Below are 57671 nucleotides of genomic sequence, written 5' to 3'. Positions count from 1 at the left end.
ACTTATTGGCTCGTACAACTTCATTATTTCGAGAGTTCTAAAAGTTTAGTTTTTAATAATTCGTTGTTATCAAAATAAACAGGGAAGCGCATTTTCTTACTATAACTTTCCCAATTACCTTCAAAAACAACCAAAGCCAAATTATCGGTAAGTGTTTTCATCGCTAAACTTCCAGTAAAAATGCCTGTATGTTCGTGAAGTTTTTGTTCTTGAAAATCGAATTTATAAAAGAGAGTTGACATCTTAGAATTTCCCATTTGAGAATTAGAGTCAAGCGTTAAAGTTCCTGTAAATTCGCAAACCGTCCCTTCAACATCAGATTTTCCTTTCACTAAAATTTCGTTTGGAAAAGCCTTAAAATCAACTTCTGTAATATTAACTAAAATCGGTGCTCCATTATTTATTTTTCCGACAAAAGCATTTTTATCATTTAATAAATAAGTTTCCAAAGCTTCTTTCGTTTGTGAAAAAAACAAGGTGGAAAATAGAAATACAAAAAGATAAATTAATCTCATAATACCCCGAATTGCGCTAAGTGATGATCGAGATGTTTTGCCATCATATTATTCCATTCTTGAGAATTGAGTACGCCAAAACTCGCACTTTCTTTACCATCAAAAGCACTTGCACCAAGTTGTTGCGTCTTTTGAAGAAAACCAATTAATCGTTTTTTTTCTGTTTCAAAATCTTTGCGATCTTTGATTACAAACATTGGTCCCGTCGGCAAATTTTGTTTGTACGGAAGCTCGTTAGTCACTTTAGGTTTCACGAATTTTTTCATCATCCATCTTGCAAAAAATCCAGGCTTTTTGTGTTTTTGTGGCTCATAGATTAACTCGTAAGTCACATTGCAATGCGCTAACATTTGGTCAACAGACATTTTGCCCCATTTTGCCGACGTTTCTGGTGTTAATTGATTAATTGCTTTGATGTAAACCTCTACATCTGAAGCATTAAATATATTTCGCATGGTAAAATTTTATGAATTTAAAATTACTTTAATTTTCTCTTGAAGAAGACGATTAGCTTGTCTTTTTTTCCAAATTAAAAACAAAAATAATATGACCAAAATTGCTCCAAAAATAATTATAAAACTATCCAGTTTCGTTTGACTTTGGCTTATCTCATCGATATTTTTTTTGTTTTCTTTTTGAATATTGTCAATACTCGTATTAATAGATTGCAGTTCGTTTTGCTCTCTAAGAAAGTGCGTTTGCAAGTATTTTTGATTGTAAATATTATAGTTATTAATATCGTTAAGAGCCAAATAATTTTCAGCAATCACTTTGTAGATCCCTTCATTCAAAAGTAAATCACTAATGTTGGCAGCCAAACTATCCGCTTTACTCAGCAACTGTAAGGCTTCTAGATGTTTTGCATTCTTCATGTATACATCCGAAAGTCCTTTGTAAGCAAATGCTTCGAGACTTCTGGCTTTTTCTTTCTGCGCAAAATTAATGGAATTAAGAAATGATTCTTCAGCCTTATTTTTGTCATTTAGATCCAAATAACAATATCCGATATTATAAAAAACGACACTTAGATTAGCATTAGACTGCAAAGCTGGTGCAATTTTTTCAAAATTTTTGACAGCAATTGTAAATTTAGAAAGCGCCAATTCTGGATTTAATTGACTTCTATAAATCATACCTCGCACCGCATAAGCCTTTCCTAAAACGGAAAATTTTATCCTAGAACTATCAGGCATCTTTTGACTATGTTGGTCAATCTCGTCAAGAAAACTAAGGCTTTTATTAAAAACCTCCATCTGTTGATACTGAATCGCAATCGATATCAAAATCTGAGCTTTGGTATCGGAGTTGGTAATCTCGCCCAACAAATCCTGAACTTTGGTGACGGAAATTAATGACTTATCAAAATCGCGTTTGCAATGTATGCTTTGGAAAGTGTTAAATAAAGTTCTGCCTTTTTTTTAACATCGGATTCATCTTTTAATAACGGATTCGAAATTTTAATAGTCTTTTCAGGATTTCTAAAAAGATTGTCTTTAGCTTTATTAAACAAGGCTTCGCGAGGATTAGATGCCAATGTCAAAATCCCAAAACTACAAAGCATAAAACATCTTAATAATTTTTTCATTTGTTGCTTTGATTAATCTGTTGGATATACGCATTGGGTGACATCCCTGTAATTGATTTAAAAACAGTCGTGAAGGCACTGTGCGACGAAAAGCCCGAAACCTCAGCCAAATAACTTACTTTATAATTAAGATATATCGCATTGGTTTTCAACATATAAGCTATATAATTAACTCGTAACTCATTAATATAATGATTGAAATTATTGCCTTTATATTTATTAATAATTTCTGAAAGATATTTGGTATTGGTTTCTAACTGTCCCGCCAGTACAGCTAACGACATTTCTTTATTTAAAAATCGATCGGACTTTTCTAGCTCGTCCAACTTTTGCAAAATCTCGTCTTCTTTCTCTTTAGAAATTAAAATGCTCTTCTTTGGTTGTTTAACTTCCGACTCATGTAGATTATGGTTATCATCAATTTGAGGTTCCGAAGTTGGCTTGGATAAATCCGCCTTTGCGTCAGATAATTTTTTAAAATACGATTTTTTATTTTTAAAAAAGTCCAATTGTTTCGCAAGCTCTTCTTTTCTTTTATATTCAAAAAAGTAATAAATCGCTAATTCCGCAACAGCAACAGCAAAACCAATTAGTAAAAATCTTGTTAAAAAACTAGCATCTTTACGACTTTGCTCCAGACTTTGTTGCTCCCGAAGTTCTGTCAATTTTAACAAATATCGGATGCCTTCTTTCTGACTGGCATCTATTTTTGCTTTGCTATCGACAAAAAGTTTTTCGTAAAACCTATACTTATCTTCGTTTTGCAGTGCGAGATAACTCTTTGCCATTTGGTCATAAATCCTAGATTTTAAAACCAAATAATCAACTCCTTCCACATTTGCTAAAGCTTTTTCTAACAAAGAAATCGCTTCCGAATAGTTTTTATCTAAAAAGCTAAGTCGCGCCAATCTTTCGTAAGTCAAACTGTATAAAAACACTTGCTCCGACTTGTTATCAACAACTTGCTTTGTTGCAAATAATACAGTTTTTGCCCTGTCAATTTGTTTGCGATTGAGATCAATACTTGCTTGTAAAAGGTCATTTTCTGTTTTAATAATAAAATTCTCAGTAGTCTGACTTTTAAGATAAGTGTCACTTTTTTGAAACGAACTGAGAGCTTCATCCGTTTTTTTATTCACCGAAAAATTAATGGCTTGTAGTTGATAGATCTTCGCAATCGTAATATTATAATTTTCATCCGATTTGTATAAAGATTGATCTTTCAACAATTCTGAAATTAATTTTGAAGATTGTGTATAGAGTTTTAAATTTTGATATTGTTCTGCCAAAGCATAATCTCTAATAAGTTTTGCAAAATCTTGATTACTCGGGTGCAGAATATTATTTTTTTTTATCCAAAGACATTCTCACAGATTGCACATAAGCGCCCTTCATCGCATAAGCTTGCGCCATTAGGTTTTGTAAAACCAAACGATGTGCCGGATTTTGCTCACTTATTATAAAGCTTTGTATAAAGTTAATGGCCTCATCTGGCTTCTGATAAATCTTTTACATGCTCTTATCCACCAATGAGGAAAAGTCATTATTCTTTTGTCCGTTTAACAACGAAAACATCAAAAACATTAAAAGAATTAGATTCTGGGGACGCAACATCTAACAAAAATAGCTTTTTAAGTGATTGCTGACTAATATTCTTAAAATATTTTTTTTCAAATTTTAGAATTTACAAATACATAAAACACTGATTTTAATTAAATTAAACATTTAACACTTTAAAATTTCATGAATCTTAAAACACATCTATTTTGAAAAAATGAATAAAGCCTTTAAAATTGTAAAACTTAATTTAAAGAAGAAAAAATATAATAAAGAGTTACAAGCGTTTGTTTCAAGTGATGTCAATTTCGTTATTCGGAACAATGTCTTATGGACAATTTTATATTACTGGCGAAGGACTGCAACCAATGGATGTTAGCATTAACGGAACAGTTGTAGGGAGCCAAGGTGGAAAAAACCAATAGATGTGGAGCCCAACTCAGTCAATCGTTAATGTGGGCGGACTAACGACTGGTAACCTAATCGAGAATGTCGTTGTCTGTGATAATGTTTCAAGAATCGCTGGTTATATGACCAATCCTCAAAATAACCTTAACGAAATGGCGAGCTATGACAAAAATAGTGCGAGTTAGACTTATCATCATGGTCTTGCTCAAAGTCAAGATGGTCTTAATAGCTCGAATTGGGGTGTATCTGCAGACGGATTTACACTTATAGGTTATGGCATCTTATCGAATACTGCTACCAGAGCTATCAAATAGACTGCTGAAAATGGTATCGAAAATCTAGGAAGTCTTTTCCCTGAAAAAAGTACAAGAGCTAAAGGCATAAGCGCTGATAAATCTGTTGTTGTTGGTTTTCAAGATTTAGCATCTGGTCAACGTGCAGCAACATATTGGAAAATGGGGCACAAACGGTTATCAATAACGCACAAGGAACACCTACTTTTGGTGAAGCCAATCGTGTGTCAGCAGACGGAAAAGTTATAGTTGGTATTGTTGGTACCTACCCTTTTGTATACACCGAAGAATCAGGTTACCAATCTATTACACACGAATTATCTAGCAATTTCAATCGAGGTGGCGCAGCTGACGTAACCGCTGACGGGAAAAAAGTTGTCGGGTTTTTCCGAAACTTCCCAGGAAGCCCCTACGGTGGTGATGGTTTCATCTGGTCGCAGACAAATGGTTTGTTTAACCTTAATACTTATGTATCAAGTTTTGGCATCGATTTAGGAAATTACACTTTAGCGTTACCTCTTGCCATTTCTGGCGACGGAACCAAAATTGTTAGTGTTGCAAGAACCCCAGATTTTAAAACTTATGGCTTTATGGTCGATCTTACCACTAATCTTTCTACTGGAAATACATCCGCAAAATCTGATATCAAAATCTACCCAAATCCCGTAAAAGATGTCTTAAACATCACTAATGCTAAAAACATTAAATCTGTTGAAGATATTAATATGACAGGACAGAAAGTTGCTTCTGTAACAACTAATCAAGTTAATGTATCCAACCTTCCAAAAGGAAATTACATTGTAAGAGTTACTGACGCGACTACAACAACGACACAAAAAATCGTAAAAGAATAGGTTAAATCATATTTTTTAAGTTTAGGTTATAAAAAAATGAGCGACGGATTAATCCGTCGCTCATTTGCTTTTTTTTAGCGTTTAGCGTTTAGCGTTTAGCGTTTAGCGTTTAGCGTTTAGCAAAATTAATTCATAATTCATAATTCATAAATCAAAAACCTATTCCTTAATTTCCATTTTAGAACCTGCTGTATGGCTGTTCATTTGAGGTGCGTAATAGTTTTGCAAAGTTGAAATCCCTGTTGAAAAAACACCAGAAGCATTTGCCACCAAATCATATTCAAAAACATATTTTCCTTTCGGCATATATTCGATATAGAAATTAGTTGACGCATCTTTTGTCGATTGATAATAGCCAAGATTATTTTTCCATTGATAACCAGAGATAACATCCAAAGGCTCCGTTCCCGCAGCGCGCATATCCTTCAACTGAACATATTCCATATTTCGGTCGGTGTTAAGAATCATTCTCACCGTAATTTTATCACCAACTTTTAATGGCGTATTTACAGTAATTGGTTTTAATTCTTCACCATTTTCAGTTTTAATTTTTCTGAAATATTCTTTTTTAATAGAGATATAACTTTCAGAAGATTTTATTTTATCCAAATCCTCATAATATTGCCAGAACAATCCTCCTTGTACAATTCCAGCACCCGTTTTTGTTACTGTTACTTTTCCTAAAAATTTATCAACATTAGAAGAAGTTTCGCTCATTTTGATATAACCAGTCGCTTTTTGTTGCGCTTGACTCATATCTTTATTTCCCCAAACAATTGTTGCTTTATCACTTTCTGGCGTTGTCCAAGATTTACCAGAGTTTAAAATCGTAAAAATAACCTCAGCTGTACTTCTCGAAGTTCCCCATGAGTTAACTTCTTTTTGAGTAATTAACCAAATTTTCAAATCTTCTATAAACTGAATATCATTTGGTTTCAAAGTATTAAAAGCTTCCAAAGCGCCTGCATGATTCACAACTTTTGAAGAATACCAACCCCAATCATTAAGATTTTGTTTCCAGTAGACACCTTGCGTTTTAGAATTTGTAGACGTTTCTTTAAGATAAGTCATCAATTTTGTAGACACATCTTTTAATCCATATTGGTCAAACAACATCGCCGCTCTATGCAATCCAAAGAATGTAAAATCATCAATCTTCGCCGTTTTTGCTTTTTTAATAACAAGAGTTTTCAAAGCTTTTGGATTAGCTGTCAATGGATAATCTTTCTCCCAATAATGTCTTGCATCCAGATATTCTAAAGAAGCATTGCTCCAAGGGTTTTCTTTGCGAACATCCCAATACTTATTAATATTACTATCAACAAACGCGATAAGCTTAGTAATCATTTGTTTTTGAGAATCCGACTGATAATCTTTAACATGATCTTTCAGCCATAGATTGATTTTTCCTAAATTTTTCAAAATATACAAAGACGAATAGTAAGAACTTGGATAGCCAGGATACCAACTAAATCCGCCATCTGGATTTTGCAATTGTAACAACGTTTTCCAATCTTCATTAAGGCTATTACGCATGGTGTTCGCGTCAAACAATCTTGCCAATTTCGTCATTTGTTCTTCTTCTGTTTTGCTTTCTAACATCCAAGGCGTTTCGTCAAGAAGGAGTTGTTTTAATTCTTGATTTTTTTCAAGGTTTGATGTTAAAAGTCCTTTTGATTGATATTCGTCAAAAATCGTTTTCATTCTTGGATTAGCACGGAAAACTTCAGAAGCGATAACATCAGCAAACCATTTGTTAAAGATAACATCTGCCGAATTTTTGGTCTCGTTTTTAAGACTTGGCAAAGCAAACATCACTTCCCAAATAGGATTGGTCGTCAGCTCCAAAGTATTTCTGACATTAGAAACTGTTGTTGAATTATTATTAATTAAATTCTCAATTTCAAAAGTTTTAGTTTCGCCTTCTTTTACAAAAATCGGTGTCGCATCTGTCACCAACATTCTGTTTGGAAGCACTGCAACAGCCTTTTGTTCGCCGTCGGAATATTCGCCAGCTTTCGCAACAACTTTTATGATAATCGAGGAAACATCTTTCGGTGTCGTCAAAGTCCAAGACAAAGCTGTACTCGAATTTTCTTTTAAACTAAAAGCTTGTTCTACATTATAACCAGCAACTTGCGTCAAATTGCTTAGTTTAAACTTCTCCGAAATATCTTCATTGGTAAATGCATCCAAAATCTGAAGTTTTGCATAAACAGTCAAAGCTTTTGATACCAAACTGTTGATTTTTGTTTGGAATGTCAACACATCACCTTCTCGTAAGAATCGAGGATAATTTGGCGTCACCGAAAAGTCTTTTTGCGTTACCACCGTTTTTTCCAAATAAGCAGATTTTGCATCTTTAGTATGCGCGAGCAACATCAATTTCCATTTAGTCAAAGCTTCAGGCGTTATAAATTCGAAACTTACGTTGCCTTTGTCAGCGGTTACTAAATTTGGATAGAAAAATGCTGTTTCGTTAAGATTCTCACGTACTTTGATGTTTTCAAGTTCTTTGTTTTCAATACTCCCACTTGCATTAGGATTAAACTCCATTTTCGTCGCTACGCTATCTACAACTGAATAACTATCTGACTCTTTTATAGAAGCTACACCACGAATCATTATTTTGTTTGCTACTGGAGCAGGAGATGCTATTTCAATCCCTGCAGCTCTTCCTTCTAGCGATAAAGAGTGACTTACAAAATGTGGTTGCATCCAATTAAATTGCGGCTCACGAACGTTTTTAGTATTTGAATATTTAAGTCGTTTATTATAATACAATTGCTTCAAAACAGTACTAATTTGATAATCATTGATGATATCACTTCTATAAAATATATTATTAAATGAATATCTGTTAGCTACAAATTTATCCAAAGACATGTCGTACATATTCGCCAAAACCTCAGCCATCACTTTTTCGTTTTCTGCGCCTGACACTTTCAACGTCCATTTTTCCTTAGAATTTGGTTGTAACTTATCACGGAAAGTTGTGGTTTCAATTTTTAAGGCATTATCTTTTCCTTTTATCGGAACATACAAAGTTTCAGTTTGAACATCATTAAAACCTGCTAAAACAACTTGCACATTTAGAACTTCCGATTTTTCAAAAATTTTAATTGGATAATTTAGGAAACCATTTTTCAAATCTTTTCTTTCAAAAACAGTATTCCCATCACCATTTTGAATATAAATATTAGCAATTGCATCTGGAACCGCCGAATAAATCATCAGATTAGCCGTTTCTCCAACTTTATATTCTTTCTTGTCAAAACTTGTGTTAAGGAAAGTTTTTTGTTTTGCATCCAAACTCGATTTACTCCAAACTTGAAAATCCTGACTAGTTTTGATACTGTCTTTGCCTTCGATATTATAAAAGTCTAATCGGTAGTAACCAGCATTTAATTTACCAATGTTAAAGACCGAATCTTGCGCGGTTTTGTCAAACAAAACTCGTTCTGCATTCCAATTTTTCGGAAGATCATTTTTATCAAATCGATCATTCGGGAAAAGATTTATAAATTCTGATTTTGATAGTTTCGGCAAATCCTGAATTTGATCTTTAAACTGACTTCTGAAAACGCGTTGCGGCTCTTCCAACTTCGTCAATTTTGCATGATAAGTTTTTTTAAGATTTTGATGGTTATAGTTTTTCGTTTCAACATTCAACTTAACATCATCATCCGAAAATTGGTCTTTAAGCGGCGTTACATCAATATAATGAGAAACGGAAGACACTGTTAAGCTCGTATCTGCAGATTGCGTTTCACCGGCAATATCCGTTGCACTTGCATTAATGTTGTATTGATCAACTTGGACACCTTCTAGTTTTTCGTCCTTTTTTAAATCTAAAACAATTGTGAATTCGCCCTTGTCATTGGTTTTAGTTTCTCCCAAAATCGAATTTTCATTGTCATAAATTCTTGGATACCAAGAAAAATATCGCCAACGGATATTTTGTTTTTTAATCGCATACTGAATATTAGAATTAGACAACGGAACGCCTGAAAACATCGTCGCTTTTCCTTTTAATTCAATCTTTTGACCATATTTATATTCATCTTTTATGGGTTCAAAATTCAATTCGAAAGTTGGACGTTTGTATTCTTCGACCAAGAAATCTTTTTGTTCAGAAATAACTAACTTTTCATCATCAATTACTAAACTGAAATTTCCGTTAAGTTTTGACTTTGGAAGCGTAAAACTTCCGTTGTATGAACCAAATTCGTTAGTTGTAAAAGTTTGCTTTGCGATTTCTTCGCCATTCGCATCTTCCAAAACAATTTCTTGCGAAAGCTTTGCTACAACAGATTCTTTATTAGCCTCTAGCTTTGTATTTATGACTTTGAAATAAACGATTTGTCCTGGGCGATAGATTTGTCTGTCAAGGAAAATCTGTGCTCGATAATCTTTTCTAGTTTTATTTTCTTCGCGATAATCATTATTAGAACCATAAGTTTGTCTCAACTCAACGTCACCAGTTTTGGTATCTTGTAAAAGATGATAACGATAGTAAAATTTCTTTGTGGTAATCGGCAATTGAAAGCTCGAATCTTTGTTAATCGTCACCACATTGTTAGATATAGATTTTGCATTCGGAAGATATTCGAAAACCTTTAAACTTGGATTTTTTATTAAACTTCCGTTATCAGAATTAATCCACAACAACTCCGAATTATCTTGATTTTTATTGGAAATATTTTTATAAATCGACTTTGCGGCAGACACTAAAAAATAATTGCCATAATAATTAATTGGATTGTCGCCATCGACCAAATATTCCAGCATATAGATTCCTGCAGGAAGCGCTTTAACCTCAAATGATGTTTTATGGGTTTGAAAATCTTCTTTTGTTGGAACTTCAAAATTTTCAGTTTTCACTAATGTTTTTTTAACACTTGAAAACTTCGAATTATATGGATCAGAAACAAAACTTAAAAATCCTAAAATATCGTCTTTAACTTGATAAATTTTCAACTGAATGTTTTTCACATTTTTAGCTTCAACAACGACCTGAAATGGTTTGTTAGCTAAACTTGTCGGCTCAAGATAAAGATTAGCATTAGGTTGAATAATGCTGTTTTCTAGATTTTGAATATTTCCTAAAAATCCAGATTTTGGGTATTTTGATTTTGCATTTTTAATAATTTCTAAAGCTTCTTTTTGCTTTTTATTTGTTATTAAATCCGAGGCAAGATTTGACGCAATCAGCACTTTGTAATCGCCTTCTGTCGCATCATTATACAAGACTTGCCATTGCTTTTTTAAGCTTTTATCATTAGGATTTCTTTGGATTTGATAAGCTAATTTTTCAGACTTAAAATACAATTTTGCATTCCCAGAATTTGTCGTTATTAAATCATCATAAACTTGAAGAATTGTTGGTTGATTCGCGTCTAATTCATTCTTAGTAAACAAGTTAGAATCATTTAAAAATCGAACATATTGCGTCGACGCCCAATCTAACATCGTCGGAAAATATTCTTCATCATAAGCGCCATTAAAAATACTTTTATAGGAACTTAAATTAATCGATTTAAGTTCTTCTTTTTTGTCAAAAACCAGTTGATATTTTTTTAATAAATAGTTTTTGAAACCGAGATTAGTCCAAGTCTCAATCTGAGAAACATCTTGATTGTCAACATTGGTACGACTTCTAATTTTCCATTGTACAGAATCGTAATAATCCTTGATAAATTCGGCTTTCAAAACCTCCAAAACCAAATCTTCCTTACCAGAAAAAGAATTTTTTGTTTCTTCAATTTTTTTAAAAAAACGACTGGCATTATCATTTTCGGTATCGTCAAAAATGGTTTTAACAATGCTAAAATCACCTTTCAGGGCTTTAATTAACTCTGGTAGATTTTTATCTTTCATGGCTTGTTTTTGAATATTTTGAAAAATCGTTTGGTTGGACTTAAAGTTTCCTTTCTTCGCCTGTTCTTTAATGATTTTCCATTGTTGCTCGTAGTAATTCTGTCCAAAAACTGGAGCCGAAAAACTAGTCAATAACAACAATCCTAAAGTAGGAATGAGTTTTTTCATAAACTTTTATTTATCAAAATCACATTACAAAAGCTACAATTTTGTTTACTTTGTAATATAATGTCAGTTTTAAAATTAGCAAAAATATATATTGTAGACAGCCAAATTTATGTTTCCTTAATGGGAACAATGTTGGCTGCTTTTTTCTTTTTGGAACAAAATACATTCCGTTTTCCCAAGCTGTACCTCATTTTTCTAACATTTTTCAGTGGTTATCTTTATACAAAATACCAAGGGCAAGGTCGAATATTTAAAAAAATATTAATATTCAATTTTTTTACTGGTATTATTTGCGTTCTCCTGATCATCAGAAATCATAACGAAATTGTCTTATTAAAATGGTTATTAATAGTTGTTCTGGGACTTTTGTACAACAGTAATTTTCTTGCGAACACCATTCGTAACATACCATTTGTCAAAATTTTCTATGTTGGACTAGTTTGGGCCTTATCCTTTGGATTCTTAGGATTGCCAGAAGTTAATTGGCCAATTATCGGATTTAGCTTTTTTTTCATCTCCGCACTTGTTTTGCCTTTTGATATTCGCGATATGAAATACGATACAGTCGTCACTTTCCCGAAATTAATTGGTATCAAAAACACAAAATTACTCGCCTATTTTTTGATTATTCTAGCAAATATCATAAGTATTTTATTTTTCAGAATAGATAGCATTATTGCATTATTGTTAACATCTTTTGTAAGTTGTATTTTGATATTCTTCGCATCTGAAAACAAAACTGATGCTTACTTTTCTTTTTGGATCGAAAGTTGTTCCGCACTTCCACTCATTATTTACTTGGCGATTAAATATTACCTCCTTTTTTAAGAATCCGATTTGACTTATCTTTGTAGGACTAAATCAATTTCTATTTTGAGAATTAATAAACTCAGTCTTCGTAATTTTAAAAATCACGATTATCTACAGCTAGATCTTTCTGCGCAAATCAATTGTTTTGTCGGAAATAATGGCGTGGGAAAAACGAATATTCTAGACGCTTTGTATTATCTTTCTGTTGGTAAAAGCTTCCTCGGAAACTCCGATTTTAACAATGTTAAAAACGATTGCGATTTCTTTAGCATCGAAGCGGAAGTTCAAAATGAGAAGAAAGAAGATATTCTCAAAATAATTCTTAGTAAGGAAAGTAAGAAAGTGATTAAAAAAAATGACAAATCTTATGACCGACTCGCAGATCATGTTGGTTATTTGCCATCCGTTATTATTTCGCCTTATGATCAAAATTTAATTTCGGATTCTGGAGAAAGCCGCAGAAAATTTTTAGATGCGATGATTTCTCAAACTGATAGCGATTATCTTTTTGCTTTAATACAATATCAAAAGACCTTACAACAACGAAATGCGCTTCTAAAAAGCTTCGCAAAAAATAGATATTTCGACAAAGATAGCCTCGAGATTTATAATGAGCCTTTGATAAAACATGGCGAAAAAATATTTGCAAAACGTAAAAACTTTGTTGAACTTCTTAATCCAGTTATGCAAAACTTTTATCAAAGTATTTCTGGCGGAAAAGAAGAAGTTTTTATAACTTATCAATCGGACTTAGAACAAGATTTTTCTGATTTGCTTACTCAATCTTTAGATAAGGATCGGGTGCTAACTTACACTTCCAAAGGCATACATAAAGATGACTTGCTTTTTGAAATGATGCATTATCCCATTAAAAAAGTAGGATCGCAAGGACAACAAAAGACTTTTTTGGTTGCGTTAAAACTTGCACAAATGATTCGTATCAAAGAATTGACTGATAAAACACCCATCCTTTTATTGGACGACATCTTTGATAAACTAGATGATAAACGTGTAACACAGTTAATTGATCTTGTTAATCAAGAAAATTTTGGACAAATCTTTATTACAGATACACATAAAGAACGTACAGAAAGTATTTTGAAAGACATAAAAGAACCAATCAACATCTACGAAATCTAAAAATAAAAAATGCCAGATATATTCTGGCATTTCGCATATAATAGAATGGTTATTAATCACATTTAGACATTCACGATAATTGAAAAAAGCTTAGTAGTAGTCTTTGTCTAAATATTTCTATCAAAATTTCAAAAAATGTTCAAAAAATGCAAAATTTAGGGGTGGACATTGGGGTGGACAAATTATTTTACAAATAAGCAATACTGATTATCAACTATTTACAAATTGAAAATAAAATAAAAAAAAATGCTATTTTTTAAATATATTTGTCAACATGGTAAAAATCTACTGCTTTTTTGCTTGCTTCCTATTTTGTTTTGTTCAAATAAAAGCTGAGCACGATGAAAAAAACATGTCCATAGAAACCAAATTCTTGGAAAAAGCATCAAAGATAGATAACGAAAAACAGTTACTTTATTTCTTAAACTCAGATTCGTATAAAATAATAAGTAACAAAAAAGAAATCATAAACAAAGTTGTATTAGCAAACTTTTTTTCAAAACAATTAGACAGATCTAATCCTAAAAGTCTACAACTATATAAAGACGCACAAAAATTATCAACAGATATCAAAGACAACAACTTTTTGATATGGTTTTATACAAGCTTTGGATTCTATTATTACACCTACAATGATTATCCCAACGCATTACCATTATTTTTAAAAACATCAAAACTTCTAGAAAGCAATCAGGACAAGGACATTATCGACTCGTGTACTATTTTAAAATTAAATGGCTTCTTTTGGTCGACAATCGAAGATTATAATAAAAGTAACGAATATCTAGAGCGCGCTTTACAACAATGCTCAACTAATGACCAAAACTATGGGACAATACTTAATAGCATTGCCCTTAATTACATCAAGTTAAATGATTTTCAGAAAGCACTAACGTATCTCGAAAAGACCAAATCTGCAGCTACAACAATTAATGATAAAGTCCGTTACGCAAAAGCTTTAGGAGACATTGCATACATTGAAGCTTATAGAAAAAACTACGACAAAGCGATTAACTTATTAAAGGAAGATATAGAAATTTCTCAAGCTGAAAATAGTTATAGAAATACAATGTTTGCACAAACAAGATTAGCGAAAATCTATGTCGAAACCAAGCAGTTCCAAAATGCGAAAAAGCTATTACAAGATGCTTTATCGTACAGTAGAACCAAAACATATCTAGCTAGTAATGAGTTAGATATCCAAAAGCTACTTTTGCAAATTGCAGTACATGAAAAAAATGATAATGCAGAGTTAGCTGCAAGAAGAAGAATTGAAAGTCTGAATAATCAAATTATATTACAAGATGGTGTTGAAGCCGTAAAAATGGCAAACTGGCAAAGCCAAAAAGAGCGTGTAGAATGGCAATTAGAAGCCGAACAAAACAAAGCGGAAAAGTCAAAAGTTATTAAATGGTTCTTACTTGCAGTCAGTCTTTTGCTCTGTGGCCTTGTTGCAAGTATTTATCAACTTAATAAAAGAAAAATTCGTTTACTGAAAAGTAGTTTTGAAAAACAGATTTTAAAATTCAAATTAGACCAAGTTGAGTCCGATAAAAAATTACAATCGACTAATACTTCTTTAGCAAGCTTCAAAGCCTATTTGGTTGACAGAAATAAACATATCGACAAGATTGACACTGAAATTAGCAAACTCCGAGAAACAGGAAGATCAACAAAAACACTTTCCGCAATGGAGGAATTAAAGATATCGCATTTGGTTACCGACGAAAATTGGAATAAATTCAAAGAGGTTTTTATCCGAGAAGAGCCAGAATATTATCAATACATCATCAATTCCTTCCCAGGTTTAACAGAATCTAACCTACGCATTATCCTTCTTAACAGATTAGATCTTAACAATATAGAAATCGCTCAACTATTAGGCCTTAGTGTTGATGGCGTTAAAAAATCAAAGCAGCGACTTCGTAAGAAGTTCGACAATGACGATACTTTTGTAATTTAAAAACTATAAAAAACTAGAATCAAACGAAAAAGGTAACAAATCTCGAACCGATTTTGTTTTAAAAATCTCACCTTCTAGAGAAGCAAAATAGATTTCGATAGGTTGATCTTGTTTAGCCTCATACTCCAAAATACTTTGGCGACACGCACCACAAGGCGGAATTGGTTGAGAACTAAGCATATTACGAGGTGCACCAATCACAAACATTTTAGTAATTTGTGCTTTAGGAAAATTCGCAGATGTCCAGTAGATGGTCGTTCTTTCTGCACAAAGACCAGAAGGATAAGCCGCATTTTCTTGATTACTTCCTGTAATAATCTCACCATTATCAAGCAAAAGTGCACAGCCTACCAAGAAGTTAGAATAATTTGCGTAGGCATTTTCTCGAACTGCTTTTGCAGCTTCAAAAAGTTTCTTTTCAGTTTCGTCAAGATCCTCATATGAAGGAATCACGTGAAAACTGATTTTGATTTCTTTTTCCATTTTTCAAAAATCGGAGGGTAAAAGTACGCCTTTTTTAGTTATCACAAAACTATTTTTAATCTTTAGTAACGAAATCTCCGATTATCTTTTTTCTCTGACAAAATTTTCTTAGCTGTCAATCGTTTTTCAATCTGACTTTTACGTGGTTTTGTCTGCTTTCGTGGTTTTTGAACAACAACAGAAGCATTAACGATATTAAGAATTCTTTCGATAGCAATCGCTTTATTTTCAAGTTGCGTTCTTGCTTCGGTAGACGTCAATTGCAAAACTCCGTCGTTGTTAATACGATTTTTTAATTTTTCCAAAATCAACTCAATTTGCTCATCAGAAAAAAATTTAGTTTCCGAAACTTTCCACATCGCAGTAACCGCCGTCTCAACTTTATTTACATTTTGACCGCCAGCACCACCACTTCTTGATGTTTTAAAACTAAGTTCCTTAGAAAAATCATTCATCTCTGTATCTATTAATTATCGCTTTCAAATCTATTCGGTTCACTTTTCCGTTTGGAGTTCTCGGGATATTTTCAATAAAGATAACATCTTTTGGACGATCAAGCTTACGACGGTAATTTATATTTGAAATTTTAATTTTTAAATCTTCACTCGGCGGAGCCTCAACAACTGCGATCATTTTTTCACCCAAAACGTCATCAAGAATCGCTGTAACAACAACTTCGTAAGGTATTTCTTTCTTTATTAAAGCTTCAACTTCTTCAGGAAAAATTTTGGCACCACCAGAATTAATTACATTATCAATTCGTCCTAAGAATCGAAATTGATTTTCCCCAATTATCTCGACCAAATCGTTGGTTACAATAAGATCCGGACTAATATTTGGTGCATTTATAATAAGACATCCGCTCGGACTAATACTAATATTAACACCTTCAAAACAAGTAAAATAATCTTCAGTAATTGGATAAATCTTTCGTAGTGCGACATGAGACAAAGTTTCGGACATGCCGTAAGTCTCAAAAATCTCTTGATTTGAAGTTTTTAAACTGTCATAAATTTTCTTTTTTAAACTTTCCGAAACAGCTGCTCCGCCAATAATCAGTTTTTTAATTAAATGTAATTTATCTAGAGAATGCTCCACTTGCAAAGGCGTCATTGCACAAAAATCGACTTCTGCCTCTAAATTTGCAAGCGCATCCGACTTAGGCTCTAAAACATTAAGAATAAGTTGACGTTCGATAGCGCGAATTACCATCATTTTGCCAGAAATATATTCTATCGGAAGACACAAAGCAGCGGAATTTCCTTTTATTAAACCTAAAAAATCGCAAGTCATCTTTGCCGAAGCAAACATTCTGCTTTTTTCGACTTCAAAAAGCTTTGGAATTCCTGTCGAACCAGAACTTTTTATGCTTGTTGTGGGCTTATCGGAAAGGCATTCTTGAAAAAATTCAAAAACTTTTGTTTCAAAGTCATTTTTAGGCTTCACTATATCTAGCTGAATATCAGAACAGTCGATTAACATTGATTTTTTTATGAAATTATTTTGTATAAAATTATGAAATTTTTTGCAAAATATTTTGGAAGTTAGAAAAAAAGGCGTACATTTGCATCACAATAAACGACAGACCCATGGTGTAACGGTAGCACTCCGGTTTTTGGTACCGTCTGTTGGGGTTCGAATCCCTGTGGGTCTACGATTATCCAAATAGCTTGCTAAATTTAGCAAGCTATTTTTTTGTGCTTTATTTCAAAATAATTTATTCTAAAATTTAATTTCACCTTGCAATACTTTAGCTTAGTCTTCCAAATGGTTGCAAGATTTATTCTCACAAACTCCGAAAATAATTCAACAATAAATAAAAACTTAGATGTGATTATTAATTTAATAAAATAAAAAACATTGCTACTGACTACAGAATGAGAAAATTTAACTAAAATTTTCAATAAAATAATTGCATTCAAATAACAAAGACTTTATTTTTGGCGAAACATGCTAAAAATAATTAAATGACAAAAATTAAACTTATCTGGACACTATTCTGTGTTTTAACCATTCAAATCTTTTCGGCACAGACTGAAGTTAAAAAGCCAGCTGATGCTTTCGACCTTTATTTCAAAGCTTTTGTTAATAAAAACGAAACCGCACTGAAAGCACTTAACGATTACATGCGACCAACTGTTGAAGGAAAAGATATGTACGCGATTGATTTTACTGAAGGAAATTCGGAAATGATCGCAAATATGTCTGACAACTTTTTGAGCATCTTTTCTCCTGCTGCTGCAAAAGCTAATAAAAAAGAGGCAGAAGACTATTTCGCTGCAATGATTAAAAACTTTAACGAAGCCACTTATAAAATAAGCAGTGCAAAGTTGGTAGATAACGAATATGTAAAAGGCGAAAAAATAGCAGAAATTTCTTATCGTGTTACTTTCAAAATGCCGAAGGAAGCTTCTGACGACATCCTATCTGTCTACAAAAATAAAAATCCTAAGACACTGAAAGCGGACGAACTTAAACAACTTTTAATTTCTCTTAAAAACACCTATAGCAACGCGACTAAAGAAGAAAGTGTTGACCGTCAAGTCAGCTTGTACCAATTAAAAGAAAAAGGGAAAATATATTACAACAGCGGAAATATCTATGAAGAAATTGTTACCAACTTAACTGATTTCTATTTTGGGAGTGATGACGAACTGGCTGAGGAATAAAAATATTTTAATAAATAAAAAACGCAACTTGTAAGTTGCGTTTTTTGTTATAATATGAGGTTCTGAATAAAGCTTTGTAAATCTATTTCTTTATCAAGACCTAGTTTTATTTTCAATCTATATTTCGTCATCCTAACAGTTTTAACCTCAACCTTTAAAAGATTTGCAATCTGTTGGTTATCCATATTCAAATAAATATAGGACGCATATTTTAAATCTTGTATCGTTAGCTTTCCTTTGGAAGTTTCATTCAACTTTTTGAAAAGTTGCGGATGTACTTCCTCGTGCATATCTTTGACACGCGCCAAATCTTGATCTACAAATTTTTCTTTGCGAAGAAGCTTATCCAGATCCGCATCTGCATTGGTTTTAATCTTTTCAGTTAATTCATTAATAATAGAATTTTTCTGATCCAGTTGGATCGATTTTGCCAAGGCCTGTTTATGCAGTCGCTCCTGCTCTATTTCCAAAAGTCTTTGCTCAGCTTCCAATCTCGCTTTTTCCTCAGATTCTAACTGAAGTTTTAGCTCGGTTTCAATTTTTTCTGACTCTAAAAGATCTGCACGTTGTTTAGTGAGTTTTTTTTTGTATCTCTGATTATTGAAAAGTACGATAAATCCAGCAACTGCAATAATAACAATCGCCAACAACATCCACAATTGACGAGTTCGACCTTGGTTAATTTGTTCTAGCTGATGGATTTGTTCATTTTTTTCTCTGTGTCATAAAAAATTTCCAAAGACATTGTATTATTGTCAAAGCGCTCTTTACTTTCTTGACGAATCATATCTTTAGCTTCACGCTCGATGGCCAATGCCTTTTCAAAACGACCAGAATTAGAATAAACACGAGACAAATTGTCGATTTTAGAGATTTTTGAACTTAACATAATCTCTGTATTTGCACGCCCAAGATCGTAAGCTTTTTGATAGTAATTCTCAGCTAAACCAACATTACCTTCATTCTCATAATTGTAACCAATATTATTATAAATAAGTGAGGTAAGATCTCCGTAATTAGCATCATTACTTGTTAAATCTAAAGCTTTGAAAGCTAAATCCAAACTTTCCTTACTCGCATTACTTGTACGAATGAACGGAACTAAACTTCCATAATTGATGTAATAAGCAATGAGAGAACGCTTTTGCGCAACTTTAGGTTCGATCTTAGAAATAACATTGAAAGCACGACGATAATTAACATCCGCAGAATCTAAATATTTCTTTTCGCGCATGGCCGTACTTAGATTTTTGTAATAAAAACCAACATTGTTAAAAGAAAAATTTAACAACAAATTATTCTTAGACTTCTTAGCATAATCTAGAGCCTTGAAAGCCGAATCTTTATACTCTTGGACATCAGCTGCATTTTTGACTTGATATGAAAATTTAAGAAAATACAGTTGGGTTAAAATAAATTCTCTCGATCTGACTTTTCAAAAACCGAAATACTACTATTAATAGCCTTTACAAATTGATCTTTTTTATTAAGTTTTAAATAATATCTCGCATATCCATAATCAACATAAGCATTCGACAGATTATCATTAGCCTCATCTAATAGGTCTTTTGCTTTTTTTAAAGAATTAACCTGCGCTTGCTCATCTTTAGTCACCGAATAATAATCGGACAAATAGACAAGCCCAATTATTTTGCGACGAACATCTTGGCTAGGAAGAAAATCTTTTTCGAGAAGACTTCTAGCCTTTTCGTTCTCCTTTGCATAAAGATACGCATATACAGTTTGTTGACTTTTATCCAAATCACTTTGTCCAAAATAACAAATTGGAATTAAAAACATCAACAGCAAAAACCTAGAAAATATCAATCTCAGCATTATAACTTATCTTCTTTCTTATATTGAATAAAAACACCTTCTTTAAATAAAAAAACTTTAAAGCATCTTATAATCAACGAATTAAATATTACAAAATTTAACAAAAAACAAAAAATCGAAATTCATAATTGAGTGTTAATTTCGTACAACTCCTGCAAAAATATAAATAATTGATTAATAATACATTATAAAGTATCGTATATATTTTGTAGACAAAAAATCTACAAATGTAAATACAGTGTCGATTACAAAATATAACATAACCTATTTATTTTTAAGAAATTTGAAATTACAAAACGGACGAAACTAAACTGAAATTTTAAACTATTAGAAAATCAGTAAAACGGATTTCTTAACTGAAATCCGTTTTTTTATTCGTAAAAAAAAGAGCCATCAAATTTGAAAGCTCTTATATTAAATTTTAAATTAAAAATTACATTCTATTAACAACGCCAATTCCCATTAAAGCCAAAGCCTTCTTGATAGTTTTAGCTGTTAAATTGGAAACCTGTAATCTAAATTGAATTGTATTTTGATCTTCTTGATTCAAAATTGGATTATTTTGATAGAATGAATTATAAACTTTCACCAATTCGTAAACATAATTCGCCACTAATGCTGGACTTAGTTGTTCAGCTGCTCTAGCAATAACTTCTTTGAAATTTGACAAAGTCATCACCAACTCTTTCTCATTATCATTAATCGCATAATCTTTTGTAATAGCAGAATCAACGAAATTTGCCTTATTTAACAAGGATTGAATTCGGGCATAAGTATATTGGATAAACGGTCCTGTATTACCATTAAAATCGATACTTTCCTCTGGATTAAACAACATTTTTTTCTTTGGATCAACCTTTAGCATAAAATACTTAAGCGCTCCAATCCCAACCTTTTCGTAAGAAATTTCCTTTTCTTCCTCCGTTAAATGTTCTAATTTTCCTAGTTCCTGAGATTTATCTTTTGCTGTTTGATACATCTCTTGCATCAAATCATCAGCGTCCACAACAGTCCCTTCGCGAGATTTCATTTTTCCATTCGGAAGTTCAACCATTCCATAAGACAAATGATAAAGTTGATCAGCCCACTCGTATCCTAATTTTTTAAGGATTAAAAATAAAACTTGGAAGTGATAATCTTGCTCGTTACCAACAGTATAAATTAATTTTTGAATATCATTATCTTTGAAACGTTCAACGGCAGTTCCTAAATCTTGCGTCATATAAACTGAAGTTCCGTCAGAACGAAGAAGTAACTTTTGATCCAAACCTTCGTCAGTTAAATCTGCCCAAACAGAACCGTCTTCTTTCTGGAATAAAACACCTTTTTTAAGACCTTCCTGAATAATATCTTTTCCTAAAATATAAGTATTACTTTCGTACTGAACTTGGTCAAATTCAACACCCAATCTTTGGTAAGTTTGGTTAAAACCGGAATATACCCAAGCATTCATTTTTGACCAAAGTGCGCGTACGTTAGGATCAGCATTTTCCCAATCTAAGAGCATTTTTTGAACAGCCAACATAGATGGTGCTTGTTTTTTAGCAGTTTCCTCATCCATTCCTTCAGACATTAAAGCAGCAATTTCTGCCTTATAATTTTTATCAAATTCTACATAGAAATTACCAACTAATTTGTCACCTTTCAGATTTTCAGATTCTGGTGTCACACCATTTCCGAATTGCTCCCAAGCCCACATAGATTTACAAATATGTACACCTCTGTCGTTAATAATTTGAGTTTTGATAACATCATAGCCATCAGCTTCTAGAATCTGTGCCACAGAAAAACCTAAAAGATTATTTCTGATATGTCCAAGATGCAAAGGTTTGTTGGTATTTGGAGAAGAATATTCCACCATCACAGTTTGATTTTTAGAATCTACTTTCCCAAAATCTTGGTAAGTATTTTCGAAATTATCAAGAAACAACGAATTGTTAATTTTTAAATTAAGAAAACCTTTAACCGCAATAAAACTTTCTACATATTCAACTTCGTTGGTCAGCTCGCTCCCCAATTCAATACCAATGACATCCGGACTTTTCTTAAGAAGTTTAACCAATGGGAAAACAACAACGGTAAAATCACCATCGAAATCCGTTTTGTTTTGTTGAACTTCAAGTTTTAAATCGTGGATTTGGTAAAGATTATTAATAATATCTGAAACCTTCTGCTGAATGCTATCTTTAATATTCATTATGCTAAAAAAATAATGGCAAAGTTACGAAAATAAAAAAACGAAAATCTAGTTTATATATCTGCTATTAATATTAAATTATCACAATAAGTATATAAAATTAACAATGAAATAAAACATCACATAGTTTTTTTATACCTTTATAATTATAAATTCGCAAAATTAGAATTAGTGAAAAAATATTTTTTTTTATTTCTACTATTAACAATATCCTGCCCTTTGTTTGGTCAGCTAGACTTAGAACATTGGTTTCCACCGGTATATAGATCCGTTACATTTTATGGTAGCTCCAATTTAGAAATTAATATAAGTACACCTCATATTAATCCTTTTCGTGTATATATATATTCTAGAGGAACTTTACAAAAAACCATAACAATAAGCAAAAACAACCCTGGAAAATATTCATTTTTAGGAAAAGATTTTATAGCTTCTGGCTTAAATTATTTAAAAACTCAAGACACGGGAATACATTTAGTTGGAGAAAATAGTTTTTATGCTGACTTAAGGTTTTATCAAGGTGGAAACTGTGAGATGATCTACTCTAAGGGAAAATCTGCATTAGGAACCGACTTCATGTCAGTAAATACATCGATTGACATGTATGAAGGTTTTGGATCCTTAACCCTTATGACTAGTGTGATGGCAACACAAGATAATACAACAATTAAATTCTATGGTTATGATCCGAAAATTACCTTTATAGATGGTACTAAATCTAATACTCGAGAAATAACCCTTAACAAAGGAGAATCTTATGTTTTTGTTGCTAAAAAAGCTGACAACTTTGACATCTACGATAACGAATATTTTAATACTTTAAATGGAGCGAAAATCCAATCGAGCAAACCAATAGTAGTAGTAAGTGGGGGATTTAATACACAATATGCCTATGAAAATGGAAATGGCAGCACAATACTAGAACAATTAGTCCCTATTAAAAATCTTGGTAAAGAGTTTTTTATGAAATCTGGCTTTTCAAGTATAAGTAAGCACACAGAAAAGGCTTTTATAGTTGCAACAAAGGATAATACAAAACTATATTTTAACAATACAATCACACCTCAAATAACCTTAAATGCGGGGCAATACTACTTAACACCTATCAATTTATTCATTGGCAAGAGCATGTACATCAAGTCATCTGAACCCATATATTGCATGCAACTATCCTCAGGAACCAACAAGGCTGGGCGAGCTGCAGACTACTCCTATTTTGCAGGATCTATGTCATATCTTCATCCACTTGACAAAACCCTACCAGGAAAGATAGATAAAATCATAAATACTGGTAAAATTGGAGAACAAAACTATCGTAATTTTTTAAATTTATTGGTCCCAAAAGGAAATAGCTTGAAAATTAATAACCAATTCCCTAATCCAGCAAGTGGTCCATTTCCAATTACTGGCAATGAAGATTATATGTATTATTCGCTTGAAGATCATATAGGTGATGTAGAAATAGAATCAGAAAATGGACTTATTGCAACAATTATAGGTGGTAGTAGTGAATATGTTCATGGCTGGTCAAGTGCTACTACAGGATTTAGTAACGATCCTTACATATTAAAAAGCGGGAATTGTATCGAAGAAGAAGTTGAGTTGAAAGTCAGTAATGTGGATTTCGAAAGATTCCAATGGCAAAAAAATAAAATTAATATAGATGGTGCTGAAAATTCCACATACTATCCCACAACATCTGGATACTACAGATGTATCTTGACATATTCAGGTGTCACATATGCAACGGAAGAAGTCTATGTTGACTATTGTCCTTACTTAGTTACAGAAAAAGATTTAGGCAATATATGCTCTAAAATAATAGGTGAAATAAAATTTAGTGCACCGAATGAGAATAAGATAATAGATAGAATAAAAATATTGACTCCTCCTACTAATGGAAAAGTTACAATAAACAATCTAAATAAAACTTATAATTACGAAGCAAATACTAATTATACCGGAACGGATAGGTTTGTACTTGAGATTTGTACTACAAATAGTAGTTTATGCGAAGCACTGAAACTAAAGGTCAATGTACTACAAACACCAAATGAGAACTTTAGCGAGACACTAACTGCTTTATCCACTGATGATAATTTTAGTATCTATGATTTAAGCTTAGCAAGAATTAACATAAATAGCTCAAATAATGTAACCTATTACAAGAATCAAGATTTGACTGAAGAAATTGTAAATTATGAAAAATATGAAACAAATGAAGCAATGGCCTACGCAAAAATTACAAGTCCAACAACGTCTTGCAGTGGTATAAAAAAAATAAAACTAATTCCTTTACCCATAATAGCAGATGCAGATCTAGTACTTCCGAATTTTCTATCACCAAATGCTGATAGTATGAATGATATTCTAGATTTTTCGATTTTAAAATCTATGCTAAATGTCAAGGTAGTAATTAGTGATCGTTATGGAAAAAAAGTATTTGAAAGTAATGGCGAGAACTTCATATGGAATGGGAGAAATATAGAAAACAAACCATTACCTACAAATGCATATTGGGCTATATTCACATGGACCTCACCTACAACAAAACTTACGACAACAAAAAAACAATGGATCATGTTAAAAAATAACTAAAAAAGAGCTAACCTATTGATTAGCTCTTTTCTTTCTAGCAATTGCTACTTTTACATTCCTCTTATTATCAATTTAAACAAATCATTATTTATCAATAAGCTTTTGTCCAAACTGCAACCGCATTATCATTACCAGGATTTCCGTCAATATTTTTAGAAGATATTTCTAGTCTAATTTCAGTATCTGATATACCAATCAAATCAAAGGATTTAGTTTGGTCAAGTCCATTAGATTTATATTTTAAAATTAGTAATCCCTCTTGCGATTGAAGATTCCACGTACCAGCATAATTTTCAGCAACATAACAACCTTGTGTAACATCATTATACTCACTATCTTCATATACGCCAGTTTTATCAGAGTTTATAACAATTTTATCATTAATATCGCAACCAGTAATATTATAGTTTTTACTTTTAAACTCATAATGACTAAGTTTAAAGGTACCTTTCAAATTAACAGGCTGGGATGGCGAGGGTTCTCTATCATTATTACAAGAAATAATTATACTTCCCATAATAATACTTAAAATTATTTTCTTCATGTTTCAAATATAAAAAAAGGTTGGCAAAAGCCAACCTTATAAAAATTAATTTTTGTCCCAAAAAACTTTTGTCGTTGCAACATCTTTTCCTCCTGGTAAATGAGTTACAGCTTCTAACCAGTTAGTCTTATTTAAAGATTGCTCAGGTGCTGGGTAAGTCATTCTTGTAGGAATAGCACTTAATACAGACCCTTCAGGATTCTCAAATGCAGGATAATCTAACCTTCTATTAAAAGTCCATGCTTCAAAACCTCTATTGTACATCGCGTACCACGATTGTTCGCCAATAGACTTTTTCCATTCCGCAGCATTATAAGGATTTGCAGCAATGTATGCATCAGCCTCTGCTGACTCAACCCCCCAATAATCCATAGATGCTTTAATTCCTTGATTATATAGACTTGAAGCAGATCCAGCTAAAAATCCTCTTTGAACAGCCTCTGCCATTAAGAAAGATACTTCGGAATAATCAAAAATATCACCTACAGCATCTGGCTTAATAATATCATCTGCTACATGAGAAAAACTTGCAAACTCGTTAGAGTCTCCATAGACACCTCCAACAAATTCACCATCAACTTTTGTAAAGTATTTTTCTCTTCTAGGATCATTCTTTTCATTCATCGGATCAACCAATGTATCAGCAGCTACAAAATCTTGTCTACCAGAACCTGCAACATTCACATTCTGATAAAGAGGACTACTAAAATTACCTTGTTGATAAGTTACTGTAAAATTATCTGCGTTAGATGCAATAACTCCAGCCGCAACAGCACTTTCAATAGTGGATTTAGCCAATGCTGCATCAACATCTGATAAATTAACTCCCAATCTTAATTTAAGAGAGTTTGCTAACTTTTTCCATTTAGACATATCTCCTTTAAAATTAGAAATATCTGATGAAAAACCAATCTTCCCAACTTTTATTGAACTATTAACTGCAGTTAATCTTCTAATAAGATCTGTATAAATAGTTTTAGCATCATCATACTTTGGGGACAATGTACCTGTTCCTCCAGGTTCAGCCTTTAAAGCCTCAGAATATGGTATATTATTATAGGTATCTACTAAATTAGCCCAAGCATAGATTTCAATAATCTCTAATTGAGCTAACATATTTGTCTTAACGTCAGCATCATAAGCGGCTTGTGCAGTATTTGAACTCTCTTCTTCTACTTTAGCCTTAGCAAGCTTTACAGTATTTAATACATTTCTATAGAAGAAATTCCAATGATTTGTATTAATCTGACGAGTTACCATATCATAGTTAGATTCATCTGTATAAGTTGTTTCAGTCCACTGCTGTGTGAAGAATCTAGAAATATTTCTATTAACATTCGCATCTACCATTTGCTGAAACAAGTAAGTTTCAGCTGTAGCAAAAAATGTTTTTGATGGTAAAGTTTGAGGATGTTTAGGATCCACATTCAAATCTGTAAAATCTCTTGCACATGAAGTGAAGACTGGATAAGCGAGCGTTAAAGCTCCTACTATTAAAAATATTTTTTTCATGACTTTTTTAGAATTTAAAGGTTACATTAACACCGATATCTCTTGTAGTTGGTAGGATACCAATAGAGTTACCTCTTGATCCTAATCCACCACCAACACCAGCTTCAGGATCTGCATAAGGAACATTTTTATGAATAATCCATAAGTTTCTTCCCACTAAGGAAACTTTAGCTTCTTCAATGAAAGTACTAGCTAACAATGATTTTGGTAATCTATAAGTAATGTTAGCTTCACGTAACTTAACATATGATGCATCATATACAAATCTAGCATTAGGCATTCTTCTATAACCATCTACGTTACCATAACCTTGTGGAGAAATAGTTGCAGTTGTATTTGTTTGTCCGTTAGGATTTACACCTGGCCATACAACCCCTGTAGTTCTATATCCACCTACAGCAGTTTCGGCATAAAGACCAGTTGCTAAACCATAATACATATCAGTAGAATATGTAGACCCACCATGTTGCATGTCAATCAAGAATCCAGCTGATAAATCTCCCCCAAAGAACGTAAATGTATTTCTAATACCTCCAGTCCAATCAGGCGTAATGTTACCAATTTCTTTGTTAGATTCTGCTGTTCTTAAATAACGGCCTGTAGTAGGACTAATTGTTGGTTGCCCATTTGTATACACATAATCCGTACCGTAGATAACACCATAAGCTTCACCTTCTACTGCATTAAGTGATACGCCACCTTGGTAAGCTGCCAATCTCAACACCTTAGCGTCAGGGTGCAATGAGACTAATTTATTCTCATTCTTCGCCCAGTTTGCATTAATATCCCAAGTAAATGCTTTAGATTTAAATGGTGTTGCATTGAATTGAACTTCAATACCTTTGTTATCAATTTGTCCTGCGTTAATCGTAATTTGATTGTATCCAGTTGCATTAGAAACTGGAAGATTCATAATCTGATCAAATGTCTTTGTCTTATAAGCTGCAATATCAAATCCTAAACGATTTTTGAAAAATTGCATCTCTAAACCAACTTCAACTTCTTTCGATCTTTCAGGCTTTAAGTTCGGGTTATTAAGAACCGTTGGCATTAAATAAATACCCTCATTGTGGAAAGCTCCATTTTTATTGTATGTATTAATAAGTCTATAATTACCAGTTGATGATCCCACTTCTGCGTAATTCGCTCTAACTTTCATAAAACTTAACCAGTCTTGTTTGATGTAGTTACTTAATAATACAGCCCCTGTAATAGAAGGATACCCGTAAGCATTGTTTCCAGCAGGTAAGTTAGAAGATTTATCATAACGATATGTAGCATCCACAAAAATACTTCCATCGTAATCAAATGAAGCAGAAGCATAACCACTTCCTGTTTGACTTCTTTGATAAACCTCTACAGGATCTAAAGTTTCTCCCATCGAGTTTTCAATAGAATAAATACCTGGTACAATTAGTCCTCCTTCTGTAGATGCAGTAATACTTTCAAAACCATTCTTTCTCAAGTTAGCACCGACAACCCCTTGTACATTTAATTTATCCGTAATTTCAAACTTATAATTTGCAATTAAATCAAAATTGGTCTCTGAACCAGTCATATTTTGTCTCCAATAACCAGAAGGCGCATTGTTACGTGATAATCCAAATGCTTGAGTTAAACTGCCATCAGCCAATCTTTGTTCCATTAACATATTGTAATAGTCGAATGAAACTTTCCCTAAGATTCCGAAATTTTTACTTACATCATATTTTACTTGTGCATAACTGAAGCTTCTTGTTCTACTATCTGATTGGTAATTTTGATAAACTTGGAAATATGGGTTATTCCAATATAATGGATATCCATCGTTAGCCGATGTTCTATTCCATGTTCCGTTATCATACTTTCCAGTAGCTCTATAAGAGTTGAAATATACATCTTTCAATTGCGATAAATCAACGTTAGTTTGCCACCATTGTCTAAACCCAGTCACCAAGTTATCAGAATAACCTGTAGCATTTCTACCTCTAGTATCTTGTACTGTTAAAGTAGTATAAACACTTGCAGACAATTTATCAGTTAACTGATGATTTACTCTAGCAGAGAAAGTATTCTTATTAATCTTAGAGTTTGGCATTAAACCTGATTGGTCAAAATTATTATAACTTAACATGAAGTTATTTTTAGCATCGCCTTTCTCTAATGTTATTGAATTAGAATAAGTAATTGGATTATTAAAAAAAGTAATTGGTCCATTTTTAGCAGCTAACCAAGCATGGGGTTTACCGTAGTTATTTGAATATTTGTTAAAAGAGTCCCACTGCCACACTTGTAAATTAGGATTAAATTCTCCACCATAAGATGCATCTTCACTGAAAGGCACTTGTGGTAATCCTCCTGGTCCAACATTAAAATAAGAATCTTGATTTGGTCCATAATAAGCTCCATAACCAGCACCATATCTAGATTGATATTCTGGGAATGTAGATTTATCAATAAAACCAACATTAACATCTGATGATAATGTTACCCCCCAAGAATTATCTTTTTTAGAACTTCTACCTTTCTTTGTTTCAATAACGATAACGCCATTCAAAGCTCTTTCTCCATAAAGAGCAGATGCGGCTGCCCCTTTCAAGATATTCATACTTGCAATATCTTCTGGGTTAAGATCTGATAAGAAGTTACCCAAGTCAAATGTACCAGAAACAAATCCATTGCTGATAGGTGAACCATCAATTACAATTAGAGGAGAACCGCCGTTACCACCCATCTGCTTATAACCTCTAATTACGATGTTGGTAGAACCTCCAAAGTTATTATTAGTATTAATTTGCACCCCTGCAGCTTTACCAGAAAGCAAACTAGCAACATTACCAGTTTTTGTAGTTCCATCTGTAAGAGCTTCGGCTTTCACCTCTTGAGATGCATAACCCAGAGATTTTTTTTCTCTTTTAATACCTAAAGCGGTTACTACAACCCCCTCGATATCGGTTTGCTTAAGTGTATCACCCTTTTTAGCTTGCGCGGAAACCATCGCAACTGAAGAGCTTAACACCAATGCTAAAACGCTAGCTGTTATTTTTTTCATATCAAATTAAATTTTTCAATAAAACAAATGTGCAAAACTTTCTCAACATAAACAATAAAAAAGTTAAATATTTCTTAATTTTTCTTTAACGTTTCATTCTTTTATTGATAACTTTGTTAAATGATTACTGAAGTAAAACTTTCTAAAAGTTTCTCAAACAGCCTAATAGAAGTCGGTTGTGATGAAGTTGGAAGAGGATGTCTTTCGGGACCAGTGGTTGCAGCCGCTGTCATAATTGACCAAAATTTTAACCAAAATTTTATTAATGACTCCAAAAAATTAACGTTTAAACAGCGAAATGAACTAGATTCATACATCAAAAATAACGCGCTAGACTACGCAATCGCCGAACTTTCTCCAGAATTCATAGATAAACACAACATTTTACAAGCAAGTATACATGCAATGCACCTTGCTTTAGATCAATTAAAAATAAGACCAGAATTGATCTTGGTTGACGGCAATAAATTCCATGCTTATAACTACATTCCGCATCATTGTATTGTTAAAGGAGATTCCAAATTTCTATCTATTGCAGCAGCCTCTATCATCGCAAAAAATTATCGTGATAATCTCATGATCGAACTGGCAAAAGATTTTCCAGAATATGGATGGGACAAAAATTTTGGTTACTGTACTAAAGTCCACCAAAGAGCTCTTATGGAACATGGACCAACCATACACCACAGAAAATCTTTTAAACTTACATATAATATAGAAGACTAAATTTTGATGATGTGGAAGTTTAGATTAAATTGTGCCTAAATTTCCTTGGAATGCAAAATTCTTACCTTGTCATCAACGCGTCGGCTGGTTCAGGAAAAACCTACAGCCTTGTAAAAAACCTTTTGAAAATCTGTCTTCGATATCCTAATCAGGCAGAAAGCATCCGTCATATTTTAGCGCTAACCTTCACCAATAAAGCAGCTAACGAAATGAAAGAGCGAATCATCAATTGGCTTTTTTCATTTACAAAAGAGAATTATAAGGAGAATCTTGAATTACAAAATATAAAATCGGAGTTCGATGACGAGGGCATTCATATTACTATAGAAGACCTGCATCATCGTGCAAAGCAAATCCTAGATTATGTACTACACCATTATTCTACGCTGAATATTGGGACCATTGACAAATTTAATGCAAGGTTGGTAAGAAGTTTTACGTACGAGTTGGGGCTTGCGCAAAATTTCAATTTAGAAATAAATGCAGAGCCATTTCTTATCGAAGCGGTTGATCAACTTTTGGACGAAATTGGCGATAACAATCATATTTCTGAGGCTTTCATGGATTTTGTTAATTATGGTCTAGATAACGAAACTCGTATCAACATTAATAAAAACCTATACGATTCTGCTAAAAAATTTATCAGCGACACTCATTACGAAGCGCTTTCGGAAAACAAAAACTTCGAATGGGAAGCTTATGAACGTAAAAAAGAAAATCTTAGAAACGAGATAAAAGCCGATAAAATCCAATCTATTTCTTTAGCACAAGAAATTATACAGACACTTACAGAACAAGATCTTAATATCGAAGATTTTGCTGGAGGAAATGTAAATGGTATCGCAAAATTTTTCCATGAAGTTATTAAGTTTTACAATGATGAACGTTCTGACTTTCCAATTCCAGCAAGTGAAAGCGGCGCTTTACAAAAATTTGCAAGTGGAAGTTCAGCGAAAGGAAAAAAGAAGGAAGCCGACATACAATCTATTTTACCAAAACTAACCGACCTTCGCATTGACCTCATTGCGAAGTACATCAATATTGAAAGAAATACTAAAATCCTCGATTCGCTTTTACCTTTAAAAGTAAATTCTGACATTCAAAAAAAACTAAAAGATATTGAAATAGAAAATGATTTGGTTCTTCTTTCGAAATTCAATGTGATTATCGGGGAAAATCTAAAATCGGAACCTTCGTCTTTTATTTATGAAAAAGTCGGCACACAATTCCAGCATTTCTTTTTTGATGAATTCCAAGATACTTCGAAAATGCAGTGGGAAAACTTCAAACCACTTCGCGACAATGCTATTGCGAGCGACAACACGAGTTTTAGTTTGGTTGGCGATCCCAAACAAAGTATTTACCGTTTTCGAGGTGGCGAAAGTCAATTAATGCTTGATATTATTAGTCATAAAGAAGCGGTCGAAAAAGAAGCGGAAGTCGTAAATCTAGAACATAATTGGCGTAGTGCTAAAAACATCGTAGATTTTAACAATCAATTGTATTACAGCATTTCGAGAGGTTTAGAACCGATACACGAATACATTTTTGGTGAAGCAGCAACGCAAATTGCAAAATCAAATATCAATGGACGAGTTCGTGTCAATTTGCTTGAAAATGATCTTAAGGAAATTTTCTACGAAGAAGCAGTTCTTAAAATGCGTGATGACATCCAACAATGCTTGGATAATGGGTTTGAACTTTCAGACATTTGTATACTTTGTCGTGGAAACACAGATATTTTCAATTTTTCGAATCTTCTTGGTCAACAACTTATCAACTATAAAGGACAAGAGCAATACATTAAAAGCATCTCCGAAAGCGGTTTAACAATTGGTTTATCTTACACCATCAAAGCGCTTGTTGAGTTTTTAAATTGGAAAGTAAATCCCGACAACTACCAATTTTTCATTAAGATGCTTTATCACCTTAATCATTTAGGAAGAATTGAAGTAAAAGACTTTACCACAGAAGTATTAAACATACTCGAAACTAAAAATTTCGTTGAAATAAATTCTAAATTAAAATCAAATTACAATCTAGATTTAAGTTCAGAACATATTTTAAATCTAAACCTTTACAACTATATCGAATACTTTCTAAAAAATTTTTCAGTGGAAAATAAAGAAGTCGATTTCCTATTGAACTTTTTAGAAATGTTGTTTAATTATACGCAAAATGCAGGCGCAACCATCAAAGATTTCCTTAAATATTGGAATGAAGAAGGCATCAACCAAAGCATCCAAGCAAGCGAAAACATCGACGCTATCAAAATGATGACGATTCACAAGTCAAAAGGTTTAGAATTTCCGATCGTGTTTTTACCAATGCGTAACGAAAATAAAGATTCCAAGTTTTCGAATTGGTTTGATTTAAACAATAATGACGAACTCAAAAAAGTGAATATTACAGGTTTTAATAAAAAGCTTTTGGAATATGATCAAGAGATGTCAAACTTTAATATTGACAACGAATACAAAAATAAAATCGACAGATTCTGTCTTCAATATGTTGCGACAACACGCGCTGTTGAGCAATTATATCTTTATCTTGAAAAACCAAACAAGTCCGCAAATCACTTAGAGATCATCGATTATATTAATGCAAAAAGACCTTCAACTGACAACGAGGAAAGCGATTCTTTCGACTTGTATCACATCGAAGAAGCTGATTTAAAAAAGCAAAAAATCAAACCGAAAAATATCGTTGAAAAACTATCTATAACCGCATTAAAAGGAGAAAATTCAGAAAATAACAATATCCAAATTGCAACACCTAGTAAAAATTATCAGGAACGCGTTGCAAAAGTAAGAATCGGAATTTTTGTCCATGAAATTCTCTCCAAAATAAAATCAAATCTTGATTTAGAAAAAGTTTTAGAAAAGTATGAATTAGAAGGTGTTTTCACATCAGAAGAGCGCATTAATATCGAGCAACGTATTTCTGAAATTATTAGCTCTGAGGCTTATCGTCACTTCTTTGTTCCAGATTTAAAAATCATTAGCGAACGCGACATTATGATTTCTGAGAATGGTGAAACAAAAGTTCTCCGTCCTGACCGACTTATCGAAACAGAACAGGGTTTTATCATTATCGATTTCAAAACTGGTGATAAAAAAGATAAGCACGAGCAACAAATTGAAGTCTACAAAAATGCTCTAGAAAAACTCGGAAGCAAGGTTTCGGAAACACATCTTATTTACATTTAAAAACAAAAAAAGCTTAGAAATTCTAAGCTTTTAATTTTTACATTAACTGAATGAACAATTAAGCCGCTCCGTTATCTGGAGTGAAAACACGTTGCGCTAATTCTTGATCAAAAAGATACATTGCTGACGGATTGTCTTTAACACGTTTGATTTTTGTTACTAAAAGAGATGCGCTAGCTTCTTCTTCAACTTGCTCATTAACGAACCATTGTAAAAATGTTGTTGTTGCAAAATCGCTTTCTTCAGTTGCTGCTTTTACAATATTGAAAATACTTTTTGTAACTAATTTTTCGTGCTCTAGCGCTTTTTCAAAGATTTCTTCCGCACTATTAAAATCATGTGGAGGTGCATCAACAGCTCCCAAAACAACTTTTCCACCGATATTGTTGATATAATCAAACATCTTGTCAGAGTGCATCAACTCCTCCTTCGATTGTACTCTAAAGTAATTACCGATACCTTCCAAATCTTGAGCATAACACCATGCCGACATCGACAAATAAAGTTGTGCAGCATATTGCTCTTTCGTGATTTGCTCGTTGATTAGATTAATAATTTTTTCCGTAACCATATTTTTTTCTTTAAAGTCAAATATACTAAATTCTTAACTTTATTTTACACAAAAATAGGAGTAAAGTTTCCCTTACTCCTACTTCTAAATTTGCATTACAATTATTTCTTCATCTCCATTTTTTCTTTTCTCATCCCTTTATGCTCGGCCATCTTTTGCTTTTTCATTTCTTGCCATTTAGTATATTGGTCAGGTGTAAGAATCTGCTTCATGTCTTCGTTATTCTTTTCCATTTTCAATTTCATCTCTTGACGTTGCTCTTTCATTTGGTCCATTTTCGCTGCTCTTTTTTTCTCGTGCAGTTCCTTAATTTTTACCACTTGAGCATCTGTCAAATTAAGATCGGTTTTCATTTTAGCAAGACGTTCTTGTTGTTTTGCTTCAAAGTTTTCTTTTTTTGCAGTTGGTGTTGTTTGTTGTGCAAAAGCAAAAGAACCTAGTACTACGAATGCTGCACTTAAAATCAATTTTTTCATTTTATTAAAATTTTACGTTAATTACCATTTTGTTTAATTACATCTATTGGATGAAGCACATCATTTAAAGTTAAATCAAAAAATATTAAAATTTGTTAAATTTTAAACATTCATAATTAAAATAAAATGGAGAAAGCTTAAAAAACTTCCTCCATTTCCAAAATAACACAAACACTAAAAAAACTTACCTACCTCTAGAAGCTCCGTTATTAGAACTTCTCATTCCACCCGCATTATCTCTTTGAGATTCTCTCGTCCCAGAGCTTCTAGTCGCTCCACTGGATGATGAACTTCTCATATTATTACTTCTTAGTTCCATACTAGAAGAACGAACCGGCGCCGAACTTCTAACTGGATTATTTCTAACACCTCCTGTTTGATAATTGTCAAAAGATGAAGTTTGATTTCTTACATTATTTCTAACACCAGAATTATTAGTTTCGATCATCGACTGATTTCTAGTTCCTGATGAAGTTCTGGTTCCACCATTGTTGTCAGGTACCGCAGCCTGATTTCTAATACTTGATGAATTCCTAATTCCGTTATTGTTAGTATTATCTGCCAACATATTTTGATTTCTAGTACCAGAATTAGATCTAATACTATTAGCATTAGTATCAATCATCGCAACGTTACGTGTTGACTTCCAACTATCATTAAGGTTAGAACGATCTACTCGATATCTTATCACATCTACATTTCTATATTTAGGACGAATATGATAATTAACTACATAATAAGAAGTTCTATAGTTTTGGAAGTACACGATTGGACTTACACCACGGTAATAATTTTGCTGATAAACAACAAAAACTTGTGGCCCCAAAATTCTTTCTAACTCGTAGAATCTATCATAATACCAACGATCAGGATTCATTCCGTAATAAGAGTTCCAAGCCATAAATGACGGAAATCTATTATTAAGATTAATTATAGCTTGCACTTGCATTGGCGACAATCTATAAGTTCTAAAGAATCTATTCCAGTTAATATTTACAATACTATTTCTGTAGTCGTTGTAATAATTTTGATAATAATCTTCAGGATAATAATCCGTAGGATAATTGTAATAATAATCGTCTGGATAATTATATTGGTTATCATAATATTCGTACCCATAATAGTCAGGATACGTATCTTGATAATATTGTGAAAAAGCAAAGCTACTTATAACAAGTGACATTGCAAGAATCATTTTTTTCATAACAAATTGGTTTTTAGCAAAACAAAAACTCTTGTTTAATTCTATGATACTTAATAAGAAAAAAAGTTAAAAGCATTTCGCACTTTTAACTTTTTTTATAATTTTTAATATTGAAAATCAAAGACTTATTTTCTACCCGAATCTTTAACCCAATCCGATATTTTTTGATTAAATGCTGTTTCGGTTTTTAAATCTTCTAATTTAAGGTGCATTCTGTAACGCCAATAGTGTGGAAAAATAGCTGGAACGTTGATTCGTTCGTCGTCCATATTTTCGTTCATTAATCGGTGATCTGTCGCCAAAAATTCTTGAATAGGGAAAATGGCCAACATTGCATCTGTGTACAAATGTTGTTTCATAATCATTTCTGAAAAATCTGGTAACAAATCCCACGGCGCCGTGCCGTATTGTTTCAATTGTTGATTAAAATATTGTTGCGTCATTTCTCGATCTTCGTGCCACCATTGTCGCAAAGTCGAACTATCGTGCGACGAAGCCGTAACCACATTCATATAACTTGCATTTTTCGGATCATAAAAAGGAATATTTTCCGAAGGCATCCTCTGGACTTTAAGCGCCGTTATCGCCAATTGATCCATAACTACTGGCACAGAATCTGGTACCAAACCCAGATCTTCGCCACAAATTAACATCTTGGTAGAAGTCAATAAAGCTGGAAGTTTTTCCATGGCTTTTTCGTACCACAAATCGTCCTGTCGAACAAAGAAATAATCGTTATAAATCTCTGCTAATTTTACGCGTTCCCATTCTGGAAGGTTAGCAAAAGACAAGGTTTTTTCCATGTTAAACCTTGGATGATAAACGTTATCGCCATCTTGAGTAGTTTCAATTATAAACAAAACATTAGCAGCTAAAGACAACAATTTTTCTTCCTTCCAATCCCAAGATTGTTTTTTGAAACTATCACTAAGTTTTCGTTGCGTATCAAATTCTGGTTTAAATTTATAAAGTCCGTTAGAATTTAATTCAAAAAAATGAGCTTTAACAACGTCCGCTTCTTCTCCAAAAGTATGATGAATAATAGAATCGTTAATAAATGGCTTACAAAAACGATCTTCATTAAAATCGATATGATTAGCGTGTAATTCTTCTCTCGTAACTGGAATTGCAGGATAAAAATAACCCAAAACACCTTGCGTCGCGTCAATCGGCATTCTCCAAATTCTGAAAAAACCAAGAATATGATCAATCCTCATCGCATCAAAATAACGTTCTAAAACCGCAAAACGCTTTTTCCACCAATTGTAACCATCAGCTTTCATCACTTCCCAATTGTAAGTCGGGAATTCCCAGTTTTGTCCTAAATCTGAAAACTGATCTGGCGGTGCGCCCGCTTGGAAATCCATCCCGAATAGTTCTGGTTCTGCCCAAGCTTCAACACTATAGCGATAAATACCAATCGGCAAATCTCCTTTAAGAGAAATTCCCAAATTATGAGCATAATCTATCGCTTCTGTCAACTGCAAATGCAATTGATATTGCACCCATGCATGCATCATCACTGCCGAATAATCTTTATGTTTTGCATCAAACATCGTTGCGATTTTACCAGCAACATAACGTTTATGCGTTTTCCAATTGTTGAAATTCGGTGTTTTGTACTTATCTCTCAAAACACAAAAAGCAGCGTATGGCAACAGCCAATCTTTATTCTCTTTTAAAAATGATTTAAAAGATTTATCCTTAAATATAATTGACGCATTCTCATTGAAAACTTTTTTTATGACGTTCCATTTTTCGGACATCATCACTTCGTAATCAACAAATTTTTCTTGGTTTAGTTTTGATTTTAAATTATTAAACGCTTCCAAATCTGCTTTTGCAATCGGAAAATCCAAAGCATCAACTCGCAAATATTGCGGATGTAAAGCATATACCGAAATTGCTGCGTATGGATAACTATCTGTCCAAGTGTAATTTGCAGTTGTATCGTTAATCGGTAAAATCTGGATAATTGACAAATCTGTATCTCTCGACCAATCTGCCAAAAGTTTTAAATCCAAAAACTCTCCCACACCAAAGCCATCATCCGATCTCAAAGAAAAAACAGGAACAGCAACGCCCGCCGCATGCCATAATCTCGCATCATCAAACACGAAATAATGATCAGCATTAACTTGCAAAATTTCGTTATTGTTGTTAGCAGAAGTTATTCTGTTTTCTCCAGATTCTATAAAGATTACTTTCTTAGTTTCATCATCGTAAATACCGTATTTGTAAGTAAAATCATGATTTACATTCAACTCAACTGCAACTTCCCAAATTCCAAAATCGACTTCCTGTAAAGCGACAGCTTTATCGTACTGCCAAGCGCCAAGTTCTGGAATTTCTCCAAAAATTAAAATCTTCCAATTCGGTTTGTAAAGCGGCGCTTCGATACGGAAAAGATGCGTGTGTTTTTTACGAACATTAAGCTTTTCTGGAACGAAACCTTGTTTTGTATTTCTAAAAATTTTGTTGTTAAGATAGTTTTCGGGGAAGTTTTTACTATTCCAAGTATCAATAACTTGATATTCTTTAAAACTATATCCAAGAAATAAACGATGCGGAATAATCTCTTCTTGTAAAAGCTGATTATCCTTATCTAGGACTTGATATTTGTAGCAAATCTCTTTCGAAAAATAATCGACTTCTCCTTGCCAAATAAAAGTATTTTCGCAATATAAATCGTAGGATTTCCAAGTTTGGTTATCCATTAAAACTTGTAAAACGAGACGCTCACCAAGTTTGGTTACGTAATTAATTTTAAAATAAAGTTTCATCAAAAATGTTATTTGATTAAAGTAAAATGAAGACTTTTATCGATTGCAATTTAATGAAATTAAGCATTTTATAAAAGATGAAAATGCTGAGATTAATATTTTTTAATAAGTTTCAGAAATTCGGGGATATGTTTTTCCATTGTAACGATAAGACCGCCTTCATTTCGAGCTTTTACATAACGTCGCACATCTGGATCCACCATGATAAAATTTAAAAAAGAATTAATCTGATCATCAGGAATTTCAGCACTTTTAAAATAAGAATGGTCTATTCTCGTACGAATCCACTTCATGTCGTCCTGAGAATCCTCATAACGATAAAGCGACTTCATTTGACGTGACTTTCCAGATACAATTTTATACAAACCATCAACATTTAATGTGCCGAAAAGTATTGGCAACAATACATTTTTTGTCATTTCTGGCGCTTTTTCTCGAGGTTTTTCCGGTGCTTTTGGTGTACCAACTTCTCTACGCAATCGCTCGGCGCTTTCATCTGTTTTTAACCTAGAAGCATCATCAATATTACCAGTCACTTTGATGTTTGACACAGTCACTTCTTCTATTTCTTCAGCAGATTTTACCAAGGTTACAACGAAATTACCATTAAGACTAGCTGTTATAGTTTGACGATCGTAATTATCTTTAAGAACACGAATCGTCTCTCCAACTTTAGCACCAATGTAGAATTCTCCAATGTTGTTGGAATACGCCTTAGCACCAGTTGCAACATTCACCAACATGGCATTAGGAATCCGAAGTCCATTTTCGGTCTGAACAACACCAGAAACTTGATTTTGTCCAAATATTAAATTCGAAAAAATGACTAGAAAAAATAAATGTAGTCTCAAATAGTTTTTTTTCAAAAGTAAAGTTTTGAGCGTTACCAAAAATAACTTTAACGCTGATTAACGCGCTTTAGGATATTTTAAGAAAAAAGCCCCAAAATTGGGGCTTTCATTATATTGTTGTTAGTCTTAACGTATTGGTTTTACCACCATAATGCACCGGCATCGCATTGAGATTGATGACAAAATCACCTTGCTCTACAAAACCATAATTATGCGCCAACATATTAACCTGAATTACCGTTTCGTCTGTAGACTTTTGCATATCATAGTAGAAAGCACGAACGCCCCAAAGTAAATTCAACATCGTGATAACGCGTCTATTTGAGCTAAAAACGATGATATGAGCATCTGGTCTGTGTGCTGAAATTTGGAATGCTGTATAACCTGATGATGTCAACGTAATAATCGCTTCTGCACCAGCATTTCTAACGATATCAACCGCCGAACGACAAACCATATCTGTTACGAAACGATCATCAACACAATTAATTTTTTCTTCCAAAGGAACATTTTGTTTTGCATAAAGATGCGTCGTTTCAGTTGTTTTAACAATCTTCGTCATGTTTTTAATAACATCAACTGGATATTTACCAACCGAAGTTTCTCCTGATAGCATTACCGCATCCGCGCCGTCCATAACAGAGTTAGCAACGTCGTTAACTTCTGCTCTTGTAGGCGTAAGACTTGTAATCATCGTTTCCATCATTTGCGTCGCAATAATAACAGGTTTTGAATACAATCTTGCTTTATGCACCAAATTCTTTTGAATAACAGGGACTTGCTCCATTGGTACTTCTACACCAAGATCTCCACGAGCAACCATCAATCCATCACATTCAATAAGGATTTCGTCAATGTTTTTAACACCTTCTGGTTTTTCAATCTTAGCGATAATTGGTGTTTTAATATTGTTGGTCGGATGGTTTTCTATTAAAATTTTTAAATCTTTAATATCTTGTGCGTGACGAACAAAAGACAATGCAATCCAGTCAAATTCTAAATCCAACATAAAGTTAGCATCCTGAATATCTTTCTCTGTTAATGCAGGAAGAGAAACATTTGTGTTAGGAAGATTTACCCCTTTTTTAGAACTCAGAGGCCCACCTTGGATGGTTTTTGCTTTAACGGTATCTTTTTCATTAGTTTCGATAACTTCTAAAACCAACTTACCATCGTCAATAAGGATTCTTTCTCCTACTTTTACATCCTGCGGAAATTTCTCATATGTCATATAGACTTTTGTAGAATCGCCTTCAACTTTTTCATTAGTAAAAGTCAAAACATCTCCAGGATTAAGGAAAGAACCTTCTTTAACAACACCAACACGAAGTTTTGGACCTTGCAAATCTCCAAGAATAGCTACCGAGTAACCATATTCTTGATTGATTTCGCGGATAATGTCGACATTACGTTTTACAAGATCGTAATCGGCATGTGAGAAATTTATTCTGAAAACATCAACACCCGCTTTTACCATTTGGATCATCGTTTCTTTGTCAGAAGACGCTGGGCCAAGGGTTGCGATGATTTTTGTCTTTTTTAAATTTTTATTCATAATATTGAATTATTTGATAGAGCTCTGTATCTGCAGACAACTCGAACTCTTGTATTGGAAAGAACAACTTTTCCGGCAGCAAAATTACTGAAAAATCCGCAAATGAATCCGACGATTTAACAATATAATCAACGTCATGATGATCATTTAATAAAAATTTTACATCTTCTTCATCTTGGAAAAGCTGACTTTGTTCCTTTTTAATTATTGTTGAGATGGACTTGTTAGAAATTAACTTCCAACAGTTTTTGTTAGATTTGTCATAAGCTTCATAACACTCAAAAAAATAATCATTATACACACCTTCGAAAACGATATCTTCGCTCCTTTTTAGGTTGAAAGTATTAAAATTATTTAAGTGAAAAAAAACTTCGAAATGCGGCAAATTACTAGCAATACGCATCAATCCAACATCGATGCATTCTTCTTCTTCAAAATCAAGAAATAGTTTTTTGCTTTTCAATAATTTGTTCTTTTTTATTTAACATGTAGAACGCACGCTGCGCTGCTTTTTCTTCGGCCTTCTTCTTTGATGTCTCCGATGCATTAGCAATTTTTTCGTCCTCTAGCCAAACATTACAACGGAATGCAATCTGCTTGCCAACTAGATGTTCTTCACAAGTTTCGTACTTAATAGAAAGTTTTTTCTTTTGGCTCCACTCTAGCAGAAGACCTTTGTAACTGATAATTTTGTTTTCGAGCTTGTTGATTTCTTCTGGTGGAAGTAGTTTTTCAAGAACAATTTTTTTACAAGCTTCGTACTCGACATCCAAAAATAATGCGCCAACAAAAGCTTCCAAAAGATTTCCTGCAATATTCTCACTCAATGTGACACTATTATCAGCAAAAATTAGTTTTGGTAAACCAAGTTCGTCACCCAGTTTATTAAGGTTTTTGCGGTTAACGATTTTGGATTTCATTTGCGTTAGAAAACCTTCATTAGCCTCTGGATACCTTTGAAATAAGTAACAAGAAATAATCGAACCCAATACAGAATCGCCCAAAAACTCCAATCTTTCGTAGTTTTTTTTCTCAGAATTTTTTCCAGAAACTTTTAATGAAAAAGCCTCTCGAAAGACTTCAAGATTGTTAACCTGGTAGCCGACAAGGTCAGATACCTCTTTTTGAAATTTAGAATCTCTTTGAGAAAGTCCGTTGGTTTTTCTTTTTATTAGGAATTTAGAAAGTAAATTCTTCAACTCCATAATAATTTAGATTTTTTTGAAAAGTACACAAGCGTTATGTCCACCGAATCCGAATGTATTGCTCATAGCAACATTCACTTCTTTATGAACTGCTTCGTTAAAAGTAAAGTCTAATCTCGCGTCGATCTTTTCATCATCTGTAAAGTGATTAATCGTCGGAGGAATAATCCCATGGATAATAGTACCAATAGTCGCAATAGCTTCGATAACACCAGCTGCACCTAAAAGGTGACCTGTCATCGACTTAGTAGAATTAAGATTAATATCATAAGCATGCTCGCCTAGTAATTTTGCAATTGCACTAGATTCTGCAATATCTCCTAACGGCGTAGATGTACCATGCATATTGATATGGTCCACATCGTCAGCAGTAAGTCCTGCATCTTCCAAACAATTTTTCATTACAAGATAAGCGCCCAATCCTTCAGGATGTGGAGCTGTCATGTGGTGTGCATCTGCACTAAGTCCACCTCCAGCTAATTCTGCGTAAATAGTTGCGCCTCTTTTAACAGCGTGTTCGTATTCTTCAAGAATGATACAACCTGCACCTTCACCTAATACAAAACCATCTCTGTCTTTGTCAAAAGGTCTAGAAGCCGTTTTAGGATCATCATTTCTCGTAGAAAGCGCCATCAAAGCGTTAAATCCCCCCATACCACTTGCTGTAACTGCAGCTTCTGAGCCACCACACACGATAACATCAGCTTTACCCAATTGGATAAGCATTCTTGCATCGATAAGTGCATTAGCAGAAGAAGCACAAGCTGAAACAGTAGTATAGTTAGGACCGTGGAATCCAAACTCAATTGAGATATTACCAGGTGTAATATCAGCAATCATCTTAGGAATAAAGAAAGGATTGAATCTAGGAATGTTTTGAGAATTAGCCCAGCCAACAACTTCTGTTTCAAAAGTTTCTAGTCCGCCAATACCCGAACCCCAGATAACACCTACTCTATTTTTGTCAACAGAATCTTCGATAATACGGCTATGTGCAATCGCTTCGCGCGCTGCAACTTGACCGAATTGTGAGTTTCTGTCCATTTTCTTCGCTTCTTTTTTGTCAAAATGATCCAAAGGATTAAAGTTTTTGACTTCGCAAGCGAATTTTGTTTTAAAATTAGTGGAATCAAAAAGAGTAATAGGAGCGGCTCCGCTCTCACCTTTTACAAGACTGTCCCAATATTCTTTCGCATTATTTCCTATCGGTGTAATGGCACCAAAACCTGTAACAACTACTCTTTTTAATTCCATATAATTTTTTATAATTTCTAATTAATTCGTTAGAAAATATTATTTGTTAACTACTTCCTCGATGTAAGCAATAGCGTGACCTACAGTAGTAATTTTTTCTGCTTGATCGTCTGGAATCTGAATGTTAAATTCTTTTTCGAATTCCATAATCAATTCTACAGTATCCAAAGAATCTGCTCCTAAATCGTTAGTGAAGCTAGCCTCTGGAGTCACTTCTGTTTCTTCAACGTCAAGCTTATCAGCGATGATAGCTTTTACTCTTGATGCAATGTCTGACATAGTATTTAATTTTAATTAATGTTAATTTGGTGCAAATATATAAAATTTCAATTCAAAATAATTAAATTTTATGATTCCCTTTCTATAAAAACACAACGAAAAGATTATCAGTTAGTTTAATATTTGAAGTCTTTTATAATATTAAAGCTACAATAAAATTTTAATAAGCCGGTGCTTTTAGTCACAAAAAGTATAATTTTTCCTAATTTTGCTTATTATAATTAGTTTTTAGAAATGACGGAACATTTTGACAATGACGATGACCTTTTCACTGGTAAAGAACATACACCACTTCGAGAAGATGCTTTTGCACTAAGTCCAGACGAAAAAATTGAAAAAATCCAAGGACTTTTTGGGGAGATCATGCAGACTTTGGGACTTGACATGACGGACGATTCTCTTAAAGATTCTCCAAAGCGCGTGGCCAAAATGTATGTTAATGAAATTTTCGGAGGTCTTCTTCCTGAGAACAAACCTGGTATTTCGACTTTCTCTAATAAGTACAAATACCGTCAAATGCTTGTTGAAAAAGACATTACAGTTTATTCTTTTTGCGAACATCATTTCTTGCCAATTATTGGTAGAGCGCACGTTGCGTACATCTCTAATGGTGAAGTGATTGGTCTTTCTAAAATTAATAGAATTGTAGATTATTACGCAAAAAGACCACAAGTCCAAGAACGATTAACGATGCAAATCGTTGAGGCTTTGAAGGTCGCTTTAGGCACTAAAGATGTCGCTTGTATCATCGATGCTAAACACCTTTGCGTTAATTGTCGTGGCATTAAAGACACGGCGAGTTCGACAATTACAGCAGAACTAAGCGGCATATTCCGTACTAATCCAATCACACGTCAAGAGTTCTTACATTATGTAGGAAGTCATGCAAAACTAGATTAAAAATAAAAAAATGATAAAATTCAAAAAAGTATTAAATAAAATTTTCATCACGACAATTATTTGTTGTTGATGAAATTTCATGTTAAAACAATTATTAATTTTTGAATTTAAAATCTTTTAAAACCAAACAATGCAACTTAAAATATACAACTCCTTAACTGGAGAAAAGGAAATTTTCGAACCGATTTTACCAGGAAATGTTGGGATGTATGTCTGCGGTCCAACCGTCTACAGCAATGTTCACTTGGGTAATGTCCGAACATTTTTGTCCTTTGACTTCATCTACCGAAGCTTGATGTTTTTAGGCTACAAAGTTCGTTACGTTCGCAACATTACAGATGCTGGACATTTGACGGACGATGGCGACATTAACAACGACCGCTTCATCAAACAATCGCGTTTGGAAAAATTAGAACCAATGGAAATCGTACAAAAATATACTGTTGATTTTCATGATGTTCTTAAAAAATTCAATCTTTTGCCACCGACGATAGAACCAACGGCTACTGGACATATTGTTGAACAAATTGAATTAACCAAAACACTAATCGAAAAAGGCTTTGCTTACGAAAGCAATGGTTCTGTTTATTTTGATGTTTTAGAATATAACAAACGCGGACTTAACTACGGCGAATTATCTCGTCGTAATATCGAAGAGCTTTTTGCAAATACGCGTGATCTAGACGGACAACATGAAAAGAAAAATCCACAAGATTTTGCACTTTGGAAAAACGCCTCGCCACAACATATTATGAAGTGGATTTCGCCTTGGGGAGAAGGTTTCCCAGGTTGGCACCTCGAATGTACAGCAATGAGCACCAAATACCTTGGTAATCAATTTGACATCCACGGTGGCGGAATGGATCTTAAATTCCCACACCACGAATGTGAAATCGCGCAAGGAAAAGCTTGTAATGGCGAAGAACCTGTGAGATATTGGATGCATGCCAATATGCTAACGATGAATGGTCAACGTATGTCAAAATCGACAGGCAATTATATTCTTCCAATGGAATTGATTACAGGAAATAACAGTTTCTTTGAGAAAGCTTTCCATCCAAGTGTGTTGAGATTTTGCTTTATGCAAGCGCATTACAGAAGCGTTTTAGACATTTCTAACGAGGCGATGTTGGCTAGTGAAAAAGGTTTTAACAGACTTATGGAAGCCGTAAAATCTTTGGATAATTTGGAAGCATCAGCAACATCGAGCATTAATGTTGAAGAACTGAAAACTAAAGTTGTAGATGCTTTACTAGACGACTTTAACAGTCCAATTGTTATTGCTAATCTTTTTGAAATTGTTAAAACGATATTCGCTATTAAAGATAAAAAAGAAACGATTAGTCAAACGGATTTGGATACATTAAAGCAGTTCGTTCATGATATTGTTTTCGAAGTTTTGGGTTTACAAAATGTTGAGGAAAATAATAGTGAAAAACTAGATCAAGCTTTAAAAGTTCTTATTGATCTAAGAAATCAAGCGAGAAAAGCAAAGAATTTTGATTTGTCGGATCAAATTCGAGATCAGCTTTTGGAGCAAGGCATTGAGCTAAAAGATAGCAGAGACGGTACAAGTTACCAACTTTTATAAAAAAGATTCGGCGCCCTTTGGGCGCCGAATCTTTTTTTAATTTGGATTAAAAACATTTAATCATTAAATATTCCCCACAATGGTTTTTGTAATAGTAAATTCTTTAAGTGCAACTGTCGAAAGTTCTACACCATAACCTGATTGTTTTGCGCCTCCAAACGGCAATCTAGCATCAGAACTTGTTGACTTATTAATAGAAACTGTGCCAGAATCTAAATTATCAATAAAGAATTGCGCGCGTTTTTTATCTTTCGTCCAAATCGCATTTCCTAATCCAAATGGAATATCATTAGCTAAAGTCAACAATTCTTCATCCGTTTCACCAATCATCAACATTGCTAAAGGACCAAATAATTCCTCTTGAAGAATTGGATTCCCAGCTTTTACCTTGATGATTCCAGGTTTTAATTCTTGGTCAGAAAGTCTTTCCAAAGGCAAGACAATTTCGGCGCCGTTTGCAATGGCTTTATCATATTGTGCCAACAATTCATCAGCCAAATCTTTTCTAGCCATTTTAGAAATATGTGTGTTTTTATCCATGGGATCGCCAGGAACATAAGTTTTGTATTCCTCTACAAAAGCTGAAATAAACTCATTTTCCACCGATTTTTGAACTAAGAAACGTTTTGCAGCGTTACAAACTTGACCTGTATTTTGAAGCTTTCCGCGAGGCGCTTCTTTGGCAGCTTTTAGAATTTCGGCATCGTCTAAAACGATATAAGCGTCGCTACCACCCAATTCTAAAACTGATCTTTTAATATTTTTACCGGCAATTGATGCCACTTCGCCACCCGCTTTTCCACTACCAGTCAAGCTTACACCTTGCACATAAGGACTTTCTAAAATCTCTTGAATCTCTTTATGTCCAACTTCAAAATTTTGAAATACCGCTTCTGGAAAACCAGCTTGTACAAACAATTCTTCGATTAATCGTCCTGTTCCGAAACAAATTGACGCATGTTTTAACACAACAACATTTCCTGCCAAAATTGCAGGAACTGCAAATCTCAACACTTGCCAGAAAGGAAAATTCCAAGGCATAACGCCCAAAATAATCCCAAGCGGCGCATGATGAACTTCAGAAACATTAAATTCGGTTTCGATATTTTCAGGTGCTAAAACATTTTCACAATTTGCGTAATAGTCGAGCATACCCGCAGTTTTATTGATTTCGGCAATCGATTGGGTAATCGGCTTGTGCATTTCTTTAGTAATGGTAACCGCATATTTGTCGACATCCGATCTCATCAATGCAGCCATTTTTGAAAACAATTTTTGACGTTCTTCAAAACTTATTTTTCTCCAATTGAGAAAGGCTTGGTTACCTAATTCTAATTTTGCTTGTATATTCATAGTATAAAATTTCCGCACAAAATCTGTGCTAGAAAGTTTGATTTTAATAAAATTTAAATTTGCTTGTAATTGACAGAATCAGTTTTATTTGCGCCTAAAAAGCAAAACTGAATTAAGGAAAATCAACAATAAATCCAGGGTCACCCAAATACTGATTTTCATATTGTCATACTTCAAAATACCAACTTGATCCGAAGCAATACTTGACAATTTCTGACTTTGATTAATATAGTTGCGTACTTCTACAATCTGGTCACGATTGCCTTCTGTAACGGCATGTTGCGAAAAATATGCGAGTCTCGACTTGTTAAGATAACCTACAATCCAAAACTCATTTGACTTTTGCATATTAAGATATTCTATGCGATAAAAATCTGGTCGAATTCTCCCAATATGTTTAGAAAGATACTTTTCGTTTTTTTCATCTTTATCCGAAACACGAATAACATAAAAATCCAGCGGCTGTGGAAGATGGTTTATAACTTGTACCGCCATCGAATTTTCTAGAAATTGGCTTAGACTTTTTTCGACAAACCAATATGCGAAATAAGCGATACTCCCAACAACAATAACAAATCTAAGAATCTTTGCTACAACCGCAAATCGACCTTTTTTGTACAAAGACAAAACTAAGGCAGCGCATAACAACAAGAAAATCAGAAATATTATTAAATACATGTTGCAAAGATAAGAAAGCTTTTGAAACTAGAGCTTAGTCGACATTCCATTCTTTATAAAATTGATCTAAAAAGCTTAACATAAACTGGTGACGTTCTTCGGCAATTTCCTTTGCAGAATTGGTATTCAACAAATTTTTTAGCAACAACAATTTTTCGTAAAAATGATTAATGGTCGTCCCATTCGATTTTTTGTATTCTTCTTTTGACATGCCGACTTGTGGCGGAATATTAGGATCGTACATTAAATTGTTTTTAAAACCTCCAAAATTAAATGTTCTCGCAATACCAATCGCTCCAATAGCGTCGATACGATCAGCATCTTGTACAATTTTTAGTTCGATTGGAAGATTTTCTGGCGCTTCATTTCTGTTTTTAAATGAAATATTATTAATGATAAAAACAACTTTTTCGATGCGGTCGCTAGGAAAATTTAAAGATTGTAAAAATTCGGTTGCCACTTTTGGCGCTACAGCTTCATCTCCGTTATGGAATTTGGGATCAGCAATATCGTGTAACAAAGCACCCAACTCTACAATCTCGATATCACAAGATTCTTTAGCGACAATTTTTTTTGACAACTTCCAAACGCGTTCGATGTGGTACCAATCGTGTCCTGCTTCCGCGCCTTGTAGTTTTTCTTTTACAAAATCTATGGTTTTATCAATAATTTGACTCATTTTTTTAATTAATTTGGTTTAAAATAATATTCCACAGCTTTTGATTATAGCTTCTAAAAAAGTTGACATGTCCAATGTTCCCTACTTCCGAATCTTTAACTTTTATTAAATGATATTCGGACTCTAGTTTTGGATAGGTAATTTTTAAAAGCGATTCGACACCATTTTTGGTTAACCAAGCATCATCTTCGGCATAAAGAACAAAAACTTTTTTAGAAATATTTTTAGAAATATCCACTTTCGAATTCTCTAATAAATAATCGGTTGATTTTTGTTTTAAAATTAAATTTCGCCAATCATAACCAACGCCAGCAGGAAGACTTTCGCCCAATCCAAAACGATGCGCAGGGAAATAACCGAACAATTTAGTTGACAAAGGCTGCATAATCCCAAAACCCAAATAAGCCGAAACTTTGGTTTTAAAATTGAGATGACCAACGTAGGCATTTTGCGTTGCTACAAAAAACACTTTTTGGAAAACATCAGAATTTTGATTCATCCCAAGAATTAGCGCACCGACACTGTGACCAAGGATATATTTAGAAGAATCAGAATAATGTTTAATAACATATTCTGTAACTGCTTTGTAATCGAGGTTGCCCCAATCTCGCATGGTTGCAGAAAAACCTCTCATTTTTTTAGGTTTTGATAAACCTATCCCGCGGTAATCGTAAGTAATAACCGCTATTCCGTTCTGCGCTAAAAACTGAGCAAATCCAAAATACATTTGCTGTTTAACACCCGTCGCCGAATTAATAATCAAAACTTTTTTCTTATCAATTTCGGGCACAAATAAGGTTGCGGCTAACAGATATCCATCCTCAGCTTTTATTGATAATTCTTGCATTATATTGGGCTATTTGATCTCCTTAAGATTAGGAAGACCTTTTTGAGAATCTAGTTGACTAGCAGCATGAAGGGCAATTTTATTACCAAACTTCACGCAATCTTCAATGTTATTTTGATGTAAAAGGGCAATTGCAAAACCAGAAGTAAAGGCGTCGCCCATTCCCATTTTGTTGACCATTTCACTTGGATTTTCACGGAAATATTTCATTTCTGCACCATCGTAATAACTTGTAGAATTGGCATCATCGCGCAAAAACAATTTATTAGGAAGACTCTTCATAATGCTTTCTACAGGCACATCGCCAAAGACGTTTTTAACATCATGATTTTTAGCAACGATAAAAGTCGCTACGTCTACAACTTCTTGAGAAAGTTGCGCTGCTGGTGCCGCATAAACCCCCAATTTTTTAGAATATTTCTTGCACTTTTGTGCAACGTAATTGATGGTTTCTGCTGGAATTTCCATTTGCATTAAAACCAAATCTGCACTTTGAATAAAGCGATCCGCTTCGTCGATATAACGTTTTCCTAATTTGTAATTAGCACCAGGAATAACTACAATTGCATTACCTTCCGCAGAAGTCGTTACATAAGCTGTCCCTGTCGGCTCGTCAGTTTCATTGATAAATGCAACATTAACGCCCTCGTCATCGAGGTTTCGAATAACTTGTTGTCCATAAGGATCCATCCCGACACAACTCACCAAATAGACATTGGCACCAAGTCTTGCCGTAGCTATCGCTTGGTTTGCGCCTTTCCCTCCAAGAAAACTCTTAGATTCGGATGCCAAAATAGTATCATTAGCTTGAGGAATTTTGGAAGTTTCTAAAACAAAATCTATTGAAGAACTTCCAACAACAACTATCAAAGGATGTTTTTGTGTTACTTTTATCATGCTTTAACGTTTATTGAATTTCTATAAATTCGGTAATAAATTTAACAGGTTGCTTATCTTTATTATATCCAATGTACGAAGCGTAAAAACCTTCGCCATAACCAGCTTCGAAAGCTAAAAGATTATTAGCTTGTTCTGGATAAGGCTTCATCATTGCAAATTGATCGATTGCCCCATTGCTATCATAAAAATAACTATGGAAAAACTCTTCGTAAAGCCCCATGAAATCGGCACCTTTCTTTTTGAAAAGCTCTTGCTCGTAATCATTAACTTTCTTCTGTGTGTCAAAATCCATCAATCCTGCCATTCCTGATTCTACTGGAAAACCAAAAATTTCGCCATCTTCCAAATCTTCTAGTTTTTGATCATCGCACAAAGCCATCACCCAAGTCTCAACAGTGTCATCTGCGAAGACAATCTCAGAATATGCAATGCAATTACTACTCGCTTCTTTATGTATTGTCACTGGAAAATTGCCTTTCGGAAATAATTGGTTAAAAGGAGTCTTATCCGGCGTAACCACTGGATCACAAGCCACCAGTCTTCCTGACGAAATATGTAAAGAACCCGCCTCAAAGCTTTCTAGAAGCGGATTTTCTACATGTGATTTTGAAAATAATTTCGTGATATTTTCTATATGATTCATTCTTGTGAAAGTAAAGAATAATTCTTAAGTATTATAATGTTTTTAATTTTTCTTCTAAAATTGCAATCTTATCCATCGCGTCACGTTGTTTTTTAAGCTCGTTATCAACAACTTGTTGCGGCGCACCAGCCATGAATTTTTCGTTTGACAATTTCTTCTCAACAGAGATTAAGAAACCTTTTAAATATTTAATTTCTTCCTCCGTTTTTTCTTTTTCTTCGCCTAAGTCTAAGTTTTCACTTAACGGAATCGCACATTCTGTCGCGCCAACTAAGAAACTAAAACTAGGTTTATCTGTTTTTTGACCAAAATGAATATCTTGTAAATTAGCCAATTTTAAAATCACAGCTTGATTAGCAAATTCAGACGCATTTGTAAAAATTTCAACTTCTTCTCTTGGCGAAATTCCCTTTGATTGTCTATAATTTCTAACACCAGAAATCACTTCTTTAGCAAAATCAAAATTAGAAATCAACGCTTCATCAAAACCATCAACTTTTTTCTGTTGTGTAATAATCAAAGCCTCTTCTATACTTCTGTCGCTGATAATATGCCAAATTTCTTCTGACAAAAATGGCATAAATGGATGCAACAACTTCATTAATTCTTCAAAATAAGAAATTGTTTTATCATAAACTTCTTGGCTAATAGCTTCACCATAGTTTGGTTTAACAGCTTCCAAATACCAAGAACAGAAATCATCCCAAATCAACTTATACAACACATGAAGTGCATCCGAAATACGGAATTTTGAGAAATGATCTTCCATTTCTAAAATGCTTTTCGCTAGTTGTTGCTCAAACCAATTAATCGCTTGCGTATCGGCATCATTTGCTTTTACATTAGCATCTTTCGTCCACGTTTGTGTAAGCTTAAATGCGTTCCAAATTTTAGTCGCGAAATTACGTCCTTGCAACATCAAATCTTCATCAAACAACAAATCGTTACCTGCTGCAGAACTTAATAAAATACCAACACGAACGCCATCTGCGCCATATTTATCAATTAATTCGATTGGATCTGGAGAATTCCCTAAAGATTTTGACATCTTACGTCGCTGCTTATCACGAACAATTCCTGTGAAATAAACATTTTTAAACGGAATTTCCTTTCTATATTCTAGACCAGCCATCACCATTCTCGCAACCCAGAAGAAAATAATATCTGGTCCAGTCACCAAATCCGAAGTAGGATAATAATAATTAATGTCTTTATTATTTGGTTCTAAAATGCCTTCGAAAACAGAAATCGGCCACAACCACGACGAGAACCAAGTATCCAAGGCATCTTCATCCTGTCGTAAATCCTCAGTTGTCAGTTGGTGGTTGTTAGTTTTTTGTTTTGCTAAAACTAAAGCTTCGTCAATATTTTCTGCAACGACAAAATCATTTTCCCCTGTTCCAAAATAGAAAGCAGGAATCTGTTGTCCCCACCAAAGCTGACGAGAAATATTCCAATCATGGACACTCTCCATCCAGTGACGATAAGTGTTTTTAAACTTTTCAGGATAAAACTTAACCTCATCATCCATCACAACATCCAAAGCTGGTTTTGCTAATGTTGCCATTTTTAGGAACCATTGTACAGAAATTTTAGGTTCGATAACTGCGCCTGTTCTTTCTGAAGTCCCTACTTTATTAGTATAATCTTCCGCCTTTAACAAAAGATCTTTTTCATCAAGTTCTTTTACAATTTCTTTTCTAACAACAAATCTATTTTTGCCAGCATAATGCAATCCATTTTCGTTAAGATTAGCATCATTATCCATAGAATCGATGATTGGCAAGTCGTGTTTTTTTCCTATTTCGTAGTCGTTAAGATCGTGTGCTGGAGTAATTTTCAAAGCGCCAGTACCGAATTCGATGTCAACATACTCATCTTCGATAACAGGAATTTCGCGATTAACGATCGGTACAATCAATTTTTTTCCTTTTAAAGCTTGGTAACGCTCATCATTAGGATTAACACAAACTGCAACGTCTCCAAAAATAGTTTCTGGACGCGTTGTAGCAACCGTCACGAAATCTTCTGACCCTTGGATTTTATATTTTAGATAAAATAATTTCCCTTGTTGTTCCTTAAAGATAACTTCTTCATCCGAGATGTTTGTTTTCGCCTCGGGATCCCAATTGATCATTTTGTAACCTCTGTAGATTAATCCTTTATTATAAAGATCAACAAAAACTTTAATAACCGATTTTGACAAATTATCCTCCATCGTGAATCTCGTACGATCCCAGTCACAAGAACATCCTAGTTTTTTAAGCTGCTCCAAAATTGTCCCACCATATTGGTGTGTCCAATCCCAAGCATGTTTTAAGAATTCTTCTCTTCCGATATCTGTTTTAGAAATCCCTTGCTCTTTTAGTTTGGCAACAACTTTAGCCTCGGTTGCGATAGATGCATGGTCTGTACCAGGCACCCAACATGCGTTGAAACCTTGCATTCTTGCACGTCTCACCAACACATCCTGAATTGTATTGTTCAACATGTGTCCCATGTGAAGAATTCCCGTTACATTCGGTGGTGGAATTACAATGGTGTAAGGCGGTCTATCATCTGGTGTCGAATGAAAATATTTGTTATCTAACCAGTAGTTATACCATTTTTGTTCTGTCTCTTGAGGATTATATTTGTCTGCAATCTGCATTATTAATAATTTTTTGGCTTATTATTTGCAAAAATAAGATAAACAAAATTATTTATAGATATATTTAAATTTATTTATAACTTTGATTCTTAGTATTTTCAAGAATTTTAACTAACAAAATAGAAAAACAATATGAAAAAGACACTTTTAGGAATGGTTGCTGTTTTAGGTTTCGGACTTGCTTCTGCACAATCAATTTCTTTTGACAAAACAGTTTTTGATTACGGAAAAGTAACTGCAGGTAGTGATGGTCACAGATACTTCACGGTAAAAAACACTGGAGACAAGCCGCTTATCCTAACAGAAGTAAAACCAGCTTGTGGATGTACAACTCCTGAGTGGAGTAAAGATCCAATTTTACCAGGAAAATCCGCTCAAATTAAAGTAGGATATAATACAAACTTAACAGGTGCTTTTAGTAAGCCAATCGAAGTATTTTCGAATGACCCAAAAAATCCTAGATCTGTATTAACTATTAAAGGTGAAGTTGGTGCTGCTACACAACAAGTACAAACTCTACAAGCAACTCCAGCTTCTATGAAGGCTGAAATAGTAAAAGAAGCTTCTCCTGCACAATCTAAAAAAGCAGTCAGAGCGCAACAAGTACAACTTGCTGCACCAGTTAAAATGGAAGAAGTTAAGAAATAACATTTTTCAACTAAAGATTTTTAAAACCGCTTATACAAGCGGTTTTTTTTGTTACATTTACATAAAAACCGAATATGAAATCTATATCAATAAAAGACTTTTTAGCTAGTAAAAAAGATTTTAAAATCGGTGATCACAAGACCGATTACAAAGCAGATATTCCAAAAGAAGAAGGTGAAAAACTTCTTAATTCTGAAAAAGAAAAACTTTACGATTTACAAGAAAAACTATATGCCGACAGCAGTCAATCTTTACTCATTGTTATCCAAGCTATGGATGCTGCTGGTAAAGACAGCCTGATAGAGCATGTTTTCGGAGGGGTTAATCCGCAAGGTTGCGAAGTCACAAGTTTTAAAACACCGAGTTCTAAAGAATACGGTCAGGACTTCTTGTGGAGACATTATCTGGCGGTTCCGGCGAAAGGAAAAATCGGAATTTTCAATCGCTCTCAATACGAAAGTGTTTTGGTGTGTAAAGTTCATCCAGAATATAATCTTAAGGAACGCGTTTGGGACGATGTTAAAGATTTTGACAAAAAATTCTGGGACACTCGCTACGAAAGTATCCGAAATTTTGAAAAACACCTTGCTAATAACGGAACAAGAATTATTAAATTCTTCCTTAATGTTTCTAAAGATGAACAAAAGCAAAGATTCTTGGACCGAATCAACGAAGAAGATAAAAACTGGAAATTTTCTAGTGGTGATGTTGTAGAACGCGGTTACTGGAAAGATTATATGAAAGCATACGAAGAAGCCATCCAAGAAACTAATACCGATTATGCACCTTGGTATGTTATCCCAGCAGACAAAAAATGGTTTACAAGGCTCGCAGCTCTGCAAATTATTATCGATACTTTGGAAGATATGAATCTTAAATTCCCTGAGGTTAGCAAAGAGGAAAAAGAAGCTTTACAAAAATTAAAAATTGAATTAGAAAACGAAAAATAAAATATGGATGTAATGTCGCTGTTTTTGGGCGGTGTTGTTGGGTTTGTAATTGGTGCGGTGATTTTGCATTTTTATTATTTGTCAAAGACTGCAAAAAATTCTGTTTTGATGGAGCAAAATCTTGCAAGCTTAAAATCTGAAAATTCTTTTATTAAATCTAATCTTGACACATCGGAGAAGCAAAAAGCAGATTTACAATTTAAAATTGAAGAGCAAGAATCTAAAACATTTTTACAGCTTCAAAAAGTTGCTGAACTAAATGCGGAAAACACTAATCTAGTTCAGCATCTTGACGATTTTAAATTTGAATTAAAACAACTTCAGGACAAACAAGAAATCATCCAACAAGAAAAGCAAAATCTAATTGCCCAAAATGCTGAATTGTCTGCACAAAACAAAAACCTAGAACTTCTTCTTGACAATCAAAAAGAGGAAATCGAAAAATTGCAAGAACAAAGCAAATTGCATTTTGAGAAAATGGCGAATCAGATTCTCGAAGAAAAAACAGAAAAATTCACGAATCTTAATCAACTACATCTAAAATCTATCCTAGAACCTTTCGGGAAAAACATTGACGAACTAAAGAAAACTGTTTTTGAAACTTATGATAAAGAAGCTAAAGAACGTTTTTCGCTTGGTCAAAAAGTAACGGAATTAAAACTTCTGAATCAGAAAATCTCAGAGGAGGCACAAAAACTAACTCAAGCTCTTAAAGGTAATAACAAAACCCAAGGCAACTGGGGCGAAATGATTTTGGAAAGTATTTTGGAAAAATCTGGACTTGCCAAAAATCGAGAATACTTCCTCGAACACGAATTGCGTGACGATTCCAAAAACCCAATCTATTCGGAGTTTTCTGGAAAAAAAATGCGTCCTGATGCTTTGATTAAATATCCTGATGAACGCAATGTTATTATTGATAGCAAAGTATCATTAAATGCTTTTATAGAAATGGCAAATGAAGAGGATAAGGATATTTTCAAAATTAAACAAGAGCAACATCTTCGTTCGGTTAAACAACACATCAACGAGTTAAGTCTAAAAGCCTATGACGACTATGATAAAAGTTTGGATTTTGTGATGATGTTTATACCGAATGAAGCAGCTTACAATGCCGCTTTACAAGCGGATTCGCAACTTTGGAATTATGCTTATGATAAACGAATTTTATTATTAAGTCCCACCAACCTGATCACTTCTCTCAAATTAATCGCTGATCTTTGGAAGCGCGATGCCCAAAATAAAAATGCTTTGGAAATTGCAGATCGTGGCGCAAAGCTTTATGATAAATTTGTTGGTTTTGTAGAAAATCTCGAAAAACTTGGCAAGAACATCGCGCAAGCGCAATCTTCTTATAATGAAGCCTACAAGCAACTTTCCACAGGAAATGATAATCTGGTCGCTCAAACTGAAAAGCTTCGAAAACTTGGATTAAAAAACAAAAAGCAACTTTCTAATAATCTTACTGATTCTCCGGAAAGTGAGTAAGGAAATTAACTTGTTTTCGATACACTTTTCTGCGAAAACTACTCAAACTGACGTTAATTTTCTTATCCCAAACTCAGGGTAAACGAAAAAGCCTTTCAGGGTTTAGAACCCTGAAAGGCTTTTTTGTATCCGCAATCCCTAGCCCCGATGTTCTATGTTAATCTGCAAATTTTTCAGGTTAAAATTTT

49 protein-coding genes and 1 tRNA gene (1 of these 50 running past the window's edge) are annotated in these 57671 nt (G+C 33.6%); 16 read left to right on the top strand and 34 right to left on the bottom strand.

The genetic code is table 11. The features are described from left to right. The 6 genes in view from namA to RT037_RS06325 are tightly spaced (at most 26 nt apart) and all read right to left on the bottom strand, a layout consistent with a single transcriptional unit that may run on beyond the window. Window positions 1-24: the beginning of an NADPH dehydrogenase NamA gene (namA, locus tag RT037_RS06350; RefSeq protein WP_313029042.1), read on the bottom strand. The gene continues 1044 nt to the left of window position 1, outside the view; 24 of the gene's 1068 nt are visible here — the first part of the coding sequence; its start codon is at window positions 22-24; its stop codon lies beyond the left edge, outside the window. Then, on the bottom strand, window positions 24-515 hold the full coding sequence (locus RT037_RS06345; RefSeq protein ID WP_313029040.1) for a hypothetical protein: 492 nt from the start codon (window positions 513-515) through the stop codon (window positions 24-26). Before RT037_RS06345 ends, namA begins: the two co-directional genes overlap by 1 nt. Further along, the gene (locus RT037_RS06340) at window positions 512-970 is read right to left on the bottom strand and encodes a DUF1569 domain-containing protein (RefSeq protein WP_313029037.1); all 459 of its coding nucleotides are present in this window, start codon (window positions 968-970) and stop codon (window positions 512-514) included. The genes RT037_RS06345 and RT037_RS06340 overlap by 4 nt, the downstream gene beginning before the upstream one ends. Window positions 971-979: 9 nt before the next feature. Further along, a complete protein-coding gene (locus tag RT037_RS06335) occupies window positions 980-1837 on the bottom strand; it encodes a hypothetical protein (RefSeq protein ID WP_313029035.1) in 858 nt (285 codons plus the stop codon). Between the two features lie 26 nt (window positions 1838-1863). Next, window positions 1864-2100, bottom strand: coding sequence for a hypothetical protein (locus tag RT037_RS06330; RefSeq protein WP_313029032.1), 237 nt, complete (start codon window positions 2098-2100; stop codon window positions 1864-1866). Next, window positions 2097-3389: an AraC family transcriptional regulator gene (locus RT037_RS06325; RefSeq protein ID WP_313029030.1), complete on the bottom strand. Its 1293-nt coding sequence runs from the start codon at window positions 3387-3389 to the stop codon at window positions 2097-2099. The genes RT037_RS06330 and RT037_RS06325 overlap by 4 nt, the downstream gene beginning before the upstream one ends. Window positions 3390-3956: 567 nt before the next feature. Here RT037_RS06325 and RT037_RS06320 point away from each other — a divergent pair. The 3 genes from RT037_RS06320 (at window position 3957) to RT037_RS06310 (ending at window position 5212) form a co-directional block, all read left to right on the top strand. Continuing rightward, complete coding sequence (locus RT037_RS06320) at window positions 3957-4082, top strand: hypothetical protein (RefSeq protein WP_312324352.1); 126 nt, start codon at window positions 3957-3959, stop codon at window positions 4080-4082. Then, window positions 4083-4250, top strand: coding sequence for a hypothetical protein (locus tag RT037_RS06315; RefSeq protein WP_312324351.1), 168 nt, complete (start codon window positions 4083-4085; stop codon window positions 4248-4250). A gap of 263 nt (window positions 4251-4513) precedes the next feature. Then, window positions 4514-5212: a T9SS type A sorting domain-containing protein gene (locus RT037_RS06310; protein WP_312324350.1), complete on the top strand. Its 699-nt coding sequence runs from the start codon at window positions 4514-4516 to the stop codon at window positions 5210-5212. Window positions 5213-5371: 159 nt separating this feature from the next. Here RT037_RS06310 and RT037_RS06305 read toward each other — a convergent pair whose 3' ends face one another. After that, entirely contained in the window at window positions 5372-11260 is a 5889-nt protein-coding gene (locus RT037_RS06305; RefSeq protein WP_313029027.1) for an MG2 domain-containing protein, read from the bottom strand. 60 nt (window positions 11261-11320) lie between these two features. Here RT037_RS06305 and RT037_RS06300 point away from each other — a divergent pair, with 60 nt between their 5' ends. From RT037_RS06300 to RT037_RS06290, 3 genes are all read left to right on the top strand, one after another. Next, a complete protein-coding gene (locus tag RT037_RS06300) occupies window positions 11321-12088 on the top strand; it encodes a hypothetical protein (protein ID WP_313029026.1) in 768 nt (255 codons plus the stop codon). A gap of 45 nt (window positions 12089-12133) precedes the next feature. Then, window positions 12134-13210, top strand: coding sequence for a DNA replication/repair protein RecF (gene recF / locus RT037_RS06295; RefSeq protein ID WP_313029023.1), 1077 nt, complete (start codon window positions 12134-12136; stop codon window positions 13208-13210). A 352-nt stretch (window positions 13211-13562) separates the two neighbouring features. Continuing rightward, window positions 13563-15173 carry a tetratricopeptide repeat protein gene (locus RT037_RS06290; RefSeq protein ID WP_313029021.1) on the top strand — a complete coding sequence of 537 codons (1611 nt, stop codon included), beginning with the start codon at window positions 13563-13565 and terminating at the stop codon, window positions 15171-15173. Window positions 15174-15176: 3 nt separating this feature from the next. On the opposite strand, the gene cdd is transcribed toward RT037_RS06290, so the two are convergent. The 3 genes from cdd to RT037_RS06275 all read right to left on the bottom strand — a co-directional run bounded on the left by cdd (window position 15177) and on the right by RT037_RS06275 (window position 17138). Beyond that, window positions 15177-15656 carry a cytidine deaminase gene (cdd, locus tag RT037_RS06285; RefSeq protein ID WP_312323324.1) on the bottom strand — a complete coding sequence of 160 codons (480 nt, stop codon included), beginning with the start codon at window positions 15654-15656 and terminating at the stop codon, window positions 15177-15179. A 62-nt stretch (window positions 15657-15718) separates the two neighbouring features. Then, entirely contained in the window at window positions 15719-16111 is a 393-nt protein-coding gene (arfB, locus tag RT037_RS06280) for an alternative ribosome rescue aminoacyl-tRNA hydrolase ArfB (RefSeq protein WP_312323325.1), read from the bottom strand. Beyond that, window positions 16104-17138, bottom strand: a complete 1035-nt coding sequence (locus RT037_RS06275; RefSeq protein WP_313029016.1) for an AMP-binding protein — start codon at window positions 17136-17138, stop codon at window positions 16104-16106. The genes arfB and RT037_RS06275 overlap by 8 nt, the downstream gene beginning before the upstream one ends. A 101-nt stretch (window positions 17139-17239) precedes the next feature. Between RT037_RS06275 and RT037_RS06270 the strand changes: the two genes are divergently transcribed. Beyond that, window positions 17240-17310 (top strand) — tRNA-Gln (locus RT037_RS06270). Between the two features lie 313 nt (window positions 17311-17623). Continuing rightward, window positions 17624-18325: a hypothetical protein gene (locus tag RT037_RS06265; RefSeq protein ID WP_313029013.1), complete on the top strand. Its 702-nt coding sequence runs from the start codon at window positions 17624-17626 to the stop codon at window positions 18323-18325. 47 nt (window positions 18326-18372) lie between these two features. On the opposite strand, the gene RT037_RS06260 is transcribed toward RT037_RS06265, so the two are convergent. The 4 genes from RT037_RS06260 to argS form a co-directional block, all read right to left on the bottom strand. Then, window positions 18373-18978, bottom strand: coding sequence for a hypothetical protein (locus RT037_RS06260; RefSeq protein WP_313029009.1), 606 nt, complete (start codon window positions 18976-18978; stop codon window positions 18373-18375). Window positions 18979-19013: 35 nt separating this feature from the next. Continuing rightward, window positions 19014-19559 (bottom strand): tetratricopeptide repeat protein, encoded by a 546-nt coding sequence (locus tag RT037_RS06255; protein WP_313029006.1) that lies wholly within the window; start codon window positions 19557-19559, stop codon window positions 19014-19016. Between the two features lie 173 nt (window positions 19560-19732). Next, on the bottom strand, window positions 19733-20161 hold the full coding sequence (locus RT037_RS06250; protein ID WP_313029002.1) for a hypothetical protein: 429 nt from the start codon (window positions 20159-20161) through the stop codon (window positions 19733-19735). Between the two features lie 433 nt (window positions 20162-20594). Next, window positions 20595-22358, bottom strand: a complete 1764-nt coding sequence (argS, locus tag RT037_RS06245; RefSeq protein WP_313028998.1) for an arginine--tRNA ligase — start codon at window positions 22356-22358, stop codon at window positions 20595-20597. 171 nt (window positions 22359-22529) lie between these two features. Here argS and RT037_RS06240 point away from each other — a divergent pair, with 171 nt between their 5' ends. Beyond that, a complete protein-coding gene (locus RT037_RS06240; protein WP_313028994.1) occupies window positions 22530-24956 on the top strand; it encodes a gliding motility-associated C-terminal domain-containing protein in 2427 nt (808 codons plus the stop codon). A gap of 91 nt (window positions 24957-25047) precedes the next feature. Here RT037_RS06240 and RT037_RS06235 read toward each other — a convergent pair whose 3' ends face one another. From RT037_RS06235 to RT037_RS06225, 3 genes are read right to left on the bottom strand one after another with little or no spacing between them, the layout of a single operon-like run. After that, entirely contained in the window at window positions 25048-25500 is a 453-nt protein-coding gene (locus RT037_RS06235) for a lipocalin family protein (protein ID WP_313028990.1), read from the bottom strand. A gap of 45 nt (window positions 25501-25545) precedes the next feature. Beyond that, entirely contained in the window at window positions 25546-27012 is a 1467-nt protein-coding gene (locus RT037_RS06230) for a SusD/RagB family nutrient-binding outer membrane lipoprotein (protein WP_312322985.1), read from the bottom strand. Window positions 27013-27019: 7 nt separating this feature from the next. Then, window positions 27020-30043 carry a SusC/RagA family TonB-linked outer membrane protein gene (locus tag RT037_RS06225; RefSeq protein ID WP_313028989.1) on the bottom strand — a complete coding sequence of 1008 codons (3024 nt, stop codon included), beginning with the start codon at window positions 30041-30043 and terminating at the stop codon, window positions 27020-27022. A 120-nt stretch (window positions 30044-30163) separates the two neighbouring features. Between RT037_RS06225 and RT037_RS06220 the strand changes: the two genes are divergently transcribed. Both RT037_RS06220 and RT037_RS06215 read left to right on the top strand, forming a co-directional pair. Beyond that, entirely contained in the window at window positions 30164-30769 is a 606-nt protein-coding gene (locus tag RT037_RS06220; RefSeq protein WP_313028988.1) for a ribonuclease HII, read from the top strand. 50 nt (window positions 30770-30819) lie between these two features. Next, window positions 30820-33978, top strand: coding sequence for a UvrD-helicase domain-containing protein (locus tag RT037_RS06215; protein ID WP_313028986.1), 3159 nt, complete (start codon window positions 30820-30822; stop codon window positions 33976-33978). 58 nt (window positions 33979-34036) lie between these two features. On the opposite strand, the gene RT037_RS06210 is transcribed toward RT037_RS06215, so the two are convergent. The 10 genes from RT037_RS06210 to RT037_RS06165 all read right to left on the bottom strand — a co-directional run bounded on the left by RT037_RS06210 (window position 34037) and on the right by RT037_RS06165 (window position 44156). After that, window positions 34037-34549 (bottom strand): ferritin, encoded by a 513-nt coding sequence (locus RT037_RS06210; protein WP_079666047.1) that lies wholly within the window; start codon window positions 34547-34549, stop codon window positions 34037-34039. Between the two features lie 101 nt (window positions 34550-34650). After that, window positions 34651-35025, bottom strand: coding sequence for a hypothetical protein (locus RT037_RS06205; RefSeq protein WP_313028980.1), 375 nt, complete (start codon window positions 35023-35025; stop codon window positions 34651-34653). 184 nt (window positions 35026-35209) lie between these two features. Continuing rightward, window positions 35210-36208, bottom strand: a complete 999-nt coding sequence (locus tag RT037_RS06200; RefSeq protein WP_313028976.1) for a hypothetical protein — start codon at window positions 36206-36208, stop codon at window positions 35210-35212. Window positions 36209-36354: 146 nt separating this feature from the next. Next, a complete protein-coding gene (locus RT037_RS06195; protein WP_313028972.1) occupies window positions 36355-39012 on the bottom strand; it encodes a 4-alpha-glucanotransferase in 2658 nt (885 codons plus the stop codon). Window positions 39013-39104: 92 nt separating this feature from the next. Next, a complete protein-coding gene (locus RT037_RS06190) occupies window positions 39105-39878 on the bottom strand; it encodes a carboxypeptidase-like regulatory domain-containing protein (protein ID WP_313028968.1) in 774 nt (257 codons plus the stop codon). Between the two features lie 94 nt (window positions 39879-39972). After that, on the bottom strand, window positions 39973-41418 hold the full coding sequence (pyk, locus tag RT037_RS06185; protein ID WP_312323360.1) for a pyruvate kinase: 1446 nt from the start codon (window positions 41416-41418) through the stop codon (window positions 39973-39975). After that, window positions 41411-41881 carry an IPExxxVDY family protein gene (locus RT037_RS06180; protein WP_313028966.1) on the bottom strand — a complete coding sequence of 157 codons (471 nt, stop codon included), beginning with the start codon at window positions 41879-41881 and terminating at the stop codon, window positions 41411-41413. The genes pyk and RT037_RS06180 overlap by 8 nt, the downstream gene beginning before the upstream one ends. Beyond that, entirely contained in the window at window positions 41856-42623 is a 768-nt protein-coding gene (gene rnc, locus RT037_RS06175) for a ribonuclease III (protein WP_312323358.1), read from the bottom strand. Before rnc ends, RT037_RS06180 begins: the two co-directional genes overlap by 26 nt. Before the next feature lie 6 nt (window positions 42624-42629). Beyond that, entirely contained in the window at window positions 42630-43877 is a 1248-nt protein-coding gene (gene fabF, locus RT037_RS06170; protein ID WP_312323357.1) for a beta-ketoacyl-ACP synthase II, read from the bottom strand. A gap of 39 nt (window positions 43878-43916) precedes the next feature. Beyond that, a complete protein-coding gene (locus RT037_RS06165; protein ID WP_002976354.1) occupies window positions 43917-44156 on the bottom strand; it encodes an acyl carrier protein in 240 nt (79 codons plus the stop codon). A 234-nt stretch (window positions 44157-44390) separates the two neighbouring features. On the opposite strand from RT037_RS06165, the gene folE reads away from it, so the two are divergent. Both folE and cysS read left to right on the top strand, forming a co-directional pair. After that, on the top strand, window positions 44391-45056 hold the full coding sequence (gene folE / locus RT037_RS06160; RefSeq protein ID WP_079666038.1) for a GTP cyclohydrolase I FolE: 666 nt from the start codon (window positions 44391-44393) through the stop codon (window positions 45054-45056). Between the two features lie 130 nt (window positions 45057-45186). Then, window positions 45187-46647, top strand: coding sequence for a cysteine--tRNA ligase (cysS, locus tag RT037_RS06155; RefSeq protein WP_313028959.1), 1461 nt, complete (start codon window positions 45187-45189; stop codon window positions 46645-46647). Between the two features lie 63 nt (window positions 46648-46710). On the opposite strand, the gene RT037_RS06150 is transcribed toward cysS, so the two are convergent. From RT037_RS06150 to RT037_RS06120, 7 genes are all read right to left on the bottom strand, one after another. After that, on the bottom strand, window positions 46711-48000 hold the full coding sequence (locus RT037_RS06150) for an aldehyde dehydrogenase family protein (RefSeq protein ID WP_313028958.1): 1290 nt from the start codon (window positions 47998-48000) through the stop codon (window positions 46711-46713). Window positions 48001-48084: 84 nt separating this feature from the next. After that, the gene (locus RT037_RS06145; RefSeq protein WP_313028955.1) at window positions 48085-48678 is read right to left on the bottom strand and encodes a hypothetical protein; all 594 of its coding nucleotides are present in this window, start codon (window positions 48676-48678) and stop codon (window positions 48085-48087) included. A 34-nt stretch (window positions 48679-48712) separates the two neighbouring features. Then, complete coding sequence (locus RT037_RS06140) at window positions 48713-49357, bottom strand: HD domain-containing protein (protein WP_313028954.1); 645 nt, start codon at window positions 49355-49357, stop codon at window positions 48713-48715. A gap of 4 nt (window positions 49358-49361) precedes the next feature. After that, window positions 49362-50204 (bottom strand): alpha/beta fold hydrolase, encoded by an 843-nt coding sequence (locus RT037_RS06135; protein ID WP_313028950.1) that lies wholly within the window; start codon window positions 50202-50204, stop codon window positions 49362-49364. Window positions 50205-50213: 9 nt separating this feature from the next. Beyond that, complete coding sequence (locus tag RT037_RS06130; protein WP_313028947.1) at window positions 50214-51101, bottom strand: PfkB family carbohydrate kinase; 888 nt, start codon at window positions 51099-51101, stop codon at window positions 50214-50216. A gap of 10 nt (window positions 51102-51111) precedes the next feature. Next, window positions 51112-51747, bottom strand: coding sequence for a DUF4241 domain-containing protein (locus tag RT037_RS06125; protein WP_313028945.1), 636 nt, complete (start codon window positions 51745-51747; stop codon window positions 51112-51114). Window positions 51748-51778: 31 nt separating this feature from the next. Then, window positions 51779-54397, bottom strand: coding sequence for a valine--tRNA ligase (locus RT037_RS06120; RefSeq protein WP_313028942.1), 2619 nt, complete (start codon window positions 54395-54397; stop codon window positions 51779-51781). Between the two features lie 132 nt (window positions 54398-54529). On the opposite strand from RT037_RS06120, the gene RT037_RS06115 reads away from it, so the two are divergent. The 3 genes from RT037_RS06115 (at window position 54530) to rmuC (ending at window position 57483) form a co-directional block, all read left to right on the top strand. Further along, window positions 54530-55045 carry a DUF1573 domain-containing protein gene (locus tag RT037_RS06115; protein WP_312323793.1) on the top strand — a complete coding sequence of 172 codons (516 nt, stop codon included), beginning with the start codon at window positions 54530-54532 and terminating at the stop codon, window positions 55043-55045. A gap of 74 nt (window positions 55046-55119) precedes the next feature. Then, window positions 55120-55995, top strand: coding sequence for a polyphosphate kinase 2 family protein (locus RT037_RS06110; RefSeq protein WP_313028938.1), 876 nt, complete (start codon window positions 55120-55122; stop codon window positions 55993-55995). A gap of 3 nt (window positions 55996-55998) precedes the next feature. Then, the gene (gene rmuC, locus RT037_RS06105) at window positions 55999-57483 is read left to right on the top strand and encodes a DNA recombination protein RmuC (protein WP_409529546.1); all 1485 of its coding nucleotides are present in this window, start codon (window positions 55999-56001) and stop codon (window positions 57481-57483) included. Window positions 57484-57671 lie beyond the last annotated feature (188 nt).

The organism is Soonwooa sp. (assembly GCF_032062245.1).
Classification (GTDB): Bacteria; Bacteroidota; Bacteroidia; order Flavobacteriales; family Weeksellaceae; genus Soonwooa.
Note: the sequence above shows the minus strand (reverse complement) of the source record. Positions and strands in the feature narration are given on the sequence as shown.

Coding starts and splice junctions, on each gene's coding strand:
- RT037_RS06345 (WP_313029040.1), bottom strand. CDS start 515: ATGAGATTAATTTATCTTTTTGTATTTCTATTTTCCACCTTGTTTTTT.
- RT037_RS06340 (WP_313029037.1), bottom strand. CDS start 970: ATGCGAAATATATTTAATGCTTCAGATGTAGAGGTTTACATCAAAGCA.
- RT037_RS06330 (WP_313029032.1), bottom strand. CDS start 2,100: ATGAAAAAATTATTAAGATGTTTTATGCTTTGTAGTTTTGGGATTTTG.
- RT037_RS06320 (WP_312324352.1), top strand. CDS start 3,957: ATGTCAATTTCGTTATTCGGAACAATGTCTTATGGACAATTTTATATT.
- RT037_RS06315 (WP_312324351.1), top strand. CDS start 4,083: ATGTGGAGCCCAACTCAGTCAATCGTTAATGTGGGCGGACTAACGACT.
- RT037_RS06305 (WP_313029027.1), bottom strand. CDS start 11,260: ATGAAAAAACTCATTCCTACTTTAGGATTGTTGTTATTGACTAGTTTT.
- RT037_RS06300 (WP_313029026.1), top strand. CDS start 11,321: ATGTCAGTTTTAAAATTAGCAAAAATATATATTGTAGACAGCCAAATT.
- RT037_RS06290 (WP_313029021.1), top strand. CDS start 13,563: ATGTCCATAGAAACCAAATTCTTGGAAAAAGCATCAAAGATAGATAAC.
- cdd (WP_312323324.1), bottom strand. CDS start 15,656: ATGGAAAAAGAAATCAAAATCAGTTTTCACGTGATTCCTTCATATGAG.
- arfB (WP_312323325.1), bottom strand. CDS start 16,111: ATGAATGATTTTTCTAAGGAACTTAGTTTTAAAACATCAAGAAGTGGT.
- RT037_RS06275 (WP_313029016.1), bottom strand. CDS start 17,138: ATGTTAATCGACTGTTCTGATATTCAGCTAGATATAGTGAAGCCTAAA.
- RT037_RS06265 (WP_313029013.1), top strand. CDS start 17,624: ATGACAAAAATTAAACTTATCTGGACACTATTCTGTGTTTTAACCATT.
- RT037_RS06260 (WP_313029009.1), bottom strand. CDS start 18,978: ATGTTGTTGGCGATTGTTATTATTGCAGTTGCTGGATTTATCGTACTT.
- RT037_RS06255 (WP_313029006.1), bottom strand. CDS start 19,559: ATGCGCGAAAAGAAATATTTAGATTCTGCGGATGTTAATTATCGTCGT.
- RT037_RS06250 (WP_313029002.1), bottom strand. CDS start 20,161: ATGCTGAGATTGATATTTTCTAGGTTTTTGCTGTTGATGTTTTTAATT.
- argS (WP_313028998.1), bottom strand. CDS start 22,358: ATGAATATTAAAGATAGCATTCAGCAGAAGGTTTCAGATATTATTAAT.
- RT037_RS06235 (WP_313028990.1), bottom strand. CDS start 25,500: ATGAAGAAAATAATTTTAAGTATTATTATGGGAAGTATAATTATTTCT.
- RT037_RS06230 (WP_312322985.1), bottom strand. CDS start 27,012: ATGAAAAAAATATTTTTAATAGTAGGAGCTTTAACGCTCGCTTATCCA.
- RT037_RS06225 (WP_313028989.1), bottom strand. CDS start 30,043: ATGAAAAAAATAACAGCTAGCGTTTTAGCATTGGTGTTAAGCTCTTCA.
- RT037_RS06220 (WP_313028988.1), top strand. CDS start 30,164: ATGATTACTGAAGTAAAACTTTCTAAAAGTTTCTCAAACAGCCTAATA.
- RT037_RS06215 (WP_313028986.1), top strand. CDS start 30,820: ATGCAAAATTCTTACCTTGTCATCAACGCGTCGGCTGGTTCAGGAAAA.
- RT037_RS06210 (WP_079666047.1), bottom strand. CDS start 34,549: ATGGTTACGGAAAAAATTATTAATCTAATCAACGAGCAAATCACGAAA.
- RT037_RS06205 (WP_313028980.1), bottom strand. CDS start 35,025: ATGAAAAAATTGATTTTAAGTGCAGCATTCGTAGTACTAGGTTCTTTT.
- RT037_RS06200 (WP_313028976.1), bottom strand. CDS start 36,208: ATGTCACTTGTTATAAGTAGCTTTGCTTTTTCACAATATTATCAAGAT.
- RT037_RS06195 (WP_313028972.1), bottom strand. CDS start 39,012: ATGAAACTTTATTTTAAAATTAATTACGTAACCAAACTTGGTGAGCGT.
- pyk (WP_312323360.1), bottom strand. CDS start 41,418: ATGAATAAAAATTTAAAAAAGACAAAAATCATCGCAACCCTTGGCCCA.
- rnc (WP_312323358.1), bottom strand. CDS start 42,623: ATGGAGTTGAAGAATTTACTTTCTAAATTCCTAATAAAAAGAAAAACC.
- fabF (WP_312323357.1), bottom strand. CDS start 43,877: ATGGAATTAAAAAGAGTAGTTGTTACAGGTTTTGGTGCCATTACACCG.
- RT037_RS06165 (WP_002976354.1), bottom strand. CDS start 44,156: ATGTCAGACATTGCATCAAGAGTAAAAGCTATCATCGCTGATAAGCTT.
- folE (WP_079666038.1), top strand. CDS start 44,391: ATGACGGAACATTTTGACAATGACGATGACCTTTTCACTGGTAAAGAA.
- cysS (WP_313028959.1), top strand. CDS start 45,187: ATGCAACTTAAAATATACAACTCCTTAACTGGAGAAAAGGAAATTTTC.
- RT037_RS06150 (WP_313028958.1), bottom strand. CDS start 48,000: ATGAATATACAAGCAAAATTAGAATTAGGTAACCAAGCCTTTCTCAAT.
- RT037_RS06145 (WP_313028955.1), bottom strand. CDS start 48,678: ATGTATTTAATAATATTTCTGATTTTCTTGTTGTTATGCGCTGCCTTA.
- RT037_RS06140 (WP_313028954.1), bottom strand. CDS start 49,357: ATGAGTCAAATTATTGATAAAACCATAGATTTTGTAAAAGAAAAACTA.
- RT037_RS06135 (WP_313028950.1), bottom strand. CDS start 50,204: ATGCAAGAATTATCAATAAAAGCTGAGGATGGATATCTGTTAGCCGCA.
- RT037_RS06130 (WP_313028947.1), bottom strand. CDS start 51,101: ATGATAAAAGTAACACAAAAACATCCTTTGATAGTTGTTGTTGGAAGT.
- RT037_RS06125 (WP_313028945.1), bottom strand. CDS start 51,747: ATGAATCATATAGAAAATATCACGAAATTATTTTCAAAATCACATGTA.
- RT037_RS06120 (WP_313028942.1), bottom strand. CDS start 54,397: ATGCAGATTGCAGACAAATATAATCCTCAAGAGACAGAACAAAAATGG.
- RT037_RS06115 (WP_312323793.1), top strand. CDS start 54,530: ATGAAAAAGACACTTTTAGGAATGGTTGCTGTTTTAGGTTTCGGACTT.
- RT037_RS06110 (WP_313028938.1), top strand. CDS start 55,120: ATGAAATCTATATCAATAAAAGACTTTTTAGCTAGTAAAAAAGATTTT.
- rmuC (WP_409529546.1), top strand. CDS start 55,999: ATGGATGTAATGTCGCTGTTTTTGGGCGGTGTTGTTGGGTTTGTAATT.